Origin of the sequence: Caldimonas brevitalea (genome assembly GCF_001017435.1) — a bacterium.
GTDB classification, from domain to species: Bacteria; Pseudomonadota; Gammaproteobacteria; order Burkholderiales; family Burkholderiaceae_C; genus Caldimonas; species Caldimonas brevitalea.
Genome location: NZ_CP011371.1, coordinates 4,689,340 through 4,745,059 on the forward strand (window position 1 = coordinate 4,689,340; position 55,720 = coordinate 4,745,059).

Here is a 55,720-nt window from a genome sequence, read left to right on the forward strand (position 1 = left end):
GTCGCTTACCGCGCGCCGAGGAGCCAAGCCGCTGCAACTCGTGCCCGGGCGGCGGTTGCAGGCACCATGCCTGTTTTGAAGAATGTGATCGACCACTACAATTCCTCCGGTGTACCGAACATGAGATTCGGGACACAAGCGTCGCTGGCTCCTGCAAGGGAGCCTACCCGCCCCGGTTAACTTGAAAGCCGATGTGATTTGACGTCCGCCCTGGTTGCCGAGAACAGCGTCACTGCCCCGCTAAGCGCGGAGGTCACGCGTCAGCTCGTCCGCGAGTGGCAGGCGCTGTCCATCGACATCGAGACGAACCCGGCCGACGGCGACCGGATCTTCAAGCTTGGAGCCGTGCGCAGCGATGACGCCACGGCGGTTCTCAGTCTGTCGACCAGGCGCATGCGGGCAGAGGAAGTCTGCAGGCGCGTCGACGCAGCTGCTGAAGGAGCGAAGCTCCTCGTCGGCCACAACGTGCGGCGCCACGACATTGTTCAGTTGCAGCGACAGTACCCCGGACTGCAATGCCTGAATTTGCCGGTGCTCGACACGCTTGAGTTGTCGGCAATCGCCTTTCCGCTCAATCCCTACCATCGGCTGGTCAAGGGCTATAAGTTGCTGTCGGACTCGCGGAACGACCCCGCGAAGGACGCCCGCTTGGCGCTGGATCTGCTGGGGGATGAAGTCGAAGCGCTGGTCGAGATGAACAAGCTCGATCCAGACTGGGTTTCGCTGCTGCACTTTCTGCTTGCCCACGATGCGCCACTGGACCGCTTCATCAGTGAGATTCGAGCCAGCACCTCTCCCGATACTGACGTCGCCCGCATGGTCGCGCTTCGGCGTTTCTCCAGCCATTGCTGTACCACCAACTTGCGACGCTTCACCGAGCATGAGGCTTTGGTCGACCTCAAGCACCGTACGGCCCTGGCGTACGCGCTAGGCTGGGTCCGCGTGTCCGGAGGCAACTCAGTGCTTCCGGTTTGGGTCCGCACTGCCGTGCAGGGCGTGCGCTCGCTGATTGCTGAGCTGCGCGAGCACGATTGCCAGCGTGGAGATTGCAGCTACTGCCGCCAGCAGCACCATCCTGAGACGCTGCTGCAACTGCACTTCCATAAGCCCAGCTTCAGGGACAAGCCGGCCGCTCCTGATGGCAGTTCACTGCAGCGCGCCATTGTTCAGGCCGGCCTGGGGCGCAAGAGCCTCCTGGCCGTTCTGCCTACGGGTGGTGGCAAGTCCATCTGCTACCAGCTGCCCGCGCTAGTTCACTACTGGCGCTCGGGCCAGCTCACCGTTATCGTGTCGCCGCTGCAGTCACTGATGAAGGACCAGGTTGACAACCTACTTGCCGCCGGCGTGCACTGCGCAGTGACCATCAACGGCCTCCTGACCCCCATCGAGCGGCGTGCAGCGCTGGACAAGATCCGGCTGGGAGACGCCGGCATTGTGTTGGTGTCGCCGGAGCAGTTTCGCAGCCGCAGCTTTGGTGACGCCATCCGGATGCGAGAGGTCGCCACCTGGGTCTTCGACGAGGCGCACTGCCTGTCGAAGTGGGGGCAGGACTTCCGTACTGACTACCTCTACGTGTCGCGGTACATCCGCGAGCATTTCTCCCATCAGCGCGCGCCGGTGGCCTGTTTCACGGCCACTGCGAAGGTCGATGTCATCGAAGACCTTTGTGGCCACTTCGAGGAGAGCCTCGGTATCACGCTGGAGCGATTCCTCGGAGGCCACGAGCGCAGCAACCTGACGTTCCTGGTCGTGCCCGCGAGGCGAGCTGAAAAGGCTCACCGCATCGTCGAGCTGTTGCGTCACGAACTGAAGGACGGAGGCGCTGGCATCATCTTCTGTGCCACTCGCAAGACCGCGGAGACGACGGCCGAACTGGTGACCGCGGAAGGGATCACATGCGGGTGCTTCCACGGAGGGTTGGGACCAGACAAGAAAAAGAACATTCAGCAGGCGTTCCTCGAAGGCTCGCTGCCCGTCATCGCGGCTACCAACGCGTTTGGCATGGGGGTCGACAAACCTGATGTGCGCCTGGTGGTGCATGCCGACATCCCTGGTTCTTTGGAGAACTACCTTCAGGAGGCGGGGCGAGCCGGCCGCGATGGTGACCTTGCACGCTGCGTCTTGCTGTTCGATGAGGAAGACGTCGAGACGCAATTCCGCCTCTCGGCCCGATCGCAGCTCACGCAGCGCGATTTCGTCGGCCTGCTCAAGGCAATCAAAGCGCGCGTGCAGCGACTGAAGCGCGAGGAAATTGTCGTGTCAGCAAAGGAACTGCTGGCCGATAGTGAGGGAACTGGCATCGAAATCGACGCACCGGACGCCTCGACAAAAGTCGCCACAGCCGTGGCGTGGCTTGAGCGCAGCGGGTTTTTGAAACGCGACGAAAACAACAGCCGGGTCTTCCCGGCTAGTCTGCGTGTGGCATCGCTTGAGGAAGCGGTCGCGCGCATTGACCGCGCCGGGCTGCCTGCGGCGCATAGAGCTCGCCATGTGGCGGTTGCCACCGCCCTTTTTCGAAGCGTGGACCCTGAAGGACTGAGCACCGACGAGCTCATGCTGGAGGCCGGCATTCCGCCCGAGGAGTGCTTTCGTATCGTCCACCAGTTGGAGGGCCTGGGCATTCTCGTCAATGACCTTGGCTTGACCGTTCGGGTTGCCAAAGGTGTCAGAGGGGCCTCAGACAGCACCTTGCGGAACCTGGGCCTCCTCGAGTGTGCGCTGCTCGACCTGATGTCCGAACTGGCCCCTGACGCAGACGTTGATGGCACACCGCAGCATCTCAGCGTACGCCCCCTGTGCACCGAGCTACGCCGCCGTTTGGAGTGGGCCGAATCCGATGCACGTGTGAACCCGCAGGCGGTTCGCAGTTGCCTGCGGTCTCTATCCGAGAGCTTTGGTGCCGGCTCGGAAAAGCGCAGCATGCTCCACGTGAAAGGGATGGGGCCGGACAGCCTGCGTGTCGTGCTGCATCGGCCATGGTCGCAGATTCGTACCATCTGCGCGAAGCGCCGGTCGGTCGCACAAGTCGTGCTTGAGCGCCTGCTCGCCGCGCTGCCGGCCGGCAGCAGGGAGTCGACGCTGATCGTCGAATGCAAGGCCCGCGACCTGATTGAGGCGATCGAGTCTGACCTGGAGCTGAAGGGGACGCTGCGCGAGCCCTCCATCGCGCTCGAGCATGCGCTCCTGTACATGCACGAGAACCGCGTCATCGAGATGGACAAGGGGCGGTCTGTCTTCCGCTCCGCGATGACTCTGAAGTTCGACCCGGCCGCCCTGAAGCGGCGATTCACCAAGGACGACTTCGCCGCGCTCCAGGAGTTCTACCGCGAGCGCATCAGTCAAACACACTTTATTCACGAGTATGCGCGGCTGGGCGCAGAGGACCCCGAGCGCGCGACGGCCTTCGTCGCTGCTTACTTTGCCCTACCGCGCCGACAGTTCGTGCGAGAGTACTTCCGAGGCCGGACCGACTTGCTGCAGCTGGCCACGACCGACGAATCGTTCCGGCGCATCGTCGATGACCTGCAGCATCCGGGGCAGGAGGAGCTGGTCGACCTGCCCGAGCACGGCAATCACCTTGTGCTCGCGGGCCCCGGGTCTGGGAAGACCCGCGTCATCGTGCACCGAATCGCCTACCTGCTACGGGTGAAGCGCGTCGCGCCCGAACGCATCATTGCGCTCGCCTTCAATCGCGGTGCGGCTGGCACCCTTAAGAAAAGGCTCCTGGCGCTGGTCGGTGACGACGCGAAGGGAGTGACGGTGCTCACCTATCACGCGATGGCGCTACGTTTGACCGGTGTCAGCTTGGCAGGCGCTGACTGTGCAGACGGCGAAGCGGATTTCGAACGACTGCTGCAGGATGCCATCGACCTCCTGGAAGGCAGATCGGAGGCCTTCTCTGATGCTGATGACGCGCGCGACCGCTTGCTGCAGGGATACGAGTACATCTTCGTCGACGAGTACCAGGATATCGATGCCAAAGAGTACGCGCTCGTCAGCGCCTTGGCGGGCAGGCGCCTGGTCGACCCGGAGGCAAAGCTGAGCATCATGGCCGTCGGCGACGACGACCAGAACATCTACGCGTTCAAGGGCGCGAGTGTGGAGTTCATCCGACGGTTCCAGGAAGACTACCCAGGTAAGGTCTCCTACCTTGTCGAGAACTTCCGCTCGACGCAGAACATCGTCACCGCGGCCAACCACGTCATTCAGCGCGCAGCCGAGCGGATGAAGGTTGACCATCCGATTCAGATTGATGCCCGGCGTGCCGCAGATCCGCCGGGGGGTCGGTGGCAAACACTCGACGTGGAGACCAACGGCAAAGTGCGGCTGATCACCGCGCCCGGTACGGCGAACCTGCAGGCCCAACTCGTGCTCAAGGAAGTTGACCGCCTTCGCCGCCTGGACCCCCAACTCCAGCTTGGCGACATTGCCGTGCTAGCACGGTGTCATGAAACCTTGCAGCCGCTCCGCGGCTTGTGCGACGCTGAGTCCGTGCGCTACGAGCTCGCGAAGCGTGAAAGTTCCCGCGGCCTGCTCCCGTTGACGCGTTCCCGCGAGGGCTGGCATACCCTGTCGTTGCTCCGTGAACGGCAAGCCAGCTTGGTGTCGACTGCCTCCCTTGCACGTTGGGTCGGCATGGCTCGCAGGAGGCAGCCCGCCAATCCTTACTGGGCGGACATCGAATCGGTAATTGAGGAGGTGGCTCGCGAATCCACCGGCTCGGCCCTTCCCGCGGAGATGTTGCTTGATGCGCTGTACGAAGCTTCCCTCGACTCCGCGCGGCATGGCAGGGCGGACGCCATCAAGCTGATGACAGCGCACAGCGCGAAGGGCCTCGAGTTTCGGCATGTCATTGTGATGGACTGCGGCGACTGGGGCTGGGGTGACGAAGACCGCAGACTGCTCTACGTCGCCATGACGCGGGCGAGGGAGACGCTGTCTCTGTTCAGGGTCGAAGACGGTCGCAATCCTTTCCTCGCCGACCTGAGCACGGTCGAGGGCGTCGTGAGTCTCCTCCCGACAGCCAGGCCTGTTCGCCGGCAAGACATCGAGCGGCGGTATCTAACCTATGGGCCCACCGACATGGACATTGGCTATGCGGGACGGTACCCAGCCTCGCACCCAATCCATGACGCGATGCGGCAGCTCGTGGTCGGTTCGACCGTCGCGGTCCGCCAACGCCGTATCGAAACGTTGGATGGCAGGCTTGTCCTCGGACGCCTCGCAACTGCAACAAGGGTCGAACCAAAGGACGGCGCGCTTGGCACTGTCTACGGGGTGATGGTGCGAACTCGGCAACAAACTCCAGCGGCATACTTGCCGTCCGTCGTCATTGACCAATGGGAGGTTCCTCTCGTGGAGGTCATCGAAGGCAACGCCTAGAACAGGTCATCAGCTGCGCGCATCACGTCGCAGGTGGATACCCAGGCCAAGCTGCCTTCAGTCAGGGGGGGCGAGAACAGCGGGGAAGGAGAGGCCGCTGCTGGCGGCCCCGTTGCCCACCCAATCGGTCGTCAGCACTAAGCACGAGCCTGCACATGCACCATCTACGTCGCAGCAGTTGGTCAGTCTGCATCTGCTGCGCGCCGCTACTCCACCGTTGTGGCAGGAGCGCCCTTCAGTTCGCGCAGGGTCTTTCCAGCCGCGTTCTTCCACTCGCTCCAGCCATCGGCGCTTCGCCCGGTAAGTGCAACCGCTGCGGCGCTGGGGGCGTCGAAGATGTGATCCTTCGTCAACACCACGCGGTCTCCTTCCACCCTCAGGACGCCGCTTTCGATAAGCCGCTCCCGTCGGCGCCCCGCAGAGGTGCCTTCCATTGAGGGAACGTTCTCGCGCCTTCCTGTCGAGCCTTGGAGAACGACAAGCCCGTCTTGCGTGTAGTACCCCCGGCCGTCCGCGCCCGACGCACGACAAAATAGCATCTCGGGTTGTTCATCACCTTGCTGCAGCGGCACCAGCGGTTCGAACAAGGGGTACCCGAGCGTCGTGAGCAACATGCGGCCGATGTCGAAGAGCTCGTAGCAATCGGCCTCAAGGGGAGGTGGAATATCTTGCCGGCTTGCGTTGTTGCCGTTGGTGGGGACATACCGCCCAGCCTTCTTCACTTCCTGCAAGCAGTACCGCTCAAGGAACAGGGCGTGCGTCTGGGTGAAACTGTCAGAGCTGGTCAGCAGCACCAGCGCTCGCTCCCAGAAGTCCTTCTCCGCGTTGTGCCTCGGAAAGCGCACCCGCATATCGGCGGTCTGGCCAACATACACCTTCGGGTCCTCGGTGTCGTTTCCCTGCCCGATGAGGAAGTAGACCGCCACCTTCTGGCTCTCCGGCATCTTCAAGAACTGGCCAAGGAGACTCCGCGGCACCTCGACAACATGAACGATGCCGGTCGTGATTTGGGCCACGCGTATGCCCCTCGGGTCCCCGCCGGGCAGATAGATCTGGATGGTCTTAGGACGTGTGCTCACAAGCTGATCTCCCATGTGGTTGCGCCACTTCTTCGATGCGCTACTGATGTGGGAGAGGACGATAACGGGGCCCAACGAGGCCGAGCAAGGCCGAATCTCACAGGGTGCGCCTGCTAAAACATGCAGCATTCCAATCGGGGCCGCTTGTAGAGCCCGGCGGCGAAGGGTGTACACCGACGGCCCACAACGTTGTCCACCGCGCAGGTGAACAACCGGGATCGCCTGCTTTCGATCCGCAGGTGAGCACAGCCGAGAAGGAAGCGCACCTCCCCCCGGCCGGCACGTCCTCCTAGTCAGTCGTCAGGACCAGGCACCCCGCCATGATGCGCACGCGAACCTGCGCGTCGACCTCAAAGCCCGCCTCCCTCAGCCATTTCCCTCGCAGGCGAACCCACGGCACAGGAACATCAGGCGTACCTGGCGGTTGGCGCGTACGGTCATGAGGAAGGAACGCGCCGTTGACGTTCAGGTAGCGCTCGTTCTTCTCCAGCTTGGTAGTTGTGGGCAATGCTTCGCCCGGCCTATGATTGACATCAGCCACGATTAACTTCCGAGTAAGTTGGTTGTGGTTAGCCGGCCCGAGGTGTTCCCGCACCTTCGGGTCGGCGCCCTTACGGCGTCCGCCGCGCCCACAGCATAAAGAGACAGGCTCCCACAGGGAAGGACTGGAGGGGCGCTTTTCTGGCTCTAGGAGATACAAGCGCGTCCATCTGATCACCAGCCGGTGTCTGTTTTGAGAAGCTGCGGCGCGACAGGCCGTAATCGATCTACAGCCTCAACACATCCAGCACCGTGTGCTCCCGCCGCGGAGGCGGCAGTGAAGCCGGCAACCGCGGCCTCGACCCCTGTCCGTGTCGTCGTGCTTTCGAACGGCTGGCCCGTGTCACGCCACAGTGGATGCTGTGCAAGGTCGTCTTGATGAACTGGTCGCACACGCCACGTGGCAGCCCCGTCGCTTCCCAGGCACAGGTCCCCAATCGGCCACTGACGTCGAGCTGCAGAAGTGGCACGAGGTTGCCCACCTGAAGGGTGATCAAGAGCGGGTCCTGCAGCAGCGTGCGGACCAACCGGTAGCGGTAGTGCGGACCCAGCGTGGAGTTGTCGTCCAGGACCACGACCACCGAGCGGTGAAGGCCCGTGGCGAACCCCTCCGATTGCAGCTGCCGCTCCAGCCGGCGGTACCAAGTGCGTCTGCCCCTCCACGATAGCTCGGGGGCGAGCGTCGCATAGCACCAGAAGCCGTATTGCGCGTTCTCATCGATGATGCTTCTCCTTCTAAAGGCCTGCGCAACTCGCAGGCAAAAGGTTGCCCCTGCCCCGCAACCGTGATCGCGGAGATCAGCTCTTTCGATTCATGCTGGCCCTCAGACCGGCGTGACAGACGTCCGGCTGACTGCGGCAGGCCGACGTCGACAACTGCCTCTGCGAGCTTTCTGGAAGTCGACACCGCCGCCGACGTGTTCTTCGTTGATCGAGTCCCCCGCACCGAGGGCAAGGCAGCAGGGCCAAGACGCCGGCAACCCGACTTGAACTAGCATGAGGAGCCGTGCATTCGACCCACCATCGTGCAGCGGCGACGACGCGACCAACGTCGTCCCGACCCAGCCTCTTTGCTTCATTGCCGCCTCCCTGAGTACGCGCTATTTTTCGCCGACTCGGGCCCGTACTTCAACGACATATGTCGTCCGGGACCCATGCAAACCAGTTATGGGAGGTCGAATGGAATTGAGGCATCTGCGTTACTTTGCGGCGGTCGCCGAATCAGGCAGCTTGAGCGCCGCGGCGGACAAGCTGTTCATCGCTCAGCCGGCCCTTTCAAAGCAGATCCGGCAGTTGGAGGAAGAACTCGGCGTGCTACTGTTCGCCCGCCATGCACGGGGTGTGGTTCTGACCGCAGCTGGCAAGGCGTTGCTACCGGAGGTGCGGGTGCAACTCATGTCGATGGGACGCTTGGTGAATCTGGCACGCCGTGCCAAAGCCGACGAAATCCACTGCCTCAGGATTGGACTGGTCCCGACCGCGACGGGAACGGTGCTACCCGCGTTGGCCGCCCGGCTTCGAGCGAGTCATCCCGGTATCGACATCGATGTGCGCGACATGAAGAGCAGCGACCAGGTCGAAGCGCTCCTCGCCGACGAGATCGACCTCGGCATTGCGTCCATTCCGCCCCGGCACGCCAGCATCTCGGTCGCGTGCGAGCTCGACGACCGGCTGTGCATTGCTCTGCACTGCCAGGACCCGCGCGCCTTGCGACCCACGCTCGACCTGCAGCAGTTCGCCGAGGACCGGTTCGCCGCCTTCACGGAACAGCCGTGGCTGTCGCACTCGGGCAGATCAAGCGAGCTGTTCGTGGAGGCCGGGTTCCAGCCTTACGTCCACTACCATGCGGCCACGGTGCACGGTGTGCTGGACCTGGTTGCGGCCGGCCTGGCGGTCGCACTGGTTCCTGCAACCGTCGCCGTCCACCGGCCGAAGCAGGTGGTCGTGCGTGCATTGAGCGACGCGCCTCGCTGCCAGCCGCTGACGGTGTTGCGCCGACGGGCGGATGGCAACCCGGTGCTCGTATCGGTGGAGCCCGCGCTGAGGGACATCTTTGTGGAACTTCAGCGGGAAGGGGACGAGGCCCTGAGCGAAGCAGCGCACGCCAGCTGAGCTGCCAGGGAAAGAACGACAGCGTCCAATGGCGAGCAAGAAGAGCCGCCCTGGGCGGCTCATTGGCGCCGCTAATCTGTCGTCAAGACCAAGCACCCGTCCGTGATTCGAATACGCACGCGCGCCCGGATGGCAAAGCCAGCAGCTTCCAGCCATTTGCCGCTGAGTCGCATCCATGGGACCCTCGTTTCGACGGTCTCGGTATGCAGCCCGTTGCCCGCCCTTTGGTACGTCTGGTACGTCGCGCAGACTGAGATGTACCGTTCGTGCTTCAGCAGTTTTCTTGAGGGCGATGCTTCGCCCGGCCTATGATTGACATCAGCCACGATTGACTTCCTACCCAAGTTGGTTGTGGTTAGCTGGCCTGGGGTGTTGACGCACCTTCAGGCCGGCGCCTATTGCGGCGGCTGCCGCGCGGACAGGATAAAGAGACCCGTCCGAAGAGGGAAGAAGAGGATGCCGTGCTCGCCGAGAGCCTCTTCCCGTTCATCGCGTCACTGTGGCGAAGCCGAGCACCGCACGTTGCCTCCCCCACTCGCGGGGCAGAAGATCCTCTCGCCCGCGCAGCAGGTGAAGGTGCAGGTGTCGCGGCTGCTTCCCCTCGAAGATCGCCTCGACGATGTCCGGTGCCAGCAAGGTGAGCCTCAGCACTTCGGCAATCCAGCCCGGATCGAGCTTGAGCTGGCGGGCCAGCTCCTTGGTGGTCTGGACCTCGCCGCTGTCCAGCAATCGCTGCCAGTAGAACGCTTTGCCCAGCACCTTGATCATCGACAGATCAAAGGTTGGCTGGGCTGGCGCCCCGCCTTCCCCAGGCGGCGGCGTCAGCACCTTGCGGATGTGCCGGCGACGGATGGTGAGCGGCACGAAGGTGACGCTCTGCACCCCGGTGCTGTGCTGCCGCGGCGAACCCGCGCCCTCGACCGTCACCGCCTGCCGGGCGCTGCCCTTCGGCTTGACCGCATCGCCCATCAAACACCCTCCGCTTCTTCGACCAGCAGCCGCTGCTCCTCCACGAACCGGTGCCGTTGGATCTCGAGACCGAAGCCCGACCAGCCGTCCTCGCGCCAGACGATGTCCAGCCCGCCGTCATGCAGTTGCACCCGCTCGATCAGCAAGCGGGCGATGCGCTGCTGCTCCGCGGGAAACAGCTGCTCCCACACGTCGCCGATGCGCTGCAGGGCCACCACCGCCTGCGCCTCGTCGATGTCCCGCCCTTCGGGGTGCTCCAGCGCCGCCTTCCACACCGCAATGACCATCTCCGGCTGCCGCAGCGTCGCCTGCAGCTGCTGCAGCACGGCGCCCTCGATCTCCGCGGCCGGCAACAGGCCGATGTCGGACTTCCCAGGCTCGGCCACTGAACCGGCACACCGGCGCTTGTAGAGGGACGAGACGTAGTAGCGGTACCGCTTGCCCCCTTTCTTGGCGGTATACGTCGGCAGCATGCGCTGCCCGTCCGGGGCGAACAGCAGCCCCGCCAGCAAGGCCGGGTGCTCGGTCCGGCGCACCTGGGCGCCTTTGCGCCGCTGATCGATGACGGCGTGCACAGCGTCCCACAGCGCCTGCGGGACGATGGGCTCGTGCTGACCCTCGTAGCTCGTTCCCTTGTGGACGATCTCGCCGAGGTAGACGCGGTTGCGCAGGAGTTTGCGGATATGGGTCTGGTCGATGAAACGGCCGGGCCGGCGGGTGCCGGCCTGCGTCACCCACGACTTGGTGGTCCGCCCTTCGATGGCCAATTCGCGCACCAGCCGCGCAGCGGAACCATGCTCGGCGAAACGCCGGAAGATGTCGCGCACCAGTTCGGCCTCGGCCTCGTTGACCACCAGGCGGCGGTCCTGCACGTCGTAGCCGAGCGGCGGCATGCCGCCCATCCACATGCCCTTGGCCTTGCTGGCGGCGATCTTGTCTCGGATGCGCTCGCCGGTGACCTCGCGCTCGAACTGGGCGAAGGACAGCAGCACGTTGAGCGTGAGCCGCCCCATGCTGGTGGTGGTGTTGAACTGCTGGGTGACCGACACGAAGGACACGCCGCGCCGGTCGAAGATTTCCACCAGCCGCGCGAAGTCCGTCAGGCTGCGGGTGAGCCGGTCGATCTTGTAGACGACCACGATGTCGACCCGCCCGGCGTCGATATCCGCGAGCAGGCGCTGCAGCGCCGGCCGCTCCAGGTTGCCGCCGGAATAGGCCGGGTCGTCGTAGCCGTCGTGCACGGCAATCCAGCCTTCATGGCGTTGGCTGGCGATGTAGGCGAGCCCGGCGTCGCGCTGGGCCTCCAAGCTGTTGTAGTCCTGGTCCAGCCCTTCGTCGGTGGACTTGCGGGTGTAGACCGCGCAGCGCCTTTGGGGTGCCACCGAGGCGGCCAGGGCCGCGCGTGAGGCCTTCATGCCTTGCCTCCCTGGCGTGGCGTGCGCAGGCCGAAGAAGGCGGGCCCACTCCACTGCGTGCCGGTGATGGCGCGAGCGATGGCCGACAGGCTCCTGTAGCGCCGGCCCTGGTACTCGAACTCGTTCGGGCCGCGTGTCACAACCCGGTGCTCTACGCCGTCATACACACGGGTCAACAGCGTTCCCGGCAGCAGGCTGTTCGCTTCGCGCTGGCTGAGCCGCGGCACGATGCCGGTTTCGCCGATGTTTTCCAGCCGGCGGCGCACCGAGGGCGACAAGCCGCCGAAGGCGCGCTCCTGCAAGCGGTAGGCGATGCGGCTCTCCAGATAAACCCGGTTGTGGTGGGCAGGCCGCTCGTCGAACAGTTCGTCCCAGCGGGCCCACAGCTGCTCCATGTCCAGGTGCGGCAGCTGGGCGATCTGTTCGGCCAGGCTCGCTTCTGCAGGGCCTGGCCGCACCGGTGCGAAGGTCGTCATATATCAACTCCTTTTCGGTTGAGAGGGGTTGGCATTCACGCTCTGGGTGGGCAGGAGGCCAAGTCCAACCGTCTCTATTTCCGTGTGAAGTGGCGTGGAAGCCGCAGTGGGCCGGGCGCGCAAGCGCAGCAGCGCGCCGGCCAACAGGTCGGCAACTTCTTGGTGCGGAGGCCGGGGCGCCAAGCTTGCATCAGCGTCCCTGTCAGACCTGCGAGTTTGGTGGGATGACATTGGTAAGCAGCAGTACGAAGAACCGTTTCCATGCTAGGGTTTACTCTCGGTGGCGTATCGGGTTCTAGCGGGTTAGCGGGGGTTCGACACCCACCGGACACGTGTGTGTGTATATGCAACAACCATCGCAGGGAATTCGATCCCTGCATCAAGTCGGAGAGAGAAGCGTGACGAAGATGTGGACGTATGTGGACGTCCTGACCCAGCTGGCGTCGGAAGATGTGCTGCACGGCTGGCTGGCGGAGCAGGGATTGGCGGCAGAGCTGCAGCACCTGGAGTGCGAGGACGCCATCGCGTCCGCCGTCGTTCGTGCGGTTCAAGCCTTGGAGAACGCCCAGACGCGAGAACGAATCATCGCGGGCCTGCAGCGCGGGGCGCAGCTGGCCCACCCACTCGGCCGCGACGCGATGTTCGAGGCTGCGGCCATCCACGGCGACGTCTTCCTGGCGCTGGTCGCCTGCAAGAGCGATTTGCACCGATCGTTCTGGCTCTATGTCTGCCACCGCGCCATCTTCGATCAGGCCTGCGCGGCGGAATACCTGGACGCGAACGTCGCCCGCGCGCAGCAGCATGACCTCGGCTGCAAGGTGGTGCCCCGGCGCGACGCGGCAGCCCTGCAAGCCCTGTGTGCCGAGGTGGGCGCCTTCTACCGGCAGCAGTTCGGTTGTGGCGACCGCTGCGTGGCGCAGTTGTTCGAGCGCAGCAACAACGTCTTCGTGCTGACGCTCCACGTCAAGGACCTGCCGAGCCTGCTGCTGGAATTCGACGGCGACGCCGTTCGCCAGCGCATCGGTCACCCCAGCATCCACATCGTCCTGGAGTACGCCCCGCGCACGGGCGCCACCCGCTCCCTGGTACGTGGCGGCGCCAAGTTCCACCAGATGCTGGTAAACGCATTCGCCCGCCACCTGCTGGCCTGCGAGGTCGACGCACAGCGCGTTCTGCGGCCACGGTTCGATCTTTCCCCGCTGCGCGACGGCTTCCGGGTACCGCGGGCGATCGAGGATGGTTTCGCGGTCGTGCAGGTGAAGTCGCTGTCCCTGATCAGCCCGAACGGCACCCTGAAGCTGGAGTGCAGCGCGACCGCCGCGAGCGGGCGGCGCTGCGTCACCGAGTTGCTGAAGGACATCTGGTGCGAGGACCATCCGCTCACGGACGGATGGAGGATCACTGCGGCCGACATCGCGCTTTACTACCCGCCCGAGCCGGGTCGAAGCCGAATGCGGCAGGTCTGCCTGGAGATCACCGATCGCGGTCGCGTGAACCTGCACAAGTTCGAGGCGAGCCTGCAGCGCCAGCTGGAGAGCTACTTGATCGACATGGGCATCCTGCGCCCCGAGCAGACCTTCGAGGCACTCTCCTTGCCGACTGGGATGCCGGAGCACACGGTGGAGCCGGGTCCGTGACGGGGGATGCACAAGCCTGGAATTTCGCGTGCACCCTGTTCAACCGCACGACGCCGACACTGATAGCCACCCTCCCCTGCGCTCCGCGCGCGCTGCTCTCGGCGCTCGTCGAAGCGCACGTCGTCGCGGTGCGTCCGTACAACAACGCCTACGTCTTGTGTCCCGAGTGCCACCAGCAGCACGGGCTCGTTGTGGATCTCGGCGTTGCCGATAGGCGCGCGATAGGCTGCGACTGCCCGGACTGTGGGATCGTCACGGTGACACCGGACTACCGGTTGACGGTCGAGATTGACATCAAGTGGCTCGTCGCGCAGTTGCGCCTGGCGCTCGACGTCTCCAGTGACGAGGCGGTGGTGGAGCTGGCCGAAGGGATCTGGCGCATCGGCACGGTGCTGCGCCAGCCGGTGGTGCTGGGGCGCTCCGTGCGGCAGTTGCAGGGAAGGCCGGCACTGCTCGCACAGCTGCACGACGGGGCGGGTCGCCCGGTCATCGTCATCACGCCGCAGCCACCACTGCCGCTGCAGGCCGAGCCCTTCGACGACCGGGTCGTGTGGCTGCCACTGCAGCGCAGCTTCGTGTTCGATGGCAAGCGCTTGAGCTGCATCGAGCCGGCAGTGTTGAGGCGGCCGAGGGGCGGCGATGACGCCACGACCGATCCGCGCCCCGTCCATGGCCCGTTCTCCGAGGACTTCCGCTGGGTATACCGCCCGCACGGCGCTGTGCTGCTGTCCCCCGCGCAGGCTGCTGTGATGGAGGTGTTGTGGTCGTTCAAAGGCGTGCCGCAACGGGGCGAGTTGATCATGGCCCGCGCCGGGCTCAAAGGCAGCAAGCCCGCCGTCGTGTTCAAGGTGAAAAGGGAGAACAAGGACAAGGCGCAGTACGAAGGACCGAAACAGGTCTACGCGGCCTTGGTCGTCGTCAACGCCCGTGACGGCACCTACGCGCTGCGATGGGAGGAGGACTGGGGCGAAACACCCCCTCTCCTGCGACCGCTGATGCCCTGATCTCCCTGCCGGGCCAGTGCTATCCGCACAGCCCCACCCGTTGCAACGGCGAGCCTACGAGCTCGCCGTTGTCACGTTCGGATCTATCGAAAACGACGGCTCGGTCGGCAGCGAGCGGAAGTTGGCTTCAGTTCACCGTACCGATGCGCTACAGCGCCCGGTCGCCCCATCCCCAGTCAGCGCTGGGCCAGTAGGGAACTGAGTTCCCCGCTGCTCCCCGCCCGAAGGCGAGGCGCCTCGCTCGTCCCCCGGCCACCTTGCCCCTCCTGCCTCATCCCCTACCGGCGGGGAACTGGCTTCGTCCCCCGCACTTCACATCGCGACGACGCAGGCAAGCGAGTGAGTGCGCCACCTCACAGAGCGACTGTCGCCGTGACCCAACCTCGCGCAGAAATCGTTGCCTCGGCAGGGAACTGAAGTTTCGCTCCAGTTCCCTGCTCAGTTCGCTGACAGTTCCCTGCCAAAAATCTCCAATGCCTCCGGTGCGCGCACACACACCGACTCACTGGAGGATCAATGTTGACGACATCTCAACGGGGGCGAGTCCCCCGCACGGCTCATAGTCCCGCCACCCTTGTGCCGCGGGAACCGGTCACACGCGAGGTGCTGCGCGCCGACGAACTGGCCTTGCGCTGGGGCGTGAGCGAAAAAACGCTCGAGCGCTGGCGCAACGAAGGCCGCGGCCCGAAGTACATGAAGCTCGGCAGCCGCATCGGCTATCCGCTCGCTGCGGTGTTCGAGTTCGAACGCGCCGCCGGCCGCATCTCCACATCCGAACGCGATGAGTGAGGCCGCGCCATGACCGACACCACCCTTTCTGTCCTCACCGGCGCCGAGCTGACCGTGACCGAACTGGCGCCCCTGCCAGCCCTGCTCGCCCTGAGCGTCGCGGAACTGGCCGCTCTGCCCGCCTTGAAGAAGGCGGAAATCCAGCAGCAGCTGGCGACCGCCGCCACCTGGCTGCGGCAGGCCGAACAGAAGTTCGACGCAGCGCTTCAGACCGCCTATGGCGACGTCTGCCGGCGTGTACTGCAAGAGTCCGGCCGCGACTTCGGCACTGCCCACGGCCGCGACGGCGTGGTGCGAATCACCTTCGATTTGCCCAAACGCGTGAAGTGGGACCAGCAGCAGTTGCACCAGCTCGCCGAGCGCATCGTCGCGGGCGGCGAGAAGGTCGAGCACTACATCGACGCGAAGCTGTCCATCAGCGAGGCCAAGTTCAAAAGCTGGCCGCCCTCTCTGCAGGAGCAGTTCGCGCCGGCCCGCACGGTCGAGCCCGGCAAGGCCTCCATCACCCTCCACCTCGACCCCAAGGAATCCCTCTGATGGCACTCCCCATCATCACCGCCGAGCAGCGGCTGGCGGAGCGCACCGGCGTCAAGCTGGTGCTGCTGGGCCGCGCCGGTGTTGGCAAAACCAGTCAGCTTAAAACCTTGCCCGAGGTGTCCACGCTGTTCGTCGACCTCGAGGCCGGCGACCTGGCGGTCAAGGACTGGCGCGGCGACACCATACGCCCCACCACTTGGCCCGAGTTCCGCGACTACGTGGTGTTCCTGGCCGGGCCCAACCGGGCGCTGCCAGCGGAGGCGCCGTTCTCGCAGGCCCACTTCGACCATGTCTGCCAGCGCTACGGCGACCCGGCCCAGCTCGACAAGTACGACTGCTATTTCGTCGACAGCCTCACCGTCCTCTCGCGCTGGTGCCTGGCCTGGGCCAAGACGCAGCCGCAGGCGTTCTCCGAGCGCACCGGCAAGCCGGACACACGGGGCGCCTACGGATTGCTCGGCGCCGAGATGATCGGCGCGCTGACGCAGCTGCAGCACGCCCGAGGCAAGCACGTCGTGTTCGTCGCCATCCTCGACGAGCGCCTCGATGACTTCAACCGCAAGGTCTTCCAACCCCAGATCGAAGGCAGCAAGACCGCCAACGAGCTGCCCGGCGTGGTCGACGAGGTGGTGACGCTGGCCGAGATCAAGACGGAGGACGGCACCTCCTTCCGCGCCTTCGTGACCCACAACCTCAATCCCTACGGCTACCCGGCCAAGGACCGCTCCGGCGCCTTGGACCTGCTGGAGCCGCCCGACCTCGGCGCGCTGATCACCAAGTGCGCCACCACCCACCGCAGCTTCTCTTCCGAATCGAACGAACAACATAGGACCACCGCATGACGACCTGGAACGATTTCAACGACGCCGAACCGCAAGTCTTCGACCTCATCCCCAAGGGCACCGTCGTGCCGGTGCGCATGACGATCAAGCCGGGCGGCTTCGACGATCACGCCCAGGGCTGGACCAGCGGCTGGGCGACGCAGTCTTACGAAACCGGTTCGGTCTATCTGGCCTGCGAGTTCGTGGTGCTGGCCGGCGACTACGCCAAGCGCAAGGTGTGGTCGAACATCGGTCTCTACAGCCCCAAGGGATCGACCTGGACCCAGATGGGCCGCAGCTTCATCCGGGGGGTGCTCAACAGCGCCCGCAACCTGCACCCGAAGGACCTCGGTCCCGACACGGCCGCCAAGCGCTTCATCTCCGGCTTCCACGAGCTGGACGGCATCGAGTTCCTAGCCCGCATCGACGTCGAGAAGGACGGCCGCGACGAACTCAAAAACGTGATCAAGGTCGCCGTCGAGCCGGACCACCCGGACTACGCGCGGCTGATGGGCGTCGCCTCGCAAGTGGCGGCTCCCGCTGCCGGGCCGGCGTACTTCCCGTCGGCACAGCCGGCACAAGCCGCACACCCCGCGGCGCCATCGGCTGCGCGCCCGGCGCCCGCCGCACAGGGCTACCACCCGGCTGCGCAACCGGCCACCGCCGTCGCCCGTCCGGCGCACGCGACCCAGCCGGCCAACAGCCGCAGTCCCGTCAGCGCCAAGCCGTCGTGGGCGCAATAAGGAGATGGCCATGCAAGACACCCCCATCTACGTCAGCCACTATGGCCACGTGCGCTTCGGCGATCTCCAATGCGCAGCCGTTGTGCTGGAAACCGGAGAACGCGGATATGTGTGGCCCGCCCTCGCGGCGGATTTCGGTCTCCATGAGACGCATCGAGGCGAGTATGTGGCCTTGCTTCTCGCGGAGATTGCGCCAGGGATCTTGGTCGACATGGACGACGGGCCGGATGCCATCGTGCTCCCGACCGGTCAGGAGACGATGTTCTTCCCGGCGGGACTGCTCGGGAAGGTCGCAGCCACCGTTGTCGAAGCCACTATCTCGGGCAAGATCAAGAAGGCCTCTGACCGGCTGATCGCCAACTGCATCAGGGTGCTGAGGACGGTCATCGAAACCGGCGAGACCGAGCTGATCGATGAAGCGACGGGGCACGACCTCTACCGTGCCCCCGACGAGCTGCTGAAGCGCATCACGAACCTGCTGAGCGAGACGTGCCCGGGTGGGCACGGCCGCGGCAACCGGGACTATGACAAGGCGCTCTTTCCGGTGGTGTTCGAACCGCGGGAAGGCCACGTCAAGCTCATCCAGCCGTTCCTCATCGAAGAGATCACGCTGCGCTGGGTCTACGGCGTGGCATTGCCGCAGGCACTGTTGCGCGACCTCCGTGACGGCAAGGGTGTCTCGCCGCAGCACCGGCTATGGCTGTGCGAGCAGGGGCGCTCTCATGTGGAAGCCCAATTCGTTGCAGTGACCGCCATCGCGCGGCGGGCAACAGATCGCCGCGACTTCGAGCGGCGCTGCCAAGCCGCCTTCGGATGGACACCGGCTCAGTGCGCGGCTGCAGTTCAAACGCCTGCGGAGGCCGCTTGAAATGCTGGGTCTGCACACGCGAGGCCCGCGGCTTCGGGCACAGCGACACCCGCTACGCACTGACCGACCCACGGCACTACCCCATCGACTGGGTGTTCTGCTCGCGCCGCTGTCTGGAAGCGTTTCATGCCCTGTACGGGCGCTGGCGCGCCGTGCGCGACGGGGACATCGACCGCAAGGAGGTTCGGATGATCGATCCCTCTGACGTCGAGCAGGCCGCGATGCGCAAGTGCCTGCGTGCCTTCGGCGAAGCCGGCTCGGCGATCGGCTTCGGCAAGCCGCTGGGCCAGTACACAGAGGCTGAGGCGCTGCAGGTGATCGATGCCATCGTGACGCGCTACACCGAGGCCATGGCCGAGCACCACGAGGCGACGAAGTACCCGCCGGTGCGTGGCATCGCGCCCGTGCCCGACCCCATGTCGGCCCCCTTCGCCGACATGCCGAGCGACACGCCTTGGGAGGCAGCCACCCGATGATGGACTTCAACCCAACGTCCAGTCTGGGCGAGCGGGTGGAAGCGCTGATCGACGACGGCCTGCAGCGGCAGGCCGGCGCGCAGGCCGCCCGCGACTACCTCGGCGCCTCCCGCGTCGGCGTGGCCTGCGAGCGGGCCTTGCAGTTCGAGTACGCGCAGGCACCAGCCGACCCCGGCCGGGGCTTTTCCGGCCGCATTCTGCGCATCTTCGAGCGCGGCCACCGCATGGAGGACGTCATGGTCGAGTGGCTGCGCACCGCCGGCTTCGATCTCCGCACCCGCAAGCCCGACGGCGGGCAGTTCGGCTTCCGCGTCGCAAACGGCCGCCTGCGCGGTCACGTCGACGGCGTCATCCTCGGCGGCCCGGATGGCTTTGCCTGCCCGGCGCTGTGGGAGATGAAGTGCCTCGGCTCGAAGTCCTGGAAAGAGCTGAAAAAGCACAAGCTCGCCGCCGCCAAGCCGGTCTACGCCGCGCAGGTCGCGATTTACCAGGCGTACCTGCAGCTGCACGAACACCCGGCGCTGTTCACCGCGCTCAACGCCGACACGATGGAAATCTACGCCGAACTGGTGCCCTTCGATGCGGCGCTGGCCCAGCGCATGTCCGACCGCGCGGCGCGCGTCATCCAGGCCACGGAAGCGGGCGAGCTGCTGCCCCGCGCCTTCCACGACCCCTCCCATTTCGAATGCCGGTTCTGCCCCTGGCAGGACCGGTGCCACCGAATCGAACCATGAGATCCAACGACATACACCCCGCGGCGAAGGACCGCCTGCTCACTGCGCAACAAGCAGCGCGTGCTCTCAACCTGCCCGAGTGCTATTTGGCGGATGCGGCCCGCCGCCGCCAGCTGCGCATCCCCCATTACTGCATCCACAGCCTGGTGCGCTTCAAGCTGCACGAAGTCGCGGCGTGGCAAGCCGCCGCCGCGAAGAAGGAGGCATCTGGTGCTTGACTTCAACGACCCCGGCACGGCGTCTCCGCCCGACCGCGACCTGGAGGCCGAGCGCGACAGGATTCGAGCTGACCTGCTCGCCCGGCTCGCGCCGGTGTTGCAGACGATGTTCCCTGCCGGCAAGAAGCGCAATGGCAAGTTCTTCATCGGCGACATCCTCGGCAGCCCCGGCGACAGCCTGGAGGTGGTGCTCGACGGCGAGAAGGCCGGGCTCTGGACCGACCGGGCCGAGGGCAGCGGCGGCGACGTCTTCGCGCTGATCGGTGCCCACTACGGCGTCGACGTCCGCACCCGCTTTGCGGACGTGCTGCAAAGAGCGTGCGATCTGCTCGGCCGCGCACCGGCCCCAGCCGCGCGCAAAGCCAAGCGCCAGCCGCCCGTCGACGACCTCGGCCCCGCCACCGCAAAGTGGGACTACTTTGACGCAGCCGGCCAGCTGATCGCGGTCGTCTACCGCTACGACCCACCCGGGCATCGCAAAGAGTTCCGGCCCTATGACGTGAAGCGCCGCAAGGTGGCGCCGCCCGACCCCCGGCCGCTGTACAACCAGCCTGGCATTGCAAAAGCGGACCTGGTGGTGTTGGCCGAGGGCGAAAAGTGCGCCGACACGCTCATCCGGCTTGGCATCTGTGGGACCACCGCGATGCACGGTGCGAATGCGCCGGTGGACAAGACCGACTGGTCGCCGCTGGCCGGCAAAGCCGTGCTCATCTGGCCGGACAAGGACAAGCCGGGCTGGGAGTACGCCGATCGCGCCGCTCAGGCCTTGTTGATGGCGGGCGCGAAGACGTGCCACATCCTGTACCCGCCCGAGGATGCACCGGAAGGCTGGGATGCCGCCGATGCGCTGAGCGACGGCTTCGATGTGGCCGGTTTCATCGTCCACGGGCCGCGTCTGCAGATGCACCTCATCGGCGACGAGGACGCGGTCGACACCGTCGACGCCCACCCCGCAATCGAAGAGTCAGTGTCGGGCACCGAGGATGCTCTGGCGCTGTCCTTCACGCGCCGCTATCACAGGGACTGGCGATATGTCGCAGCCTGGGGCCGCTGGCTGGTCTGGGATGGCCAGCGCTGGCGCCCGGAAGATACCTTGGCCGCCACCGACCTGGTGCGGCACGTCTGTCGCTACGTTGCGCTCCGGACTCACAATCTCAAGATCGCCGCCAAGCTGGCCGCCTCGAGTACGGTTGCCGGTGTCGAGCGCCTGGCTCGGGCCGATCGGCGGCATGCGGCGACCACCGACGAGTGGGACGCCGATCTGTGGCTGCTGAACACGCCCGGCGGCGTGGTCGATCTCAAGACCGGCCGCCAGCGACCGCACGAGCGCAGCGACCGGATGACCAAGGTCACCACCGCCACGCCGCGCGGCGAGTGCCCGACTTGGCGGCAGTTCCTCGACGAGGTGACCGGCGGCGACCAGGCGCTGCAAGCCTATCTGCAACGAATGGCCGGCTACGCCTTGACCGGCTCCACCCGCGAGCACGCCTTGTTCTTCCTGTACGGCACCGGAGCGAACGGCAAGTCGGTGTTTGTGAACACGCTGGCCACCCTGCTCGGCGACTACGCCACCAACGCGCCGATGGACACCTTCATGGAAGCGCGCACCGACCGCCATCCGACCGATATGGCGGGCCTGCGTGGCGCGCGCTTCGTGGCCGCCACCGAGACCGAGCAGGGCCGGCGCTGGGCCGAGTCCAAGCTCAAAAGCCTGACCGGGGGCGACAAGATCTCCGCGCGCTTCATGCGCCAAGACTTCTTCGAGTTCTTCCCGCAGTTCAAGCTCTTCGTGGCAGGCAACCACAAACCCGCCATCCGCAACATCGACGAGGCGATGAAGCGGCGGCTGCACCTGATCCCGTTCACGATCACGGTCCCACCCGACAAGCGCGACAAGCACCTCCAGCAGAAGCTGCTGGCCGAGCGCAACGGCATCCTGGCCTGGGCGGTCCAGGGGTGCCTGGCCTGGCAGCGCCTGGGACGGCTGGACCCGCCTCAGCAGGTGCTGGACGCCACGGAGGAGTACTTCGAAGCCGAGGATGCGCTGGGCCGGTGGTTGGATGAGCGCTGTGTGCGAGAGACCAACGCCAAGGCGCTCACCGCCGAGCTCTTCAACGACTGGAAGCAGTGGAGCGAGGCGGCCGGCGAGTTCGTCGGCACCCAGCGGCGCTTCTCCGACCTGCTCATCACGCGGGGCTTCGAGAAGTGGCGCAACGGCTCGGGCGTGCGCGGGTTCAGGGGCATTGGCCTCACAACGCCGCGCACTGCTGCCTACACCCCCTACATCGACAACTGACCCTCCCGTCTGACGCATTCGACGCTGTTCATCGTAACTCTCTACACGTGCGCGTGACGCGCGCGTCATGGAGGTTAACGATTCGGCGTGTCGACTGCGTCAGGCCCGGACAAGTAAGGACGACCAACATGACCAGCACCGTTCTGGCTCTGGATCTGGGAACACATACCGGCTGGGCACTGCGCCAGCACGACGGCACGACCACCAGCGGCACCGAGCACTTCAAGCCGCAGCGCTTCGAGGGCGGCGGCATGCGCTTCCTGCGCTTCAAGCGCTGGCTCTCGGAACTGCACAGCGCCAGCGGCGAGCTGGGCGCGGTGTACTTCGAGGAGGTGCGCCGGCACACCGGCGTGGACGCGGCTCACCTGTACGGCGGGCTGTTGGCCCACCTCACGGCCTGGTGCGAGCAGCGCCAGGTGCCCTACCAAGGAGTACCGGTGGGGACCATCAAACGGCACGCCACGGGCCGCGGCAACGCCGGCAAGGGAGAGGTGGTCACCTCGGTCCGGAATCGCGGCTACGCGCCGTCTGACGACAACGAAGCCGATGCCCTCGCACTGTTGCTGTGGGTCATCGACACCCAGGAGGCTGCGCAATGCTGACGCCACACCACCGCTACCGCTGCGCGCTTGGCAAGCTGCAGCCGAACCGCACCGACCTCGACGCCGTCAAGGAGGAAGGCTGGCGCAAGCAGCGCATCCTGGTGATCAACGAGGCCGACGAGCGGCTCGACCTGGTGGAGCGCGAGATCGTTCGCCGCATCGGCGAGCGGCTGTACGGCAAGGGAGGACAGCGCGATGGCTGAGCAATGGACCGTCGAGGCCGTGGCCATGCGCTTTGCCGACGCAGCGGACACCGCACGCCGGCTGCCGCCGGTCAGGGTGCAGGGCTACCTGAGCGCCTGGCCGCAGGTGGCGCGCGAGTCCTGGGAGGCGCTCGGGCGCGACGATGACCGCCCCCTGACCTTCCCGCCCAGCCCGCAGGCGGTCGAGCGCATGCTGCAGGCCATGCGGTGGGTGCAGTGGCTCGAAGTCGAGCAGCGGCACCTGGTGTGGATGCGCGCGAAACGCTATGGCTGGAGCGAGATCGGAAAGCGCTTCGGCTGCGACCGCAACACGGCGTGGCGCCGCTGGCTGGTGGCCCTCGGCGCCGTCGCCGACCGGCTCAACCAGCAGCAGCTGCCTTAGCCCGGAACCACAGCGGGAAATAGCGGGTTGTGGCGGGCCCCCGGGGGGCAGAGCGGGCTCGCGCGGGCTACTGCGGGAATTGGCCGTGCAGCATTTCGGGCCGGTTTTGGCTACAGTTCCAGCTATGGTGACGCAAGGACCAGCAGTAGCAAACGCCCCCTGAAGTCAAGCCCTCAGGCTGCCTTTCAGGGCTCTCAGAGAAGAGTTTGCGGGTCCTTCCTTTTGGTACCCAATGCGGGCGGGAAACGCGCGATGCTTTTTTAGCGTCTGAGTGCGAACCCAGGTTCGCGCGGTTCGCGTCTATCGCCGCTACGCTTCTCTCGCACTTTCTCCGTTCCTTCCTTTCTTCGACCCCGGCCGCCCACCACGGCCGTTGAACGGCCCGCTCCCGACGTCTGTCGGCCGGGCCGTTCTCTTTGCCTGCGTTTCCTCCTGACGCCGCGCGAGCGGCCTTCGGCCCGCCTCCGATTCGTCGGGGCGGGCCGCCTTTCATCGCACGCCGAATGCCGTCACCCAGCTTCTCCGATCCGCTCAAGCTCGAACACTGGCCCACGGCCAGGCTCATCGCTTACGCGAGGAACCCGAGGAAAAACGACCACGCAGTGGATCGGATGGCGGCGGTCATCGCCGAGTTTGGGTTTCGAATTCCGATTTGCGCCAAGAGCACCGGCGAAGTCGTCGACGGGCACTTGCGGCTCAAGGCCGCGATCAAGCTCGGCATGCCGCAGGTCCCAGTCGTGTTGGCCGATGAGCTGACGGACGCACAGATCCGCGCCTTTCGCCTGCTGGCCAACCGATCCGCGACCTGGGCGGAGTGGGACGATGAGCTGCTGCGGCTCGAGATGGCCGAGCTGAACGAGGCGGAGTTCGACCTGTCGCTGACCGGCTTCGACGCCGACGAACTTGCCAGCATCCTGGCCGGCGATGAGCCCGCGCACGAGGGCGAGACGGACGACGATGCGGTGCCGGAGGTCGCCGAGGAATCGGTCTCGCAGCCCGGCGACGTCTGGGTGCTGGGCGACCATCGCCTGCTCTGCGGCGATGCGACGAAGCCGCAGAGCTACGCCTCGCTGCTCGGCGAAGGCCGGGTCGACATGGTCTTCTGCGACCCGCCCTATGGGGTCAACTATGCGAACACCGCCAAGGACCGGCAGCGCGGCACGGCTCGCCCCATCCTGAACGACAACCTCGGCGAGGGCTTCTACGATTTCTTGCACGCCGCGCTCTCGGCGATGCTGACACGGTGCGACGGTGCGGTCTACATCGCGATGTCCTCCAGTGAGCTGGACACGCTGCAGGCGGCTTTCCGGGCGGCGGGCGGCCACTGGTCGACCTTCATCATCTGGGCCAAGGACGCCTTCACCCTGGGCCGCGCGGACTACCAGCGCCAGTACGAGCCGATCCTTTACGGATGGCCCGAGGGGGTGAAACGCCACTGGTGCGGCGACCGCGACCAGGGCGACGTCTGGCAGATCAAGAAGCCGAGGAAGAACGACCTGCACCCGACCATGAAGCCGGTGGAGTTGGTCGAGCGGGCGATCCGCAACTCCAGCAGACCGGGGGACGTCGTGCTGGACCCGTTCGGCGGTTCTGGCACCACCTTGATCGCCGCCGAGAAGTCGGGCCGCGGGGCCCGGCTCATGGAACTGGACCCGAAGTACGCCGACGTGGCGGTGCGCCGCTGGCAAGACTGGACGGGCGAGCGTGCCGTCCGGGAACGCGACGGACAGCCCTTCAACGAAGCGGCCTCTGCGCCAGAGGAGGCGTCGAGCCGGAACGCAGGGGCTCAGTGAGAGCTACACGAGCGCTTCGTGCATCGCGGCGGCGATCACAAAGCCGGTCAGGTACGGCAGGCCGCGCGGGATGCCGTGGTACTTCGACGTCTTGGTGCCGATCCGCCACGTCATCCACCGGTCGATGGCTTTCTGGATCGCCTGGGGAAGGGGCTCGCCAGCGTGCAGCTGGTTGAGAACGTTGTCGGCGAAGTGCCGGCCCGAGCCGCTGTCCAGGAACGCCCGGACCGACTCCATCGGCTCTCCCGTCGCCTTCGCGATGCCTCGCATGGCGATCGGCCAGGCGGCCGGTGCGTGTTCACGCATCGTGCCGATGAAGCCCCAGGCCTCGTTTTGTGTGCTCGGGACGTTGTCGATGAAGTTCATGTTGCGTTCCTCCTGCGGTTGGTTTGCCTTGCGGTGCCTCTATTCACGCTCCTTGTGACGCAGATGCCAAGCGATGTAAGGCACCGTTTTTGATACCAGTGGATAGCGGGGCCGCATCCGGAGACGGCGCTCCCGGCCGTCAGGCGTGTGGGAGCGATCCTCCGCAATGACGTCGACCACCGGGAGGCCGGTGTCGTCTTGTTGGGACGGCGCTGGTCGCGCCGCCTGGTGGCTCGTTAGGCCGCCCGCTCTTCGGCCCCGGTCACCATCACGTAGCCGGTGAGCGAGGGCGTGTCAGCCGCAACTTCCCAGTCCCGGAAGGCATCGATTTGCACACACCGGCTCATCCACCGATCAGCCACCGTCTGGAGGGCGTCGGTCAGGGACAGGCCGGCAAACAACCAGTCAAGCGTGTCCTCGGCGAAGGACCAGCCGTATTCGCTGTTCAGGAAGGCCTGGACCGCCTCCTCCGGTTGGGCGGTCGTCTTGGCGACGACGGTCATCGCGATCGGCCAGGCGGCCGGGGCCGGTTCGCCCATCGCGCCGTAGAAGCCGGCGGTTCCGTTCTTCTGCCTGTCGATCTTCGCTTGTTGGTTCATTCTTCGATCCTTTCTTTGTGAAGCGCCGCTTGTGTGCGACGCCTTCATTGACGCTCTACGTGCCAAGGTAGACAAGCGGTGTGGGCGCTTGTTTTGGATACAAATGGATAGCGGGGCCGAGGCCCCGCAACGCGTCAACCGAGCCGTGCGACGTAGCGTGCGTAGTCCGCGCCCTCGGGATTCACGTACAGGATCGGGCGGCCCGGCGCGATCAGCTCGACGCACACCCAGGCGTCCCAGATCTGCCCGCCCTCGCGGGTCAGCCATTCGCGCCGGCGCAAGAGATCGCTGGCGAAATCGTCGTACTCGTCGGTCGTCAGCTCGCGGGTCCTGGTCACGAAAATCCGCTGCGGCTCGCCGCCGCCCACGTCTTCAAGCGCCTGCGGCTTGCGCGTGAAGGGAAGCCGAATGCCCAGCTCGTGAACCAAGACCTGGTCCGAGCCAATCGTGACGGTGCGGGGGATGCGAGCGATGCGAATCGTCAGCTCGCTGGGGGAAACCTTGGTGTCCATCTTTCTGTTCTTCCTTGGTGTCATCGCGTTGTTGCGATGGCTCTATGAACGCTCTGTTCGGGGACGAAGCCAACGGGTTGCCGGCCTCGAAGGTGATAGCGTTTGATAGGTCGGACCGTTGCGGTGCAGTCGGACGCCGCGGGCTGGGCCAGTACCCCAAGCCGCCTCGTTGAGGCCGTGTGCGGGCGCAGCGGGCCGCTGTGACAGGCACCGCTGCGTCAACCGCCCCGTGCGGGGCGGTTTGGCTTAGAGCCTTGCTTGCTTCATGTTCTCGCCGCGCACCTGCACGGGCGGGCGGTCGTCGTAGTCCTGCGGGTCGGCTTCGAAAGCGGCCAATGCCATCCGCAGCACCTTGCGCAAGGCCCCGGCCCGATCTGCCAGCGGGCTGAGCCAAAGGAGACAGCCGGCGACCTTGTCGACGTCGAACCAGCGGTCGCTCCGGATCGTTTCGCAGAGCTCGCACCAGACCGAGATCCAGTACACCGCGAGGTAGCCGTCCACCGCGGGGATGACCGCCGGCACGCGGCGGTCGATGCGGGTCCAATCCGAATCGCCCGGTTGGGAGGCGAAATCCGCGACGACCCGCACGTGCAGCCCGAGCAGAGGGTCTTGCGTGTAAACCGCGCCGAGGGGGCGCATGCCGTGCTGCCGGGCGATGCGGTTTACCTCGCTCAGGAAGGCATCGCAGCGGGACAGGTCCGTGTGGCTGGTGTTGAAGGTGTTCATTCTTCGTTCCTTGTGTTGGTTGCGTCGCCAAGCGCGACAACGACATGAACGCTCTTCACGGGCCTAGTCATCAACGGTTCAGATGATGCTGGTTGATTCACAGGTGAGAGAACCGCGACGGTGAGGCCCCACACGGTTCAGCGGGGCCGTGGTCGGCCCCGCCCGCCTAGATCAGTCGATCGAGGCCACGTAGAGGGGCGTGTCGCCCCCTTCCGGGTTGATCAGCAGCCTGCCGTAGGTTGGGGTGACCAGCTCGACGCAAAGGAAGGCGTCGGCGGTGTGGCCGGTGCCGAGGTGGCCGCCCTCGCCGCGCAGGAAGTTGAAGCGCTTGTCGCGGTCGCCGACCAGCTCCTCCCAGACCGTGTCGGCCACGTGAACCGTCTTGGTGATGTAGGCGGTGGCGAGCAGGCCCGGCTTGTCGAAGTCCTCATCGCACGCCGGCTTGCGGGTGAACTCCAGGGCCGGGGTGATCTGCTCGACGTGCAGCGAGCGGCCGTTGTAGAACAGGATGGCGGGGCGGCGGGTGTAGCGGGTCTTGTTGGTTGTGGTCATGTTGCTTGGCTTGTTGGTTGCGTCGCCAATCGCGACACCGCTATGAACGCTCTACGGCGCCCCACCTAGCAACGGTTCAGGTGATGCTGGTTGATACGTGGCTGAAGCGCACCGGCGGCCTTTGCGCTGGGCAACCGCAAGGCGGGGTGGACCGCACCCTGCTGCGCTCGGGCGACCTCCGGGCTTTGGTGCCCGTACGGGGCCGCTCGCTTGCGGCGCCGAGGGTCAGAAGCGGTAGGCGTTGGTCTCAGCCCGTTCTGCTTCTGTGCCGGCGCGGCCTGTGCCAACGCGGCAACGGGAGCCGCCCCGGGAGGGCGGCCCCCGGGGCGCGGCTGCGTTACGGCTGGGCCGGTTCCTGCTGCTGGGCCTCGAGACCGCGTTCGTAGCCGGCCTTGAAGGCTGCGTCGAGCGCGCGGCGGACCTCCCAGACCGCGACCTCAGGGAAGTCCAGCTGGTCGCTGTTCCGCGTTTCGAGGGTTTCGATCCTCAGGTGCTTGCGGGCGATGCTGGCAAAGAGGGCGTTGAGGTTTTCCATCGTTTTTTCCTTTCGGGTTGGGGTTGCGATGGCTCTATGAACGCTCTTGTCGGGCGAGCCAGCAACGACTGAATTGATGCTGGTTGATTCACGGCGCGGCGGGGCGGGCCCGGTGCGGCGCAGCCCGCAAGGTGATCTCAGCCTCCCCCGGCCGCGATTGCGCTGCCTTGTGGCCGTGCTCTGCGGGCAGGGTCGCCGGCGGCCCCGGACATCAAGCAGCCTCGCCCTCGATCGCCTCGGCCTGTTGCGAGGGTTGCTGATCGCTCTCCGCCTCGGCCTCGGCCTCGGCCTCGGCCTCGACGATGCGGTAAACGCGCTCGTCGTCGGTGCTTTTCTCCGAGACCACGTTCAAGCCGAGCCGCTTCTTGAAGGTGCCGGCGAAGGCGCCGCGCACCGTGTGCGCCTGCCAGCCGGTGAGGTGGCGGATCTCGTCGATGGTGGCGCCTTCCGGGCGGCGCAGCAGGGCGATCACCTGGGCCTGCTTGCTGTTGCTGCGCGGCTCGCGCGTCACCTGGGCGGCCGGCTCAGCCGCCGGGTCTGCGCTCTCAGCCTCAGCGTCCGGTTCCGCCGAGGCCTTGGCCCAGGACGCTTCGGCGGCGGCGACCTCCTGCTCCAGGTCGTCTTGTGCCTCTGCGGCCGTCACCGCCGAGGCGGCAACTTTGCGCTTGCCCTTGGCTTTGGCCTTGGGCGCCCGCGTCGTGGGCCGCTTCCGTCCGAGCGCCGCGTAGCCGGCGTCGGTCACGACGTGGTGCCCACCCTCCTCGGCGATCAGCTCGCGCGTCAGCAGGCCTTGCAGCACCTTCGCGATGGCACCGCCTTTGACGCTGGCCGGGAACCACTCGATGCGGCCGTCGGTGTGCTGGACGGCGAACTCGAGGGTCTCGCGCTGGGTGGCGGTCAGGGTGATGGCGTTCATGTTTGGGTTCCTTTGCGTTGGTTGGTTGTCGTTGTGCGACGTCGCTATGAACGCTCTGTTCGGGCTGTGCAGCAACGAATGAATTGATGCGGGTTGATTCCTGGCTGGGCGCCACTTGAAAGGCGCCCCGTGGGGCACCACCGACTCAAACCTTGGCGTACTCCATGTCGTCACCCCTCGTCTCGACCGGCGCCTCATGCTCGTAGGCTTCGGGTCGCCGCGCGTAGTCGGCCAGCACGGCCCGCAGAACCGAACGCAGAACGCGGCCTCGATTCGGGAAACCGCGCAAACAAGGGAGTCGGTTTGCCGTCTCCGTCACGTCGAACCATTCGTCTGCACGGACCTCATCGCACAACTCCGTCCAAATCTGGTCGCAGATTCGCTCGGTGGACTCGGCGGCGCTGAAAGTCGTCTTGCTCATGTTTGGGTTCCTTTCGGTGGGTGGTTGGTGTGTCTTGCGACGTCGCTATGAACGCTCTGTTCGGGCCGCGCCGCAACGGCTGAATTGATGCGAGTTGATTCGGCGCCGGCATGACGCCGCGACGCGAAGGCAGGCCTGGGTCGCCGCGCCTTTAAGAACATATGAAGCAAGCTGCCGATGGGAATGTCGATACGGGCCTATGCCCGCCACCGCGGTGTCAGCGACACCGCCGTGCGCAAGGCCATCCAGGCGGGCCGCATCACGCCGGAGCCGGACGGGACCATCGATGCGGAACGGGCCGACGCGGACTGGGCGCAGAACACCGAAGAGCCGCGCGTCGGCACGCGGCAAAAAGCGCCGCGCGTGCAGAGCGACCTGGTGGATCGCGGCGCGTCCCCGGCCGGCGGCACCTCGCTGCTGCAGGCACGGACCGTCAACGAGGTGGTCAAGGCCCAAGCCAACAAGGTCCGGCTGGCCCGCCTGAAGGGCGAGCTGGTTGACCGCTCGCAAGCCCTGGCCCACGTGTTCAGGATGGCGCGCGCCGAGCGCGACGCGTGGCTCAACTGGCCGGGACGGGTGTCGTCGGAGCTGGCCGCACGGCTCGGCGTGGACCCGCACGAGATGCACGTGGCGCTGGAGAGGGCCGTGCGCGAGCAGTTGCAGGAACTGGGCGAGGTGGCGCCAAGGGTCGACGGATGAACGAGTTCAACTACGAGGGTGCCGTCGAGATCGAGCGCGCCTGGCGCGAGGGCCTGACGCCGGACCCCTTGCTGACGGTCTCCGAATGGGCCGACCGCCACCGCATCCTCTCCAGCAAGGCCTCGGCCGAGCCGGGCCGCTGGCGCACCGCCCGCACGCCCTACCTGCGCGAGATTCTCGACTGCCTGTCGCCGACCTCGCCCACCGAACGCGTGGTGGTGATGAAAGGCGCCCAGCTGGGTTTCACGGAAGCGGGCAGCTGTTTCATTGGCTACGTCATCCACCACGCTCCGGGCCCGATGATGGCCGTGTGGCCCACGGTGGAGATGGCCAAGCGCAACTCCAAGCAGCGGATCGATCCGCTGGTGGAAGAGACGCCAGCCCTTGCCGAACTGATCGCGCCGGCCCGCAGCCGCGACGCCGGCAACACCATCCTCGCCAAGGAGTTCCGCGGCGGCGTGCTGGTGATGACCGGCGCCAACAGCGCGGTCGGCCTGCGCTCGATGCCGGTGCGCTACCTCTTCCTCGACGAGGTGGATGGTTACCCGCTGGACGTCGAGGGCGAAGGCGACGCGATCTCGCTGGCCGAAGCCCGCACGCGCACCTTCGCGCGCCGCAAGATCTTCATCGTCAGCACCCCGACGATTGCAGGCGCGTCGACCATCGAGCGCGAGTACGAAGCGTCGGACCAGCGCCGCTACTTCGTACCCTGTCCGCACTGCGGCCACAGCCAGTGGCTGCGCTTCGAGCGGCTGCGCTGGGAGCGCAGCCGGCCGGAGACCGTGGCCTACGTCTGTGAGGACTGCGAGGAGCCCATCCCGGAGCACCACAAGACGTGGATGCTGGAGCGCGGGCAGTGGCGCCCGACCGCCACTGGCGCCCGGCGCACGGCGGGTTTTCATCTGTCGTCGCTCTACAGCCCCATCGGCTGGCGCTCCTGGCGGGACATCGCCGCGGCCTGGGAGAGCGCGACCGCGAAGGAATCGCGCTCCTCGGCGGCGATCAAGACGTTCAAAAACACGGAGCTCGGCGAGACCTGGGTCGAGGACGGCGAGGCTCCTGACTGGCAGCGATTGCTGGAGCGGCGCGAGAGCTACCGACCCGGCACGGTGCCGTGGGGCGGCCTGCTGCTCGTGGCCGGCGCCGACGTGCAGAAGGACCGCATCGAGGTCTCGGTATGGGCCTGGGGCCGGGGCAAGGAGTCCTGGCTGGTCGAGCACCGGGTGCTGATGGGCGACACAGTCCGCGCGGACGTGTGGCAGCAGCTGCGTGCGCTGCTGGACGAGACCTGGACCCACGAGAGCGGTGTGCAGATGCCGCTGGCGAAGCTGGCGCTGGACACCGGCTTTGCGACGCAGGAGGCGTATGCCTTCGTAAGGTCCTGTCACGACAGCCGTGTGATGGCGGTCAAGGGCGTGTCCAAGGGCGCGGCCTTGATCGGCACACCGACGGCGGTGGACGTCACGGCCGGTGGGCGCCGGCTGCGCCGTGGCATCAAGGTGTTCAGCGTGGTGGTCGGCATCGCCAAGCAGGAGCTGTACAGCAACCTGCGCAAGGTCCCGACCGTCGACGATGTGACCGGCGAGATCGCCTACCCGCCTGGCTACGTGCACCTGCCTCCAATGGACGCGGAGTACCTGCAGCAGTTGTGCGCGGAGCAGCTGGTCACGCGCCGTGACCGCAACGGCTTCCCGGTGCGCGAGTGGCAAAAGATGCGCGAGCGCAACGAGGGCCTGGATTGTTTCAACTATGCAAGGGCTGCTGCGGCGGCTTGCGGCCTGGACCGTTTCGAAGAGCGCCACTGGCGCGAGCTGGAGCGGCCCTTCGGGACGACGGCGGCGCCACCCCAACCTGTCGTTCAGGACCGCCCGCCCGATCCGTTTTCCTCTGCCCCGCCCGAAGCCACCGACCCCGGTGGCTTCGGTGCTTCTGAGCCACCGCGGCGAGCTCGCCGCGTCGTCAAAAGCCGCTGGCTGTCCCGGTGACAGCCGCTCAACCAGCAAGGAGCCCTTCCCCGTGGCCTACACGCCAGAAGACCTGCAGCGCCTGCAAGCCGCCCTCGCCAAGGGCGAGCGCCGCGTGAGCTTCGGCGACAAGACGGTCGAGTACCGCGACGTCGACGAGCTGCAGTCAGCCATCCGTGAGGTCAAGCGAGACCTCGCCGCCCAGGGCCGGGTCGTCCGCCCGCCGCGCCAGATCCGCATCACCACGAGCAAGGGCACCTGATGGGCTGGTTCGCCAAAATCAGGCGCCGCCTGTTCGGCGGCACGCCGACCTACGACGGCGTGGGCGGCGGGCGGCGCGCCCTGGCCTGGATCGTCGGCAACCCGGGCGCCGTCGCCGCGCTGGCCTTCTCCCAAGATGAGCTGCGCGCGAAGAGCCGGGACCTGGTGCGGCGAAATGCGTGGGCGGCGGCCGGCACTGAAGCCTTTGTCGCCAATGCCATCGGCACCGGCATCAAGCCGCAGTCGATGGTGCTGGACATCGCACAGCGCGAGGCCATCCAGGCGCTCTGGCGCGACTGGTGCGAGGACGCGGACGCCGCCGGCCTGACCGATCTCTACGGATTGCAGGCATTGGCGTGCCGGGCGATGCTGGAAGGCGGCGAGGCCATCGTGCGGCTGCGCTACCGCCGGCCCGAGGACCGGCTGCCGGTGGCGCTGCAGATCCAGGTGCTGGAGCCCGAACACCTGCCGGTCACGCTCAACGTCGAGCTGCCCAACGGCAACCTCGTTCGAGCGGGAATCGAGTTCGACCGGCTCGGCCGGCGTGTCGCGTATCACCTGTACCGCTCGCACCCCAACGACGGCGCGCTGGCTCCGATGTCGGGTACGGGCGGTATGGACACCGTGCGCATCCCGGCGAGCGAGGTGATCCACCTGTTCCGCCCGCTGCGACCCGGTCAGATCCGCGGCGAGCCCTGGCTCGCGCGGGCGCTCGTGAAGCTGCACGAGCTGGACCAGTACGACGACGCCGAGCTGGTGCGCAAGAAGACGGCGGCGATGTTTGCCGGCTTTATCACCCGCGCAGCGCCCGAGGACAACCTGATGGGCGAAGGCGAGCCGGACGCCCAAGGCGTGGCCCTCGGCGGCCTGGAGCCCGGCACGCTGCAGTTCCTGGAGCCCGGCGAAGACATCAGATTCTCCGCGCCGGCCGACGTCGGCAGTTCCTACGCCGAGTTCATGCGGCAACAGTTCCGGGCTGTGGCGGCGGCCATGGGCATCACCTACGAGATGCTCACCGGCGACCTGACCCAGGTGAACTACTCGTCCATCCGGGCCGGGCTGCTGGAGTTCCGGCGCCGCTGCGAGGCACTGCAGCACGGCGTGATCGTGCACCAGCTGTGCCGCCCGATCTGGCGGGCCTGGATGACCCAAGCGGTGCTGGAGGGCGCGCTGGAGCTGCCCGGATACGCGCGGCGGCGCCGCCAGTACCAGGCCGTGAAGTGGATTCCCCAGGGCTGGCAGTGGGTCGATCCGAAAAAGGAGTTCGACGCGATGAACACCGCCATCCGCTCTGGCCTGCTGTCGCGGTCCGAAGCGATCTCGTCCTCGGGCTACGACGCCGAGGACATCGACCGCGAGATCGCGGCCGACAACCAGCGCGCTGACGAACTCGGCCTGGTTTTCGACTCGGACCCGCGCCACGACCGCCCGGCAGCGGCGGCGCCCGCTGCACCGCCTCCCGACGAACAGGACCTCTGATATGTCCCTGCCTCACCTGGCATCCCGCCTCTACGGGACGCCGCTGCTCATCGCGCGTCCCAAGCTGGACGTGATCCTGGCCGTGCTCGGCTCACGCATCGGACTGCCGGAGACGGACGCCCTCGTGCCCTTGCTGCCGCCCAAGCAGGCGGTCCCGCCGGCACCCGGCATCGCCGTCATCCCGATCCACGGCACGCTGGTGCGGCGGACGATGGGGCTGGAGGCCGCTTCGGGCCTGACGTCCTATGCCGAGATCGCGGGCTGGCTGGACGCCGCGCTGGCCGATCCCGACGTCAAAGGCGTCCTGCTCGACATCGACTCGCCGGGCGGCGAGGCCGGCGGCGTCTTCGAGCTGGCCCAGCGCATCCGGGCGGCAAGCCGGACCAAGCCGGTCTGGGCCCACGCCAACGATGCCGCCTTCTCTGCCGCCTACGCCATCGGCTCGGCCGCGAGCCGGCTCACGCTCTCGCAGACGGCCGGCGTCGGCTCCATCGGCGTCATCGCGCTGCACGTCGACCAGTCGGTCAAGGACGCCAAGGACGGCCTCGCCTACCGGGCGCTCTACGCCGGCCACCACAAGAACGATTTCAGCCCGCACGCGCCGCTGACGCCCGAAGCCGCCTCCGCGCTGCAGGCCGAGGTCGATCGCCTCTACGGGATCTTCGTCGCCTCGGTAGCGCAGATGCGCGCCTTGAGCGAGGAAGCCGTCCGTGCCACGGAAGCCAGGCTCCTGTTCGGCGAAGACGCCGTGGTGGCGGGGCTGGCCGATGGTGTCGCGGGCTTCGACGAGGTGCTCGCCGACTTCACCTCCCGCCTGAGCCCGGTCCCGCGCCGGATCTCCGGCTCCTCGGCCGGCGCTCCCACCGGCCGGCTTGCTCCGTCCCCTTCCACTTTTCTCAGCCACAAGGACCCCACCGTGAACATCGAAGAGCACATGGCGCCGCCGCACGAAGCCGTAGCCGGGACCGCTGCACCATCCGTCCCTGAAACGCCGCCTGCCGCGCCGCCTCCTGTGGCGAGTGATGCGCACGCGGCAGATGCCGCCCGCCACGAAGCCCAGACGATCGCCGAGCTGTGCCTGATCGCAGGCGCGCCGGAGCGCACCGCCGAGTTCCTCGCCGCCGGCTTCAGCCAGGAGAAGGTCCGCCGGACGCTCCTGGCCGCCCGCGCCGACCAGCCCGAGATCGCCTCCCGCATCACTCCCGACGCTGGCGCCGCCGCTTCTCCCGAGTCCAGTCCGCTGATCGCGGCCGTCAAGAAGCTCATCAAGGCCTGACATGCCCGTTGCACGTGAACCCCACAACCTCGGCGACCTGCTCAAGTACGAAGCGCCGAACCTCTACTCCCGCGACGTGGCCACCGTCGCCTCGGGCCGCAAGCTAGCGCTCGGCACCGTGGTCGGCCGCGACACCGCCACCGGCAAGCTCAAGGCACTGGCGCCCGCGGCCACCGACGGCACCCAGATCGCGGCCGGCGTGCTCGCGTTCGATGTCGATGCCACGCAGGCCGACCGCCCCGACGCGATCCTGATCGCCCGCCATGCCACTGTGGCCAGCCAGGCGCTGGTCTGGCCGGCCGGCATCACGCCCGTCCAGCACGCTGCCGCGGTCGAGCAGCTGCAAACGCTGGGCATCGTGGTGCGCACCAGCGCCTGAACGCTGCGGCGGTCTGCCGCTTTCCTTCCTTCCCTGAACCCGCCCGGCGCGCAGCGCCCGGCGGGTTTTCTTTTGTGCACCCCCATGCAGAACCCATTCAACAACCCGGCTTTCTCGATGGCGGCGCTGACGGCCGCCATCAACCTCCTGCCCAACCGCTACGGCCGGCTGGAGTCCTTGGGCCTGATGCCGGTCAAACCGGTGCGCCTGCGCCAGATCCTCGTGGAGGAGCGCAACGGCGTGCTCAACCTGCTGCCGACCTTGCCGCCCGGTGCGCCGGGGACGGTGGGCAAACGCGGCAAGCGAACCGTGCGCTCCTTCGTCGTGCCGCACATTCCGCACGACGACGTGGTGCTGCCCGAGGAGGTCCAGGGCATCCGGGCCTTCGGCACCGAAACCGAGCTGGAAACCGTGGCCGGCGTCCTGGCCGGCCATTTGGAGACCATGCGCAACAAACACGCCATCACCCTGGAGCACCTGCGCATGGGTGCGCTCAAGGGCGTGATCCTCGACGCCGATGGTTCGGTGCTCTACGACCTCTATCGCGAGTTCGAGATCCCCGCAAAGACGGTGGCCTTCGAACTCGCCAATGAAAAGACCAACGTCAAGGGCAAGTGCCTGGAGGTGCTCGGCCACATCGAGGACAACCTCAAGGGCGAGTTCATGAACGGGGTGCACTGCCTGTGCTCGCCGGAGTTTTTTACGGCGCTTACCGGGCACGCCAAGGTGGTCGAGGCCTACCTGCGCTGGCAGGACGGGGCGGTGCTGATCGCCGACATGCGACGGGGTTTCAGCTACGGGGGGATGACCTTCGAGGAGTACCGCGGCCAGGCGACGGACGCCGAGGGCAACGTGCGGCGTTTTATTGCGGCGGGCGAGGCGCACGCGTTTCCGACCGGGACGGTGGACACCTTCGCGACCTACGTTGCGCCGGCCGACTTCAACGAGAGCGTCAATACCCTCGGCCAACCGCTGTACGCCAAGCAGGAGCCGCGCAAGTTCGAACGCGGCACCGACCTGCACACCCAAAGCAACCCGCTGCCGATGTGCCACCGGCCGGGTGTGCTGGTGAAGCTCAAAGCCTGACCGTGCGAGTCGAGGACCTCTACGAAGCCGCCGCGCGAGCGGGCCTCCTCACGGAGGTGGAAGTGAACAGCCGCCCGGTGCCAGTCGAATTCCGCTCCCCGGACGACACCGTGCTCGACGGCCTGGCGCTGTCCACCGACCACACGATCCGCTACCCGGCGTCGTGGCTGCCCGACCTGGCCGCCGGCCAGTCCCTGCGCATCGGCGGCGTGTCCTACCGGGTCCGGGACGTCCGTTCTGTCGGCGACGGCAGCGAACGCCGGGCCCTGCTCACCCGAACCTGACCCGCCTGTCCATGACCTCCGTCCGCGAGCGCCTCTTGCGGGCGGTGCTGGCGCGCCTGTCCGCTGCCGTGGCGCCGGTCCCGGTGCTGCGCGCACCGACCTCCCCGGTGCGCCGCGACGACAGCCCGGCGCTGCTGCTGTTCCCAGAAACCGACGCCGTCACCGGCCACGCCAACGCCCTCGTCGACCGCGCGCTGACCTTCCGCCTTGTCGCCATCGCCCGGGGAATCCCCGACCTCGACAGCGCCTTCGACGTGGCCGACCGGCTCGTCGTCGCCGCCCACGCCGCCCTGTTCGCCGATCCCAACCTCGGCGGGCTCGCGATCGCCCTGCGCGAGATCGACAGCGAATGGGACGCCGAGGACGCGGATGCCGGCGCGGTGGCGATGCCGGTCCGCTACGAGATCCGCTACCGAACCCATGCCCAAGACCTCACCCGACCCGGTTGACCGCCGCCGCCTGCGTGAGCTGCAGCCCGTCTCCGACCTGCGCCACGGCCGTGGCCGCCTGCTCGATTCCAACGAAACCGGCCAGCGCCAGCTGGCCGAGCTGGGGCTCACCGAGGCGGCCGAAGCGCTGGCCTCGACCCCTTCCTACCCCGACCCAACCAACGAAAGCGATTAACCATGTCCTACTTCTCCGGCCAAGGCCGCGTCTACGTCGGCTCGCGCGATGCCCTCGGCCGCCCGCTCGGCTTGTCCTATGTCGGCAACGTGCCCGAACTCAAGGTGTCCCTGTCCGTCGAGACGCTGGAACACCAGGAATCGACCAGTGGTCAGCGCCTGACCGACCTGCAGCTGATCAAGACCAAAAAGGGGGAGTTCTCCTGCACCCTGGAAGAGCTGATCCCCGTGAACCTGGCGCTGGGCCTGTACGGCACGACCTTCAGCCAAGCGGCCGGCAGCGTGACCGCCGAGGCCCTGCCCAACCCGACGACGGTCGGCAGCCTCTACCTGCTGGCCAAGCAGAACGTCTCGGCCGTCGTGGTCAAGGACTCCACGGGTGGCACGGCCAAGACGCTGCCGGCTGCCCAGTACAGCGTCAACACCAAACACGGTTCGATCGTGATCAACGACAAGACGGCCGGCGGCCCCTACGTCGAGCCCTTCAAAGTCGACTACGCGTACGGTCCCGCGCAGGTGACCTCGATGTTCACGCAGCCGCTGCCCGAGCGCTGGGTGCGCTTCGAGGGGCTCAACACCGCTGACGGCAACAGCGAGGTGGTGATCGACCTGTACCGCGTCGCCATCAATCCGGCCAAGGAGCTGTCGGTCATCACCGACGACCTGCTGAAGTTCGAACTGTCGGGACAGGTGTTGGCCGACACGCTCAAGCCGGCCGCAGGCGATCTCGGCCAGTTCGGAAAAATTGTTTTGCTGTGAAACATCGGACATGAGTACCTCCTCCGATCTGGAGATCCTGGTTCCGCCAGCACAGCAACTGGACATCGCGGGCGAGCGCCTGGAGATCCGGCCGCTGGTCCTCGGCGAGCTGCCGGCGGTGCTGAAGGCCGTCCGGCCTTTTGCTGCGCAGCTGGCCGGCGGGCCGGACTGGCTCGCGCTGTTCGCCGAGCACGGCGAAGCGCTGCTGCAGACGCTCACGCTGACGGCACGCAAGCCGCGCGAGTGGGTGGACCAGCTGGCCGTCGACGACGCGCTGGCGCTGGCCGCTGCCGTGTTCGAGGTGAACGCCGATTTTTTCGTGCGGCGGGTGGCGCCGCGGATCGGCGACCTGGCGCAGCAGCTGAGCACCCGGCTGGCTGGGCCGACGCCGTCGCCCGGCTGATCCGCGCCGGCCACCGGCACCCGGATGTCCTGGGCTACACGCTGGCCCAGGTCAATGCGTTCCTCGCCGCCGACGCGCGGCTGGAGCACGAGCGGCTCGCCGCACTGCTCACGGTCGCGGCGGTGGCGGCGCAGGGCAGCCGCGACTCGATCCAACAGCTGCAGCGCGAGCTGCAGCGGCACAGCCGATGAATCTCCAGTTCACTGCCTCCGGGCTGCTCGATGCAAACGGCTTCCGGGCGTGGCACGACTCGACGTGGCGCACCTTGCGCGGCCAGGTGGCGAGTGCCATGCGCAAGGTGGGCGACCAGATGGAAGACCGCGTGCGGGCCGAGATGCGCACCAGCTTCGGGTCGGCGAAGCCGGCGTTCCTGCGCTCCATGCGGGCGAAGCTCTACAACGCCAAGATGGACCGGTTCCCCGCCTTGCACATCGGCTCGAAGATCCCGTGGCTGGGCATCCACGAGCAAGGCGGCGTCATCCAGGGCCGCATGCTCATTCCGCTGCTGCCGCAGCACCGGCGCATCGGGCCGAAGGCGTTCAAGCGCGTGATCCGTGATCTCCTGGACTCGGGCAACGCGTATTTCATCAAGAAGGACGGCCGCGCGATTCTGATGGCCGAGAACCTCTCCGCCAACAGCCGGACCTTGACCCGGTTCCGGCGTGCCGAGCGCGAGCGCACGGCGCTCAAGCGCCTGCCGCGACGCCACGAGATCCCCATCGCGGTCCTCGTGCGCCGCGTCACGCTGCGGCGTCGTTTCGACTTGCGGCACATCGTGGCCCGCGAGCTTCCCCGGCTGACCGCCTCGATCGAGAACGACTACGTCAAGATTTACGTCCCCTGATCACCATGGCGCTCAATCGGGCTCAGATCCTCATCACCGCCGTCGACGACACGCGGCGGGCGTTTCAAACCATCCAGGCCAGTCTCACGCAGCTGCGGGAGCAAGCCGGACTGGTCGGCATCTCCCTGCGCGGTGTGGGTGCCGCCATTGGCACCGGCGCCGGGGTGCGTGAGCTACAGGCCGCCGCCTCGCAGTACGACGCGCTGCAGGGCCGGCTGCAGCTGGCAGCCGCCTCCCAGGAGACCTTCAATCGGGCCGAGGCCGAGCGCCTCGACATCGCGCGGCGCAACCAGGCGGCGTTGGCCGAAACCGTGGCGATGTATGCCCGCCTGACGCCGGCCGCGCGCACGGCGGCCCGCTCGCAAGGCGAGGTCGTGTCCGCCACTGCGGAGATCGGCCGGGCTGCTGCCCAGTCCGCACGAGCGCTGCAGCCGCTCCAGTCCGGCCTGGCCCGGCTGCGGGCCGAAGCCGGCGAACTCGGCGCTGCCCTCGGCCGCATCGGCGTGGCCATCGGGGTCGGTCTCGGCGTGCGCGAGCTGGCCGCCGCCGCCGATCAGTACAAGGAGCTGCAGGCCCGCCTCAAGTTGGCGGTGACCTCCCAGGAGGAGTTCAACCGCGCCGAGGGTGAGCTCTTCGAGATGGCCCAGCGCAACCGCGCCCCCTGGGCCGAGACGGTGTCGCTCTACGGCAAGCTGGCTCCGGCGATGCAGGCGCTGGGCCGCTCGCAGTCCGAGGCACTGGCCACGACCGATGCGGTCGGCCAGGCCATCGCGCTGTCCGGGGGGTCCGCCGAAGGGGCTGCGGGCGCCCTGCTGCAGTTCGGCCAGGCCGTGGACGGGGGGGTGTTGCGCGCCGAGGAGTTCAACTCGATCATCGAACAGACGCCCCGGTTGGCCAGGGCCCTCGCAGATGGCCTGGGCGTACCGCGAGGTGCACTGCGCGGGCTGGTCGAGCAAGGCAAGATCACGTCGGCCGCCATGATTGACGCGCTTCTGAAGCAGCGCGATCGACTCGCTGAGGAGTATGGCAGTCTGCCGGACACCGTGTCCGGCGCCCTGACCCGGCTGCGCAATGCCTTCGTGCGGGCCTTCGGCCGCTGGGACTCGGGCAGCGGGGTGTCCGCTGGACTCGCCCAGGCGATCCAGCTGATCGCCCAGCACATCGAGACCTTGATCAACCTGGTCGGTGTGGCGCTGATGGCTGCCTTTGGCCGCATGATCAGCGGGCTGGTGGCCAGCGCCGCGGCAGCCCGTGCGGAAGCCGCGATGCGGCTGGTTCAGCTGCGGGGGCTGGAGGCCGAGGCAATCATGCGGATGCGCGTGGCGACGGCTGCGTTGGCACAAGCTCGGGCGCAAGGCTCCACGGCCGTGGCCCTGGCCGCCGACGCCGTGCAGGCCCGCAAGCAGGCCACCGCTGCGACGGCCGCCGTCACCCAGGCGGTGGCCTCGACCACCCTGCTCGGGCGGGCTGCCGGACTGTTGCGTGGCGCCTTGGCCCTGCTCGGCGGGCCGGTGGGCATTGTCGTGACCGTCATCGGACTGCTTGGGACAGCGCTCTACTCGGCGCGCGATGCGGTGGTCGAGTTTGGCGGCAGGACGGCGTCCATCCGGCAGATCGTCGTCGCCACCTGGGAGCTGGTGGCCGAGAAGGTCCGGGCGGTTTGGCAGGTGCTCGCCGAACTGGTGCAAATCAACGACAGCACCTGGGCCCGACTGCGCGATGCCGTGTCGGCCGGCGCGGGTGCGGTCGGCAGTGTGCTGCGGCGCATGGTCAACGGCGTGATCGGGTCGTTCAACGCGCTCGGCCAGGTCGCGGGCAAAACCGCCGGCTTCCTGGTGGAGCGGTTCCGCACGGCGTTCTCGAACGTGGGCGCCATGGCCGAAGCCCTCGGCCGGGATGTCTCGGCCGCCTTCTCGGGCGACTTCTCGATGAGTGCGCTGAAGGCGCAGTTCTCCAGCAACCTGCAGCAGATGCGGGGCTTCGGCGACGAGCTGGCCGGCACGGTCCGTGAGGCCCTGGGCCGGGACTACCTCGGCGAGGCGGCGCAAGCGATTGCGGCCCGTATCCAACCGGACGCCAAGAAGAAAGAGACCTATGCGCAGCCTCCGAAACCCGGAGCCGCTCCGGCGACGCAGGCCGGCGCCTCGTCCCGGCAGGCACTGCTCAAGGCCCAGGCCGACGCCGAGTTCCAGCTGCTCAAGGACGGGCTGGAGCGCGCCCAGGTCGCCCTCGACCGCGCGCTGGAAGACCGCACGATCTCCATCCGTGCCTACCACGAGGGCAAGGCCCGGCTGGAGCAGCAGGAGATCGACGCGGAGATCGCACGCACCCGACAACTGCTGGCCGAGCAGCAGCGCCTCGCCAGGCCCAGCAACAAGCCCGGTGACAAACCGGGCGACAAGCCTGATGACAAGCCGGACGAGCGCCTGAAGGCGCGGGCCGAGATCGCCAAGATCGAGGCCGACCTGGCGGTGCTGAACAACAGGCGGGCCGACGTCGCAGTGGCGAACGCCCGCAAGGCGGCGCAGGCCGAACGCGAGCTGCGCGAGGAGCTGGCCCGGGTGCGGCAGGAGCTGTTCGACATGACCGGCGTAGCCACCGGGCAGGACCGGCGTGCGGCGATAGAGCAGCAGTACCGGCCGCTGATCGAGCGGCTGCGCGCCGAAGGCGACTCCGAGGGCGTGGCCACGGTGGGCCGGCTCGTCGACGTGCAGGCGGCAACCGCCGACCTCGCCGTCTACGAGCGCGAGTTCGATGGCACGTTGTCCCGGATGCGGGCGCTGGAGCAGTCCATCGACCTGCAGCGCCAGGCCGGGCGAATCACCGAGTCGCAGGCACAGCAGCAGATCCTCGCCCTGCACCGGGAAACGGGCGTCGCGCTGGATGCCCTGCTGCCCAAGCTGGAGGCCACCGCCGCCGCCATCGGCCCCGAGGCCGTCGCGCGCGTGCAAGGCTGGAAGAACGAGATCGCCCAGGTCAAGCTGCCGGTCGACGCCGTGGCCCTGTCCATCAACGGAGCCGTGCAGAACGGTTTCGGGCAGTTGTTCCAGGATATCGGCAGCGGCGCGAAGTCGGCCAAGGACGCGTTCAGCGAATTCGGCCGCTCCGTCCTGAACACCATCAACCGCATCGCGTCGCAGAAGCTCGCGGAGGCGCTGTTCGGCAACCTGTTTTCAGGGGCTGGAGGCGGTGGAGGGTTCGGAGGTCTTGTCTCTTCGCTATTCCAGGGCTTCGCCCGGGGCGGCTATGTGACCGGCCCTGGCACCTCGACCAGCGACTCGATCCCGGCGCGGCTGTCGGCCGGCGAGTTCGTGGTGAACGCCGCTGCTGTCCGCCGGGTCGGAGTCGCGTTCCTGCACTCCCTCAACGGCATCTCCCGAGGCCCGCAGGTCCACGGCCCGGCGCTCGCCTTCGCCGCAGGCGGCCTGGTGCCCGACGTGCAGCCGCCACAGCCCGCCCCGCAAGGCCAGGGCGTGCGCATCGTCAACGTCATCGATCCGGCGATGGCTGGCGACTACCTCAACTCGTCCGCGGGCGAGAAAACCATCCTCAACATCTTGCAGCGCAATGCCGGCGCCATCCGGCAGGTGCTGGCCTAAGGAGAGCTTCACCGATGGCATTCGAAACCGGCACCGCCACCGACTACCGCGACCTGCTGGAGCGCTTCCGTGCCTTCCTGACCAAAAACCCGGCCCTCGTCGCCGCGAACCAGCAATGGACCGAGCTGCGCTGGATCAGCACCGACGCCGGCCAGCAGCTGCTGCTCCGGGCCCCTGGCCTGGCCGGTGCGGAGGAGATCTACTGCGGCATCCGGTCCTACTCCAACCCGACCTCGGGCTACTACATGTGGGACCTGATCGGCAGCATCGGTTTCAACCCGGCCAACGGTTTCACGGACCAGCCGGGCGCCCTGACCGGCTGGCTGCCGATGATGAGCCTGTGGAATGCCGCGATGCCCTACTGGTTTGTGGCGAGCGGCCGGCGCGCCGTGGTGGTGACCAAGGTTTCCACCCTCTACGAGGCGGCCTACCTCGGGCTGATCCTGCCCTACGCCACGCCGGGCCAGTACCCCTACCCGCTGTTCATCGGCGGCTCGATGACCGGGCAGCGGGGTCGCAACTACAGCACCACGGGCCCGAACCACCGGCACTTTGTGGATCCGGGCGACGATGGGCAAAACAACGGCAACACGGCCGCGATGCTGCGCGGGCCCTCGGGCGCCTGGCTGCCGTTCCAGAACGTGGCCTATTCGTCGGGCGAGTACCGCTATGACAACGCGCGCATCGTCTGGCCGACCATCTACAGCTACCTCGGCAACCTGCGCGAGGCACCGGACGGCACCTACGTGCTGACGCCCTTGGTGCTGACGCAATGGAACTCCGGCAGCGATCACGACCTCTTCGGCGAGCTCGACGGCGTCTACCACGTCAGCGGCTTCAACAACGCCGCCGAGAACCTGATCAAGGTGGGCGGCGTGGACCACCTGGTGGTGCAGAACGTCTACCGCACCTCGGTACGCGACTACTGGGCCCTCCGCCTCGCCTGAGCAAAGGAAACACATCGATGGCTTATTTGACTGGCTCCGCCACGGGGCCCAGCCAGCTGCTGGACGCGCTGCGGGTCTTTGCCACGGCGAACGGCTGGACGGAACTGCGCTGGGGGGCGTCCGGCCCCGGCCAGCAGCTGTCCCTGCAAAACGGAACCCAGTTCGTGCACCTGCGCAGCGCCGTGAACGAAGCCGCGCGTCCCGGCTATGGCAGCGTGAACGGGATCTTCCTGACCGGCTCGAGTGCCTTCGAGGCCGCCCAGCCCTGGAACAACCAGCCCGGCACCATCCGCAACACCGGCAACCAGATCGAGGTCTGCGGTCTCTACGAGGTCGGGGCGAGCAGCACCTACCACCTGTTCGCGCTCGACGCACCCGCTCTGCTCCTGCTGGTGGCCGAGGTCACGCCCGGGGTCTACCACCACCTTGCTTTCGGCAACCTCGCCAAGTACGGCAACTACCCCGGCGGCGCCTTCGTCTCGGGCGCCTTCGCCTCGGACAACTACATCTACGGCGGCAGCAGCAGCGGCGACTACATCTTTGGCCACGCGCAGGACCGCCATCCCGGTCTGCCGTTCAACGACTACAAGCACTACGGCGGCAACTACGTGCGCGGCCAGGTGGACGGATTCGACGGCTGGTTCTCCGTCTGCCGGACCAATCCGCACACTGGCAAGCGGGCCAAGTCGACCTGGGAGGACGGCACGGGCGGTACCCGCGAGAGCCTGGCGCGCTACTGGTGGGCGCACACGCCCAACACGCTGAACGGCGTCGCGCCGATGCAGCCGTTTTATGTCTTCGTCGAGCGGCCGGACGGCTACTTCTCTCCGTTCGGCTACACCCCGCACTTGCGCTACATGAACATCCAGCACTACACCGCGGCCGAGCCCTTCGCCATCGGGCGGGAGGAGTGGATGGCCTTTCCCGGGCACTCCAAAAACGGCAAGTCCGGCGCGCACGGCTACGCGGTGCGCTTGGTGCGGTAAACGATGGCCACGTTGCCCGGCAGCCTCCTGCCCGGCTCGATCGTCCAGGAGCCGACCAACTACCGCCGCTCGCCCGAGATCTCGGAGTTCGAGCGCGTCACCTATCCCTTCGACGCGCGGGACAGCGCCGCACCGGCGTCGGGCGCCAAGGCCGACACCCAGCCAGTCGAGGAACTGCGGATATCCCATTCGGGGGACTACCTCCCGAGCTTCGTCGGCGACTGGTACCACCGCATCCACCTCATCCCCGCGCGCATCGACCTGGGCAACGTCATCAGCCCGGTAGAGCGGCGGTTGGAGGTGTGGAACGCCTACCTCGAAGCACACACCCTCAACGCGATCGAGGCGACGGCAACCGACGGGTTGACGCTGTCAGGGCCACCGCAGCCGCCGCTGGACTTCGGTCCGCTGCAAACCCGGCTCTACCGTTTCACGGCCAGCAGCCGCGGCGCGCCCCTGATCGACGCCCGCTACACCTTCCGCTTCGCCAGTGGCCTGGTGGCGGTGCTGCCGGTGACGGGCCGGCGGGTGGTGGTGTTCGGCATCCGGCCGAACTGGGCCGCAGGCATCACGGAGCGGCTGGAGTGGCTGACCGAGGTGCTGGAAGCGCACGACGGCACCGAGCAGCGCATCCGGCTGCGCCAGATGCCGAGGCGGGGTTTTGAGTACGGCTTCCTGCTGGAGGGGCAAGACGCGCGGGTGCTGGACCACCTGCTGTTTGCCTGGGGCGGGCGGACGTACTGCCTGCCGGTGTGGACCGACATCGCCTATCTGGCCGAAGAGGTCCGGGCGGGAGCGACGGCATTGCAGGTGCAAGACGCCGCCAACAGCGACTACCACCCCGGCGGCATGGCGGTGCTGTGGCGGTCGGTGCTGGACAACGAAGCCGTGCAGGTCCTCTCGGTCGCCGGCAACACGCTGACGCTGAACCTCGCCCTCGGCCGCAGCTGGCCCGCCGGCACCCAGGTGTTCCCGGCGCGGCTGGCTCGGCTCGATGGGCAGACCGCCGTCCGCCGCCCGACGGACACCATTGCCGAGGGCCGCTGCCGGTTCACGGTCGAGGACCTGACCGCACCCGCGGTGTCGGAGCCGGGCCCGGCCTACCAGGGCTACCGCATCTTCGACTGGCCGCCCGATCGCAGCGAGGACCTGGAGGACAACTGGCAGCGCAAGCTGGCGGTGCTGGACCACGGCACCGGCGTGCGGGGCTACGACGACGAGTCGGGGACGGCGCAGATGGGCCGCCGGCTGGCCTGGCTGCTCCCGGATCGCTCGCAAGTGAGCCGCTTTCGTGCATGGCTCGCGGCGCGCGCCGGCCGGGCCAACCCCGCGTGGCTGCCGACCTTCGAGTCGGATCTGGTGGTCACCCGCCCGGTGGCCACTGCCGACAGCGGCCTCACCGTGCGCAACGTCGGCTACAGCCACTTCGTGGCCGGACACCCGCAACGCCGTGACCTGGTGCTGCGCACCACCGCGGGGGTGTTCTATCGCCGCGTCACGGGCGCCGACGAGCTCTCGGCGGATGAAGAGCTGATCTCGCTCGACGCCCCGCTGGGCGTGACCGTCGCGCCTGCGCAGTTCCTGCAGATCTCCTGGCTCGAGCTGGCCCGCCTCGACCAGGACGCGGTGGAGCTGTTCTGGGAGACCGACCAGGTCGCCCGTCTTCAACTCTCGACCCGGACCTTGAGTTCATGAACTACCTGACGCAAGAGCAGTCGGTGCACCACGGGCAGCCGCAGGAGCTGTACCGCTTCGCGCAAGGCACCCAGCGCTGGCTCTACACCTCGGTGCAAGAGAGCATTGGCTACCAGTCGGAGACCTACGAGCCGGCACCGATCACCCGCAGCCAGATCGAGCAGAGCAACGAGCTGTCGCGCAACGGCATCGAGGTGCGCGTGCCGCGGGACCTGCCGCTGGCGGCGCTCTTCATTGCCGCCCCGCCGGAGGGCGTGGTGAGCCTGACGATCTACCGCCGGCACACCGGGCCGGGCGCCGAGGCCAGCGAGTTCGTCACGTACTGGAAGGGCCGCGTGATGGTGGCGCGCCTGGCGGGCGCGGAAGCAACACTGAAATGTGAGCCGGTCGGCTCCTCGCTCAAGCGGCTCGGGCTGCGGGCGCGTTACCAGATCAACTGCCGGCACGTTCTGTACTCGTCCGGCTGCGGCGCGCTGCGCGACAGCTTCCGGGTCGACGGTTCGGTCGCCGCAGTCAGTGGCATCAGCGTCCAGGTCGCGACGGCAGCCAGCCGCGAAAACGGCTACTTCGTCGGCGGCTACCTCCAGTCGACGGCCGGCGCTCGCATGGTGGTGGCGCACGCCGGCATCGATCTGACGCTCGCCGCACCACTGCTTGGCCTGGCGGTCGGCGACCCCGTCCAGCTCTATGCCGGTTGCGATCACTCCACGAGCCACTGCCACAAGCGCTTCAACAACCTCGACAACTTCGGCGGTTTTCCGTTCATCCCCTGGAAGAACCCGTTCTCGGGCGACGCCATCGTTTAAAGCCAGCACCCCATGTGGGCACAGATCATCGTCTGGATCGTCACGACGGTCCTCTCGGCGCTGCTCGCGCCAAAACCGAGAACCCAGGAGGCCCAGCCGGGCCAGATCGGGGACAAGGACGTCCCCATCGCGTCCCAGGACGCGCCGATCCCGGTGCTGTTCGGCACCCGGGTGATCTCCGGCCCCAACGTCGTCTGGTACGGCGACGTGCAGGTCAAACCCATCAAGAAGAAGGGCGGAGGCAAGAAGTGAGCGACGTCATCGCAAGGCTGGAGCATGCACGCGCGCTCGGCTACTGCGCCCGGGGCATGCGCCGCTGGTTCGAGGGGCGCGAGCGGACCTGGGTGGAGTTCGTCGAGCAGGGCGTGCCCGCCGACTGGCTCCGCAGCAGCGGCGACGCCCTGGCGCTGAGGGTCGCCGAGCAGGCGGAGCAGGCCGCGGCCGAGGAGCCCCACCGATGAGCGGCGGCGGCAGCAAAAAGAAGGTCACGGTCGGCCATTGGTACGGGCTCGGGGCGCAGCTGGTGCTGTGCCATGGGCCCGTGGACGCCATCACCGAGATCCGGGTCGGCGAGCGGGTGGCCTGGTCCGGGCAGGCGACCAGCACCACCTCAATTGGGATCAACCGGCGGGACCTGTTCGGGGGCGAGGAGCGCGAGGGCGGCGTCGAGGGCACGGTGGACCTCCTCATGGGCGAGCCGGGGCAAGGCCGCAACACCTACCTGCAGGAGCACCTCGGCCCGGACATCCCAGCCTTCCGGGGGGGCGTGTCGCTGGTGCTGCGCCGTGCCTGGGTTGCCGCGATGAACCCCTACATCAAGCCCTGGTCGGTACGGGCCCGGCGGGTGCCGCGCGGTTGGTATCCCGAGCGATCGCGCATCGGCGACGACGCCAACCCGGCCCACATCATCCGCGAGTGCCTGACCAACGCCGACTGGGGCATGGGGTATCCGGCGGGCGACATGGACGAGGTGAGCTTCCGTAGGGCGGCCGACACGCTGCACGCCGAGGGGTTTGGGCTGTCGCTGCTGTGGTCGCAGGAAGAAACCATCGAGAGCTTTGCACTTTCGGTGCTCAAGCACATCGACGGCGTGCTGTACGTGCACCCGCGCACCGGCCTCTTCGTGCTCCAGCTGGCCCGCGCCGACTATCAGCTGGAGCGGCTGCCGGTGTTCGACCCGTCCAACATCCTTCGCATCGATGAGTTCACCCGGCCCTCCTGGGGTGAGACCGTCAACCAGGTGACGGTGGTCTACCGCGATGCGGCGAGCGACAAGGATGCCTCGGTCACGGTGCAGGACATTGCGGCGGTGCACCTCAATGGCGGCGTGGTGGCCACCTCGCTCCAGTACCCGGGCATCAGCCACGGGGCGCTCGCCACCCGGGTCGCCATGCGGGAACTAAAGCAGCTGTCGGCGAGCCTCGCCAAGTGTACTTTTATCGCCAACCGGCAGGCCGCCGCGCTGCAGATCGGCGACGTGGTGAAACTGTCCTGGCCGCCCTACGGTATCGCGCAGCTGCCGATGCGCATCGTGCGCATCGCGTATGGCGAGCTGGCGAGCGGCGCCGTGCGGGTCGACTGCGTGCAGGACATCTTCGGATTGCCGCAATCGGTCTACTCGGCGCCGCCCTCGTCCGGCTGGAAGGAGCCCACCAGCGAACCCTTGCCCTGCCCGCAAGAGGTGCTGTTCGAGGTGCCGTACTGGTGGATCGTCCAGGACCTCACGGGCGAGTCCGACAGCCGGCTCGGGGACATCGGCGACCTGGACGGGCTGGTGGCGGCCTGCGGCGCCCGGCCCAGCGGTGACGCCTTCGGGTTCAAGGTCATGGCCCGCCTGGGCGGTGGCTGGGAAGACAAGGGTCAGGGTAGCTTCACGCCGACCGTGATCCTTGCGGCAGCGCTGCCGCAATCAGCCAGCCAGGTGCGTGTGTCATTGGCGAACGGCATCGGTTTGGAGGATATCGAGGCGGGAGGGCTCGCCCTCGTGAACGGGGAGTGGCTCAAGGTCGCTTCGCTCGACCGGGCGGCAGCCGGAGGCCCGGCCGCGGTGTTCGAGCGCGGCCTGCTCGACACGGTGCCCGTGGGCCACCCCGCCGGCAGCCGGGTGTGGTTCGTCGAGGAGGCGCGCCACTACCTGCAGCCGGAGTACGTGCAGGGCGAGACGGTGCGCGCCCGGCTGCTGACGCAGACAGCGCGCGGCACCTTGCCGCTGGGCGAAGCGCCGGAGATGAGCCTGACGCTCGCCAAGCGCTTCATCCGGCCCTACTGCCCCGGCAACCCCCGCGTCAACGGCCGGGCCTACCCGGCGGCGGTGGCGGGGGAGATCACGGTCAGCTGGGCCACGCGCAACCGCCGCACGCAGACGGCTTACCTGGTGCTGCAGACCGAAGGTGAGGTGACGCCGGAGGCGGGGCAGACCACCACGGTGCGCATTTTCGGCGAGGGCGGTTCGCTGCGCCGCACCCTGGCCGGGCTCGCGGGCAACAGCGCGACGTGGCCGCTGGCGCAGGAGCTGGCCGACTCGGGGCTCGGGCGAGTCAACGCGAAGCTGCGCGTGGAGATCGAGTCCGTCAGGGACGGCCACGTGTCCTGGCAGAAGCACAGCATCGAATTCGAGCGGGCCGGCTACGGCCTGCACTACGGCAACTACTACGGAGGCGTTTGAATGGCGAGCATCGATCCCAACCTCGGGTTGACCTATGGCTGGGCCCAGGGGGAACACAACTGGAATGGCGGCATGGACGCCGATCTCAAACGGCTGGGCGCCGTGGTGGGCTTGTCGGTCAAGGACCGTGATCTCACCGCGCCGCCGGCCACGCCGGTGGATGGCGACCGCTACATCGTTCCGGCAGGCGCCACCGGCGCCTGGGCCGGGAAGACGGGACAGGTCGCGGTGCGCATCGCAGGCACCTGGGAGTACCACGCGCCCAAGGTCGGCTGGCTCTGCTTCCTTGAGGACGAGAACAAGTTGAGCGTCTACAAGGCGGCCGGCTGGAGCCCTGGCATCGCGCTCTGACCCTTTTCACTCTCACCCCAACCCGAACCCGCCCGAGTGGCGGGTTCTTTCATTTGAAGACCACCGATGACTGAAGAGAACAAGCCCGCCCTCGTCGACAACATGCTGGTGTTGAACAAGGAGGACTTCGACGACCTGCTGGACCGTGCCGCCGAGCGTGGCGCCGAGCGCGTGCTGATGCTGCTCGGCTTCGATGACCGGGGCGATGCGGCGCGCGATTTGCGCGAGCTGCGCGACCTGCTGGACGCCTGGCGCGATGCCCGTCGCACCGCGTGGCGCACCGTGGTCAAGGTGTTCACCACCGGCCTGTTGGCCGCGCTGCTGATCGGCGCCTCCATCAAGTTCAACCCGTGGGGAGGCAATCCGTGATCGAGACGCTGCTGGGCGGCTTGCTCGGCGGCGCCTTCCGGCTTGCGCCCGAACTGCTGAAGTGGCTGGACCGGGCGGGCGAGCGCGCGCACGAGCTGGCCATGCAGGACAAGGCGCTGGAGTTCGAGCGGCTCAGGGGCGCGCAGCGCATGGCCGAGATTGGGGCGGCGGCCGACGTCGCGTGGAACGTCGGGGCGATGCAGGCGCTGAAAGAGGCGATTGCAGCCCAGGGCCAGCCGTCGGGCGTGCGCTGGGTCGATGCGTTGTCAACGAGTGTGCGGCCGGTGATCACTTACCTGCTGGTGTCGATGTACTGCGGGGTCAAGGCCGCCACCTTCATCGGGTCGGTGCAGATGGGTTCCGGCTTTGGCACCGCTCTCTTCGCCGCCTGGACTGAATCGGACCAGACGCTGCTGGCCGGCATCTTGAACTACTGGTTCCTGAATAGGACCTTAGAGAAGTGGCGGGGTGCGTGATGGCGCGCACTGGCAGACCTGAAACGCCCCTGTATTTGCGCTTCCTGGCCAAGTTCAGGATCGACCCGCCGACGCAGTGCTGGAACTGGACCGGGGCTGCGTGCCGCCAGGGCTACGGCTTTCTGAAGCGCAAGGATGGCGTGCAACTGCGCGCGCACCGCGTTGCGTACGAACTGTACAACGGAGAGATTCCCCCGGGGTGGTGTGTTTGCCATCGGTGCGATAACCCGCGATGCGTGAACCCGGCTCATCTGTTTGTCGGTACGTACAGGGACAACGCGGCCGATATGGTCGCCAAGGGGCGGGTGGCTCGACGTCCAGGTGAGCGCAACCCAGCTGCTCGCCTTACCGCCGACCAAGTGCGTTGCATCCGCAGCGAGACCGGTTCTCATGCTCAGCTTGCGCGCCGCTTCGGTGTGTCGCCGACGCAGGTCGGCTTGATCAAACGGGGCAAGCGATGGGCGCACTTGTGATCGAGGTGCCTCCGCAGGCCATCGAGCTGGCCAAGCGGTTCGAGGGCTTCCACCGCGTTCCGAAGCACGATCCTCTGCGCCGGGCCCACCCGTACATCTGCCCGGCGGGGTATTACACCATCGGGTTTGGTCATCTCTGCCGGCCCGACCACCCGCCCATCACCGAGGCCGAGGCCGAGATCTACCTGATGCAGGACCTGGCCAAGGCGCTTGAGGCGACGCTGCGCTACTGCCCGGGGCTAGCAGCCGAGCCGCCGGGGCGGCTCGCGGCCATCGTCGACTTCACCTTCAACCTCGGAGCGGGTCGCTTGCAGACCTCAACGCTACGCCGCCGTGTCAATGAGCGCGACTGGCTTGCTGCGGCGCGCGAGTTGCGCCGCTGGGTCTACGGCGGCGGCAAGGTGCTGCCCGGGTTGGTGACTCGGCGAGAAGCTGAAGCACGTTGGCTTTTGAACGGCACGTAGAGCAAGGTCGCTTGCAGCCCCTGCTGAGCCGAGCATTGAGGGCTCCTCGTAACGCAGTCGCCAGAGGGGGTGTACTTCACCTCGCCCAGCGCTTGCCGGAGTCACACAGCCATCGACTGCCCTGGGGGCTTATGCGTCCAATCGTAAAGACTGCGCTTATTTGATGCTCAAATTCCCCAACCAGTCGATGCCGTCTTACAAGGTGGAGGATTTCTCACGCCTCTTAACCCGCCGGAGACAGTGATGAAGAAGACGAACGTTCATGCATGGGCAAGACTTCTGCTCGCCTGCGCTGCTTTCGCGCTTGCAGCGCCGGTTGTCGCGTTCGAAGAGCCTGGTCACAGAGATAAGGCGCTGCAACGGAAGATGCGCCTGCTCGCCAGTGCGCCGAACGGCACTCAAGCGATCAACTCGGACGCCGCGTTCTGGGGTAACAAGGCCTTTGTTGGCAACTACGACGGCTTCAGGATCTTTGACATCTCCAATCCGTCGCAGCCGGTGCTGATCACCGATTTCCGCTGTTACGGACCGCAGAACGATCTGTCGGTGTACGACCGCAACGGCGACGGCGAGGCCGACTTGCTCATCGCGTCCGTGGACCGCACGCTCACCGGCCCTGCCTGCGGCTCCGCCGCCACCCTGAACCACGACGACCCAGGCGGCTGGGAGGGCTTGCGCATCTTCGACATCTCCAACTTGGCAGCCCCGGTGCTCCTCGCCACTGTCTATCAGGACTGCGGTTCGCACACGCACACACTGATTCCGCAGCCCGAGCGCGGCCGCTTGCTGGTCCTCAACTCCTCGTACCCGCTTCGCCCTGGCCCCACCTGCGGCCCGGTGCGCGGACCGCAGGCCAAGCGTGACCCGCTGCACGGGGTGATCCAGGTGGTGGAGATTCCTCTCGCCGCTCCGGCCGCCGCGTTCGAGCTCACCGAGCTGCCGATCAACTATCCGGGCGACCCCGACAACAAGTTCGACCCAGCCGAGCACGGGCTGGAGGGCTTGGATTCATTGCGTGCCTGCCATGACATCGCAGTGTTCATGCCACTCGGCCTGGTGGCTGGCGCCTGTGCTGAACAGGCGCAAATGTGGCGCATCGATCCCATCTCCGGCCTGCCCGACACCGTGCGTCCGTTGTGGGTCTACCACGACAGCGTCGATTCGGACGGCGCTGGCGGTGGAGATGTGGCGGTGGATTTCTGGCATTCGGCCACTTTCAGCTGGGACGGCAGGACGGTCATCTTCATCGACGAATCCTTGGGCACCGGTTGCCCGACAACCACACCCATAAAGGGCGTGGCGAGCGACACGGGCCGCATGTTCTTCCTGAAGGCCGCCACAGGCGAGAAGCTCAGCCACTATTTCATCGAGCGCGAGCCCCAGGCTGATGACCCGGTACAGTACTGCTCGGCGCACCTGGGCAACACCGTGCCGTCGTATGGGCGTGATCTGCTGGTCAACGCTTGGTACACCGGCGGCGTCGACGTAATCGACTTCACCAACCCACGCAAGCCCAGGGAAATCGCGTTCTACGACGTTCGAGGCGACAACTGGTCGGCGTACTGGTACGAGCATGGGCACGGCTTTGACATCGGCCCCATGAACATCTACGGCACTCACGGTGTCGAGGTACCGGCCGATGGCTTGGGTTTCCAGTCATTTGAGGCTTACACGGCAACCTTGCGCGTGCGGGTACGAGGCCTGAATCCGCAAACGCAGGAGTTCATGCTGAAGTAAGCCCCGACAACGACCGGTCGATCTGATCGTTTGGCAGTCAGTGCGCCACAAGCAGCGGAATGCGCTGCTGCGGCTCTGTCGAGTTTCGCCACCTCCCGGCTGGAAGGCCGGTGGTGGCTCAGCGATCGGCCTGCTCCAGCGAACGGTGTCCCGAGTTGGAGTTGATGCGCCCATAGGAGCCGTCCTCCTTGGAGGCCTCCAGTTCCTGGCGCACCTGTTCGCGCGTCTTGCTGGTTTCGCCAGTGTCGTCTTCCAACCAACGGTACGGGGAGTTGGCGTTGATGCGCTCATAAGAGCCATCGCGCCGCGAGGCTTCCAGCTCCTGGCGGACCTGCTCGCGCGTCTTGCCGACCGAGGCGCCCGGCGCCTTCGCCTCGACCCGCGTGTAGCCGTTGCTTGCAAGCGCCAGCGGTGCGGCCAGAGCGGTGATGGTGACGGCGAGAACGGTAGAGATGCGAATCGACATGGTGAACTCCTGTTCAAGGTGAATGACTGGGCTGCCGCTTGGCAACACCAGAGACACTCTCGTTGTGTCAGGGCTCCACTATGAAAGCCAGGTCCCAACAGCGGCCTTGCAGGCGCATTACAAATGGGCAATCTGCGATCGATGATCGGCCTACACGATCGCCGGGTGCGCCTGAGGATGGTCGATTTGATGCTGCGTCTGCGATATGGAGGGTTTGCCTTGACGTGAATCAAGCGCAAGCCCGGGGATGGCATTTGTAATGAGGTCAAGTCCCGCGCAGTAGCCTTCCTCTCGGAGGACGCCGCTGGGATCTACCTCAAGGAGCCCATATGTTGTCTCGCACCCATCTCAATGTTCGCGTTTGCAGCCGCCTGTTGGGCATTGCGCTCGCCGTCGCGGCCGCTTCCGCTGCAGGAGCTCCCGCCGGGACCGTCTACACCGCCAACGAGCGCGACGGTTCGATCACCCGCATCGAGCTGCAAAGCGGCGCGCAGCAGACCACCCGCTTGGCGGTTTCTCCCCACAACGTGCAGATCAGCCCCGATGGCAAGCGCGTGTTGGCCGTGGGGGTGTCCAGCCATGCAGGGCACGGCGGCGGCGGTGGCGCCAAGGGAAAGCTCGTGGTGATGGAGGCGTCGAGCGGGAGCCCTGAGCCCGTCCTCTTGGACGCTGGCGACCACCCGGCCCATGTGGTGACCGATGCTGCAGGTGCCCGGGCCTTCGTTTCGGACTCCGGTGCGAACGTGGTCCACGTCATCGACTTGGCGAGCCAGCGCAGCATCGGCCAGGTGGCGACGGACAGGTACCCGCACGGACTGAGGCTCAGCCCGGATGGCAAGACCTTGTATGTGGCCAACATGCGGGGTGGGACCGTGTCCGTCATCGACGTGGACTCCCTGAAGGAGACCCAGAGGATTGCGGTTGGC

General features: G+C 67.0%; 60 protein-coding genes (1 of these 60 cut by a window edge). 45 read left to right on the plus strand and 15 right to left on the minus strand.

Annotated features, from left to right (window positions below):
- Positions 1–198: 198 nt before the first annotated feature.
- Complete coding sequence (locus tag AAW51_RS19700) at positions 199–5,382, plus strand: RecQ family ATP-dependent DNA helicase (RefSeq protein WP_238947642.1); 5,184 nt, start codon at positions 199–201, stop codon at positions 5,380–5,382.
- Between the two features lie 206 nt (positions 5,383–5,588).
- Here the strand turns inward: AAW51_RS19700 and AAW51_RS19705 are convergent, their stop codons facing one another.
- Both AAW51_RS19705 and AAW51_RS31385 read right to left on the minus strand, forming a co-directional pair.
- The gene (locus tag AAW51_RS19705; protein ID WP_238947643.1) at positions 5,589–6,398 is read right to left on the minus strand and encodes a GIY-YIG nuclease family protein; all 810 of its coding nucleotides are present in this window, start codon (positions 6,396–6,398) and stop codon (positions 5,589–5,591) included.
- A gap of 352 nt (positions 6,399–6,750) precedes the next feature.
- A complete protein-coding gene (locus AAW51_RS31385; protein WP_417903576.1) occupies positions 6,751–7,179 on the minus strand; it encodes a SymE family type I addiction module toxin in 429 nt (142 codons plus the stop codon).
- A 1,001-nt stretch (positions 7,180–8,180) separates the two neighbouring features.
- Between AAW51_RS31385 and AAW51_RS19715 the strand changes: the two genes are divergently transcribed.
- Positions 8,181–9,113 carry a LysR family transcriptional regulator gene (locus tag AAW51_RS19715; RefSeq protein ID WP_053013780.1) on the plus strand — a complete coding sequence of 311 codons (933 nt, stop codon included), beginning with the start codon at positions 8,181–8,183 and terminating at the stop codon, positions 9,111–9,113.
- 71 nt (positions 9,114–9,184) lie between these two features.
- Here the strand turns inward: AAW51_RS19715 and AAW51_RS31390 are convergent, their stop codons facing one another.
- The 4 genes from AAW51_RS31390 to AAW51_RS19730 form a co-directional block, all read right to left on the minus strand.
- The gene (locus tag AAW51_RS31390) at positions 9,185–9,439 is read right to left on the minus strand and encodes a SymE family type I addiction module toxin (RefSeq protein WP_169788057.1); all 255 of its coding nucleotides are present in this window, start codon (positions 9,437–9,439) and stop codon (positions 9,185–9,187) included.
- A 160-nt stretch (positions 9,440–9,599) separates the two neighbouring features.
- The gene (locus AAW51_RS19720; protein WP_053013781.1) at positions 9,600–10,082 is read right to left on the minus strand and encodes a hypothetical protein; all 483 of its coding nucleotides are present in this window, start codon (positions 10,080–10,082) and stop codon (positions 9,600–9,602) included.
- A complete protein-coding gene (locus AAW51_RS19725; protein ID WP_157359966.1) occupies positions 10,082–11,497 on the minus strand; it encodes a recombinase family protein in 1,416 nt (471 codons plus the stop codon). The genes AAW51_RS19720 and AAW51_RS19725 overlap by 1 nt, the downstream gene beginning before the upstream one ends.
- Complete coding sequence (locus AAW51_RS19730; RefSeq protein ID WP_047195968.1) at positions 11,494–11,973, minus strand: DUF2924 domain-containing protein; 480 nt, start codon at positions 11,971–11,973, stop codon at positions 11,494–11,496. The genes AAW51_RS19725 and AAW51_RS19730 overlap by 4 nt, the downstream gene beginning before the upstream one ends.
- Positions 11,974–12,317: 344 nt before the next feature.
- Between AAW51_RS19730 and AAW51_RS19735 the strand changes: the two genes are divergently transcribed.
- The 15 genes from AAW51_RS19735 (at position 12,318) to AAW51_RS19810 (ending at position 25,076) form a co-directional block, all read left to right on the plus strand.
- The gene (locus tag AAW51_RS19735) at positions 12,318–13,610 is read left to right on the plus strand and encodes a hypothetical protein (protein ID WP_157359967.1); all 1,293 of its coding nucleotides are present in this window, start codon (positions 12,318–12,320) and stop codon (positions 13,608–13,610) included.
- On the plus strand, positions 13,607–14,614 hold the full coding sequence (locus tag AAW51_RS19740) for a hypothetical protein (protein WP_053013783.1): 1,008 nt from the start codon (positions 13,607–13,609) through the stop codon (positions 14,612–14,614). The genes AAW51_RS19735 and AAW51_RS19740 overlap by 4 nt, the downstream gene beginning before the upstream one ends.
- 516 nt (positions 14,615–15,130) lie before the next feature.
- Positions 15,131–15,403, plus strand: a complete 273-nt coding sequence (locus tag AAW51_RS19745; RefSeq protein ID WP_238947644.1) for a helix-turn-helix transcriptional regulator — start codon at positions 15,131–15,133, stop codon at positions 15,401–15,403.
- Positions 15,404–15,412: 9 nt separating this feature from the next.
- Complete coding sequence (locus AAW51_RS19750) at positions 15,413–15,940, plus strand: hypothetical protein (RefSeq protein WP_238947645.1); 528 nt, start codon at positions 15,413–15,415, stop codon at positions 15,938–15,940.
- The gene (locus AAW51_RS19755) at positions 15,940–16,782 is read left to right on the plus strand and encodes an ATP-binding protein (RefSeq protein ID WP_047195970.1); all 843 of its coding nucleotides are present in this window, start codon (positions 15,940–15,942) and stop codon (positions 16,780–16,782) included. The genes AAW51_RS19750 and AAW51_RS19755 overlap by 1 nt, the downstream gene beginning before the upstream one ends.
- Positions 16,779–17,504: a hypothetical protein gene (locus tag AAW51_RS19760; RefSeq protein ID WP_047195971.1), complete on the plus strand. Its 726-nt coding sequence runs from the start codon at positions 16,779–16,781 to the stop codon at positions 17,502–17,504. The genes AAW51_RS19755 and AAW51_RS19760 overlap by 4 nt, the downstream gene beginning before the upstream one ends.
- Before the next feature lie 10 nt (positions 17,505–17,514).
- Positions 17,515–18,372: a hypothetical protein gene (locus AAW51_RS19765; protein ID WP_047195972.1), complete on the plus strand. Its 858-nt coding sequence runs from the start codon at positions 17,515–17,517 to the stop codon at positions 18,370–18,372.
- Positions 18,369–18,848, plus strand: a complete 480-nt coding sequence (locus AAW51_RS19770; RefSeq protein ID WP_047195973.1) for a DUF6511 domain-containing protein — start codon at positions 18,369–18,371, stop codon at positions 18,846–18,848. The genes AAW51_RS19765 and AAW51_RS19770 overlap by 4 nt, the downstream gene beginning before the upstream one ends.
- Positions 18,845–19,582: a PD-(D/E)XK nuclease family protein gene (locus AAW51_RS19775; protein ID WP_047195974.1), complete on the plus strand. Its 738-nt coding sequence runs from the start codon at positions 18,845–18,847 to the stop codon at positions 19,580–19,582. Before AAW51_RS19770 ends, AAW51_RS19775 begins: the two co-directional genes overlap by 4 nt.
- Positions 19,579–19,800, plus strand: a complete 222-nt coding sequence (locus AAW51_RS19780) for a hypothetical protein (protein WP_047195975.1) — start codon at positions 19,579–19,581, stop codon at positions 19,798–19,800. The genes AAW51_RS19775 and AAW51_RS19780 overlap by 4 nt, the downstream gene beginning before the upstream one ends.
- The gene (locus AAW51_RS19785) at positions 19,793–22,096 is read left to right on the plus strand and encodes a phage/plasmid primase, P4 family (RefSeq protein WP_047195976.1); all 2,304 of its coding nucleotides are present in this window, start codon (positions 19,793–19,795) and stop codon (positions 22,094–22,096) included. Before AAW51_RS19780 ends, AAW51_RS19785 begins: the two co-directional genes overlap by 8 nt.
- Positions 22,097–22,224: 128 nt before the next feature.
- Positions 22,225–22,698, plus strand: a complete 474-nt coding sequence (locus AAW51_RS19790) for a crossover junction endodeoxyribonuclease RuvC (RefSeq protein WP_047195977.1) — start codon at positions 22,225–22,227, stop codon at positions 22,696–22,698.
- Entirely contained in the window at positions 22,692–22,901 is a 210-nt protein-coding gene (locus tag AAW51_RS19795; protein WP_047195978.1) for a hypothetical protein, read from the plus strand. Before AAW51_RS19790 ends, AAW51_RS19795 begins: the two co-directional genes overlap by 7 nt.
- A complete protein-coding gene (locus AAW51_RS19800) occupies positions 22,894–23,283 on the plus strand; it encodes a DUF6362 family protein (protein ID WP_047195979.1) in 390 nt (129 codons plus the stop codon). Before AAW51_RS19795 ends, AAW51_RS19800 begins: the two co-directional genes overlap by 8 nt.
- A 503-nt stretch (positions 23,284–23,786) precedes the next feature.
- Positions 23,787–25,076, plus strand: coding sequence for a DNA modification methylase (locus AAW51_RS19810; protein ID WP_047195981.1), 1,290 nt, complete (start codon positions 23,787–23,789; stop codon positions 25,074–25,076).
- A gap of 3 nt (positions 25,077–25,079) precedes the next feature.
- Here the strand turns inward: AAW51_RS19810 and AAW51_RS19815 are convergent, their stop codons facing one another.
- The 8 genes from AAW51_RS19815 to AAW51_RS19850 all read right to left on the minus strand — a co-directional run bounded on the left by AAW51_RS19815 (position 25,080) and on the right by AAW51_RS19850 (position 29,703).
- On the minus strand, positions 25,080–25,442 hold the full coding sequence (locus tag AAW51_RS19815; protein ID WP_047195982.1) for a hypothetical protein: 363 nt from the start codon (positions 25,440–25,442) through the stop codon (positions 25,080–25,082).
- Positions 25,443–25,678: 236 nt separating this feature from the next.
- A complete protein-coding gene (locus AAW51_RS19820; RefSeq protein WP_047195983.1) occupies positions 25,679–26,041 on the minus strand; it encodes a hypothetical protein in 363 nt (120 codons plus the stop codon).
- A 134-nt stretch (positions 26,042–26,175) separates the two neighbouring features.
- Positions 26,176–26,553 (minus strand): hypothetical protein, encoded by a 378-nt coding sequence (locus AAW51_RS19825; protein ID WP_047195984.1) that lies wholly within the window; start codon positions 26,551–26,553, stop codon positions 26,176–26,178.
- Between the two features lie 246 nt (positions 26,554–26,799).
- Positions 26,800–27,279: a hypothetical protein gene (locus AAW51_RS19830; protein WP_047195985.1), complete on the minus strand. Its 480-nt coding sequence runs from the start codon at positions 27,277–27,279 to the stop codon at positions 26,800–26,802.
- 171 nt (positions 27,280–27,450) lie between these two features.
- Positions 27,451–27,831 (minus strand): hypothetical protein, encoded by a 381-nt coding sequence (locus tag AAW51_RS19835; protein WP_047195986.1) that lies wholly within the window; start codon positions 27,829–27,831, stop codon positions 27,451–27,453.
- A 337-nt stretch (positions 27,832–28,168) separates the two neighbouring features.
- Positions 28,169–28,366 (minus strand): DUF6900 domain-containing protein, encoded by a 198-nt coding sequence (locus tag AAW51_RS19840; RefSeq protein WP_047195987.1) that lies wholly within the window; start codon positions 28,364–28,366, stop codon positions 28,169–28,171.
- 211 nt (positions 28,367–28,577) lie between these two features.
- Positions 28,578–29,282 (minus strand): DUF3489 domain-containing protein, encoded by a 705-nt coding sequence (locus tag AAW51_RS19845; RefSeq protein ID WP_083438441.1) that lies wholly within the window; start codon positions 29,280–29,282, stop codon positions 28,578–28,580.
- Positions 29,283–29,427: 145 nt separating this feature from the next.
- The gene (locus AAW51_RS19850) at positions 29,428–29,703 is read right to left on the minus strand and encodes a hypothetical protein (protein ID WP_047195988.1); all 276 of its coding nucleotides are present in this window, start codon (positions 29,701–29,703) and stop codon (positions 29,428–29,430) included.
- A 177-nt stretch (positions 29,704–29,880) separates the two neighbouring features.
- Between AAW51_RS19850 and AAW51_RS19855 the strand changes: the two genes are divergently transcribed.
- From AAW51_RS19855 to AAW51_RS19985, 27 genes are all read left to right on the plus strand, one after another.
- On the plus strand, positions 29,881–30,402 hold the full coding sequence (locus AAW51_RS19855; protein WP_047195989.1) for a hypothetical protein: 522 nt from the start codon (positions 29,881–29,883) through the stop codon (positions 30,400–30,402).
- On the plus strand, positions 30,399–32,387 hold the full coding sequence (locus AAW51_RS19860; protein WP_047195990.1) for a phage terminase large subunit family protein: 1,989 nt from the start codon (positions 30,399–30,401) through the stop codon (positions 32,385–32,387). The genes AAW51_RS19855 and AAW51_RS19860 overlap by 4 nt, the downstream gene beginning before the upstream one ends.
- A gap of 31 nt (positions 32,388–32,418) precedes the next feature.
- Entirely contained in the window at positions 32,419–32,628 is a 210-nt protein-coding gene (locus AAW51_RS19865) for a phage head-tail joining protein (RefSeq protein WP_047195991.1), read from the plus strand.
- Positions 32,628–34,106, plus strand: a complete 1,479-nt coding sequence (locus AAW51_RS19870) for a phage portal protein (protein WP_047195992.1) — start codon at positions 32,628–32,630, stop codon at positions 34,104–34,106. Before AAW51_RS19865 ends, AAW51_RS19870 begins: the two co-directional genes overlap by 1 nt.
- 1 nt (position 34,107) lies before the next feature.
- The gene (locus tag AAW51_RS19875) at positions 34,108–35,382 is read left to right on the plus strand and encodes a S49 family peptidase (RefSeq protein WP_047195993.1); all 1,275 of its coding nucleotides are present in this window, start codon (positions 34,108–34,110) and stop codon (positions 35,380–35,382) included.
- 1 nt (position 35,383) lies between these two features.
- Positions 35,384–35,761 (plus strand): head decoration protein, encoded by a 378-nt coding sequence (locus AAW51_RS19880; RefSeq protein WP_047195994.1) that lies wholly within the window; start codon positions 35,384–35,386, stop codon positions 35,759–35,761.
- 84 nt (positions 35,762–35,845) lie between these two features.
- Positions 35,846–36,847 carry a major capsid protein gene (locus AAW51_RS19885; RefSeq protein WP_047195995.1) on the plus strand — a complete coding sequence of 334 codons (1,002 nt, stop codon included), beginning with the start codon at positions 35,846–35,848 and terminating at the stop codon, positions 36,845–36,847.
- A 2-nt stretch (positions 36,848–36,849) separates the two neighbouring features.
- The gene (locus tag AAW51_RS19890) at positions 36,850–37,131 is read left to right on the plus strand and encodes a head-tail joining protein (protein ID WP_047195996.1); all 282 of its coding nucleotides are present in this window, start codon (positions 36,850–36,852) and stop codon (positions 37,129–37,131) included.
- A gap of 11 nt (positions 37,132–37,142) precedes the next feature.
- On the plus strand, positions 37,143–37,580 hold the full coding sequence (locus AAW51_RS19895; RefSeq protein ID WP_047195997.1) for a hypothetical protein: 438 nt from the start codon (positions 37,143–37,145) through the stop codon (positions 37,578–37,580).
- Positions 37,552–37,755 (plus strand): hypothetical protein, encoded by a 204-nt coding sequence (locus AAW51_RS19900; RefSeq protein ID WP_047195998.1) that lies wholly within the window; start codon positions 37,552–37,554, stop codon positions 37,753–37,755. Before AAW51_RS19895 ends, AAW51_RS19900 begins: the two co-directional genes overlap by 29 nt.
- A 2-nt stretch (positions 37,756–37,757) precedes the next feature.
- Positions 37,758–38,513, plus strand: coding sequence for a phage tail tube protein (locus tag AAW51_RS19905; protein WP_047195999.1), 756 nt, complete (start codon positions 37,758–37,760; stop codon positions 38,511–38,513).
- 10 nt (positions 38,514–38,523) lie between these two features.
- A complete protein-coding gene (locus tag AAW51_RS19910) occupies positions 38,524–38,916 on the plus strand; it encodes a DUF6631 family protein (protein WP_047196000.1) in 393 nt (130 codons plus the stop codon).
- A 187-nt stretch (positions 38,917–39,103) separates the two neighbouring features.
- A complete protein-coding gene (locus AAW51_RS19915; RefSeq protein WP_047196001.1) occupies positions 39,104–39,760 on the plus strand; it encodes a DUF6441 family protein in 657 nt (218 codons plus the stop codon).
- A 5-nt stretch (positions 39,761–39,765) separates the two neighbouring features.
- The gene (locus AAW51_RS19920) at positions 39,766–43,359 is read left to right on the plus strand and encodes a tape measure protein (RefSeq protein WP_238947646.1); all 3,594 of its coding nucleotides are present in this window, start codon (positions 39,766–39,768) and stop codon (positions 43,357–43,359) included.
- 14 nt (positions 43,360–43,373) lie between these two features.
- Complete coding sequence (locus tag AAW51_RS19925; RefSeq protein WP_047196002.1) at positions 43,374–44,306, plus strand: hypothetical protein; 933 nt, start codon at positions 43,374–43,376, stop codon at positions 44,304–44,306.
- A gap of 17 nt (positions 44,307–44,323) precedes the next feature.
- Positions 44,324–45,292: a hypothetical protein gene (locus tag AAW51_RS19930; RefSeq protein ID WP_047196003.1), complete on the plus strand. Its 969-nt coding sequence runs from the start codon at positions 44,324–44,326 to the stop codon at positions 45,290–45,292.
- 3 nt (positions 45,293–45,295) lie between these two features.
- Complete coding sequence (locus tag AAW51_RS19935) at positions 45,296–46,987, plus strand: hypothetical protein (RefSeq protein WP_053013784.1); 1,692 nt, start codon at positions 45,296–45,298, stop codon at positions 46,985–46,987.
- Positions 46,984–47,793 carry a phage BR0599 family protein gene (locus AAW51_RS19940; protein ID WP_047196004.1) on the plus strand — a complete coding sequence of 270 codons (810 nt, stop codon included), beginning with the start codon at positions 46,984–46,986 and terminating at the stop codon, positions 47,791–47,793. Before AAW51_RS19935 ends, AAW51_RS19940 begins: the two co-directional genes overlap by 4 nt.
- Positions 47,794–47,805: 12 nt before the next feature.
- Positions 47,806–48,045 (plus strand): hypothetical protein, encoded by a 240-nt coding sequence (locus tag AAW51_RS19945; RefSeq protein WP_047196005.1) that lies wholly within the window; start codon positions 47,806–47,808, stop codon positions 48,043–48,045.
- Complete coding sequence (locus AAW51_RS19950) at positions 48,042–48,254, plus strand: hypothetical protein (protein ID WP_047196006.1); 213 nt, start codon at positions 48,042–48,044, stop codon at positions 48,252–48,254. The genes AAW51_RS19945 and AAW51_RS19950 overlap by 4 nt, the downstream gene beginning before the upstream one ends.
- The gene (locus AAW51_RS19955) at positions 48,251–50,458 is read left to right on the plus strand and encodes a phage tail protein (protein WP_047196007.1); all 2,208 of its coding nucleotides are present in this window, start codon (positions 48,251–48,253) and stop codon (positions 50,456–50,458) included. The genes AAW51_RS19950 and AAW51_RS19955 overlap by 4 nt, the downstream gene beginning before the upstream one ends.
- Positions 50,459–50,809 carry a DUF2793 domain-containing protein gene (locus AAW51_RS19960; RefSeq protein WP_047196008.1) on the plus strand — a complete coding sequence of 117 codons (351 nt, stop codon included), beginning with the start codon at positions 50,459–50,461 and terminating at the stop codon, positions 50,807–50,809.
- 66 nt (positions 50,810–50,875) lie between these two features.
- Positions 50,876–51,178 (plus strand): DUF6127 family protein, encoded by a 303-nt coding sequence (locus tag AAW51_RS19965; RefSeq protein WP_047196009.1) that lies wholly within the window; start codon positions 50,876–50,878, stop codon positions 51,176–51,178.
- Positions 51,175–51,654 carry a hypothetical protein gene (locus AAW51_RS19970; RefSeq protein ID WP_047196010.1) on the plus strand — a complete coding sequence of 160 codons (480 nt, stop codon included), beginning with the start codon at positions 51,175–51,177 and terminating at the stop codon, positions 51,652–51,654. The genes AAW51_RS19965 and AAW51_RS19970 overlap by 4 nt, the downstream gene beginning before the upstream one ends.
- Positions 51,654–52,127 carry an HNH endonuclease signature motif containing protein gene (locus AAW51_RS31395; RefSeq protein ID WP_417903626.1) on the plus strand — a complete coding sequence of 158 codons (474 nt, stop codon included), beginning with the start codon at positions 51,654–51,656 and terminating at the stop codon, positions 52,125–52,127. Before AAW51_RS19970 ends, AAW51_RS31395 begins: the two co-directional genes overlap by 1 nt.
- Positions 52,112–52,591, plus strand: a complete 480-nt coding sequence (locus AAW51_RS19980; protein ID WP_047196011.1) for a lysozyme — start codon at positions 52,112–52,114, stop codon at positions 52,589–52,591. The genes AAW51_RS31395 and AAW51_RS19980 overlap by 16 nt, the downstream gene beginning before the upstream one ends.
- A gap of 243 nt (positions 52,592–52,834) precedes the next feature.
- On the plus strand, positions 52,835–54,328 hold the full coding sequence (locus tag AAW51_RS19985) for an LVIVD repeat-containing protein (protein WP_083438443.1): 1,494 nt from the start codon (positions 52,835–52,837) through the stop codon (positions 54,326–54,328).
- 118 nt (positions 54,329–54,446) lie between these two features.
- On the opposite strand, the gene AAW51_RS19990 is transcribed toward AAW51_RS19985, so the two are convergent.
- Positions 54,447–54,794 carry a DUF4148 domain-containing protein gene (locus tag AAW51_RS19990; protein WP_047196013.1) on the minus strand — a complete coding sequence of 116 codons (348 nt, stop codon included), beginning with the start codon at positions 54,792–54,794 and terminating at the stop codon, positions 54,447–54,449.
- Positions 54,795–55,168: 374 nt separating this feature from the next.
- Here AAW51_RS19990 and AAW51_RS19995 point away from each other — a divergent pair, with 374 nt between their 5' ends.
- Positions 55,169–55,720, plus strand: the 5' portion of a protein-coding gene (locus AAW51_RS19995) for a YncE family protein (RefSeq protein WP_238947647.1). 426 nt of this gene lie beyond the right edge of the window; only the first 552 of its 978 coding nucleotides appear in the window; its start codon is at positions 55,169–55,171; its stop codon lies off the right edge, out of view.

Coding starts and splice junctions, on each gene's coding strand:
- AAW51_RS19780 (WP_047195975.1), top strand. CDS start 19,579: ATGAGATCCAACGACATACACCCCGCGGCGAAGGACCGCCTGCTCACT.
- AAW51_RS19835 (WP_047195986.1), bottom strand. CDS start 27,831: ATGACCACAACCAACAAGACCCGCTACACCCGCCGCCCCGCCATCCTG.
- AAW51_RS19885 (WP_047195995.1), top strand. CDS start 35,846: ATGCAGAACCCATTCAACAACCCGGCTTTCTCGATGGCGGCGCTGACG.
- AAW51_RS19860 (WP_047195990.1), top strand. CDS start 30,399: ATGAACGAGTTCAACTACGAGGGTGCCGTCGAGATCGAGCGCGCCTGG.
- AAW51_RS19795 (WP_047195978.1), top strand. CDS start 22,692: ATGCTGACGCCACACCACCGCTACCGCTGCGCGCTTGGCAAGCTGCAG.
- AAW51_RS19845 (WP_083438441.1), bottom strand. CDS start 29,282: ATGAACGCCATCACCCTGACCGCCACCCAGCGCGAGACCCTCGAGTTC.
- AAW51_RS19735 (WP_157359967.1), top strand. CDS start 12,318: ATGCAACAACCATCGCAGGGAATTCGATCCCTGCATCAAGTCGGAGAG.
- AAW51_RS19940 (WP_047196004.1), top strand. CDS start 46,984: ATGAACTACCTGACGCAAGAGCAGTCGGTGCACCACGGGCAGCCGCAG.
- AAW51_RS19955 (WP_047196007.1), top strand. CDS start 48,251: ATGAGCGGCGGCGGCAGCAAAAAGAAGGTCACGGTCGGCCATTGGTAC.
- AAW51_RS19810 (WP_047195981.1), top strand. CDS start 23,787: ATGCCGTCACCCAGCTTCTCCGATCCGCTCAAGCTCGAACACTGGCCC.
- AAW51_RS19855 (WP_047195989.1), top strand. CDS start 29,881: ATGGGAATGTCGATACGGGCCTATGCCCGCCACCGCGGTGTCAGCGAC.
- AAW51_RS19990 (WP_047196013.1), bottom strand. CDS start 54,794: ATGTCGATTCGCATCTCTACCGTTCTCGCCGTCACCATCACCGCTCTG.
- AAW51_RS31395 (WP_417903626.1), top strand. CDS start 51,654: ATGGCGCGCACTGGCAGACCTGAAACGCCCCTGTATTTGCGCTTCCTG.
- AAW51_RS19830 (WP_047195985.1), bottom strand. CDS start 27,279: ATGAACACCTTCAACACCAGCCACACGGACCTGTCCCGCTGCGATGCC.
- AAW51_RS19925 (WP_047196002.1), top strand. CDS start 43,374: ATGGCATTCGAAACCGGCACCGCCACCGACTACCGCGACCTGCTGGAG.
- AAW51_RS19905 (WP_047195999.1), top strand. CDS start 37,758: ATGTCCTACTTCTCCGGCCAAGGCCGCGTCTACGTCGGCTCGCGCGAT.
- AAW51_RS19965 (WP_047196009.1), top strand. CDS start 50,876: ATGACTGAAGAGAACAAGCCCGCCCTCGTCGACAACATGCTGGTGTTG.
- AAW51_RS19765 (WP_047195972.1), top strand. CDS start 17,515: ATGCAAGACACCCCCATCTACGTCAGCCACTATGGCCACGTGCGCTTC.
- AAW51_RS19870 (WP_047195992.1), top strand. CDS start 32,628: ATGGGCTGGTTCGCCAAAATCAGGCGCCGCCTGTTCGGCGGCACGCCG.
- AAW51_RS19895 (WP_047195997.1), top strand. CDS start 37,143: ATGACCTCCGTCCGCGAGCGCCTCTTGCGGGCGGTGCTGGCGCGCCTG.
- AAW51_RS19930 (WP_047196003.1), top strand. CDS start 44,324: ATGGCTTATTTGACTGGCTCCGCCACGGGGCCCAGCCAGCTGCTGGAC.
- AAW51_RS19840 (WP_047195987.1), bottom strand. CDS start 28,366: ATGGAAAACCTCAACGCCCTCTTTGCCAGCATCGCCCGCAAGCACCTG.
- AAW51_RS19935 (WP_053013784.1), top strand. CDS start 45,296: ATGGCCACGTTGCCCGGCAGCCTCCTGCCCGGCTCGATCGTCCAGGAG.
- AAW51_RS19915 (WP_047196001.1), top strand. CDS start 39,104: ATGAATCTCCAGTTCACTGCCTCCGGGCTGCTCGATGCAAACGGCTTC.
- AAW51_RS19760 (WP_047195971.1), top strand. CDS start 16,779: ATGACGACCTGGAACGATTTCAACGACGCCGAACCGCAAGTCTTCGAC.
- AAW51_RS19850 (WP_047195988.1), bottom strand. CDS start 29,703: ATGAGCAAGACGACTTTCAGCGCCGCCGAGTCCACCGAGCGAATCTGC.
- AAW51_RS19800 (WP_047195979.1), top strand. CDS start 22,894: ATGGCTGAGCAATGGACCGTCGAGGCCGTGGCCATGCGCTTTGCCGAC.
- AAW51_RS19980 (WP_047196011.1), top strand. CDS start 52,112: ATGGGCGCACTTGTGATCGAGGTGCCTCCGCAGGCCATCGAGCTGGCC.
- AAW51_RS19825 (WP_047195984.1), bottom strand. CDS start 26,553: ATGGACACCAAGGTTTCCCCCAGCGAGCTGACGATTCGCATCGCTCGC.
- AAW51_RS19960 (WP_047196008.1), top strand. CDS start 50,459: ATGGCGAGCATCGATCCCAACCTCGGGTTGACCTATGGCTGGGCCCAG.
- AAW51_RS19755 (WP_047195970.1), top strand. CDS start 15,940: ATGGCACTCCCCATCATCACCGCCGAGCAGCGGCTGGCGGAGCGCACC.
- AAW51_RS19775 (WP_047195974.1), top strand. CDS start 18,845: ATGATGGACTTCAACCCAACGTCCAGTCTGGGCGAGCGGGTGGAAGCG.
- AAW51_RS19725 (WP_157359966.1), bottom strand. CDS start 11,497: ATGAAGGCCTCACGCGCGGCCCTGGCCGCCTCGGTGGCACCCCAAAGG.
- AAW51_RS19790 (WP_047195977.1), top strand. CDS start 22,225: ATGACCAGCACCGTTCTGGCTCTGGATCTGGGAACACATACCGGCTGG.
- AAW51_RS19720 (WP_053013781.1), bottom strand. CDS start 10,082: ATGGGCGATGCGGTCAAGCCGAAGGGCAGCGCCCGGCAGGCGGTGACG.
- AAW51_RS19715 (WP_053013780.1), top strand. CDS start 8,181: ATGGAATTGAGGCATCTGCGTTACTTTGCGGCGGTCGCCGAATCAGGC.
- AAW51_RS19820 (WP_047195983.1), bottom strand. CDS start 26,041: ATGAACCAACAAGCGAAGATCGACAGGCAGAAGAACGGAACCGCCGGC.
- AAW51_RS19745 (WP_238947644.1), top strand. CDS start 15,131: ATGTTGACGACATCTCAACGGGGGCGAGTCCCCCGCACGGCTCATAGT.
- AAW51_RS19730 (WP_047195968.1), bottom strand. CDS start 11,973: ATGACGACCTTCGCACCGGTGCGGCCAGGCCCTGCAGAAGCGAGCCTG.
- AAW51_RS19910 (WP_047196000.1), top strand. CDS start 38,524: ATGAGTACCTCCTCCGATCTGGAGATCCTGGTTCCGCCAGCACAGCAA.
- AAW51_RS19900 (WP_047195998.1), top strand. CDS start 37,552: ATGCCCAAGACCTCACCCGACCCGGTTGACCGCCGCCGCCTGCGTGAG.
- AAW51_RS19875 (WP_047195993.1), top strand. CDS start 34,108: ATGTCCCTGCCTCACCTGGCATCCCGCCTCTACGGGACGCCGCTGCTC.
- AAW51_RS19945 (WP_047196005.1), top strand. CDS start 47,806: ATGTGGGCACAGATCATCGTCTGGATCGTCACGACGGTCCTCTCGGCG.
- AAW51_RS19880 (WP_047195994.1), top strand. CDS start 35,384: ATGCCCGTTGCACGTGAACCCCACAACCTCGGCGACCTGCTCAAGTAC.
- AAW51_RS19815 (WP_047195982.1), bottom strand. CDS start 25,442: ATGAACTTCATCGACAACGTCCCGAGCACACAAAACGAGGCCTGGGGC.
- AAW51_RS19920 (WP_238947646.1), top strand. CDS start 39,766: ATGGCGCTCAATCGGGCTCAGATCCTCATCACCGCCGTCGACGACACG.
- AAW51_RS19750 (WP_238947645.1), top strand. CDS start 15,413: ATGACCGACACCACCCTTTCTGTCCTCACCGGCGCCGAGCTGACCGTG.
- AAW51_RS19985 (WP_083438443.1), top strand. CDS start 52,835: ATGAAGAAGACGAACGTTCATGCATGGGCAAGACTTCTGCTCGCCTGC.